Origin of the sequence: Streptomyces blattellae (genome assembly GCF_009709555.1) — a bacterium.
In the GTDB taxonomy this organism is placed as follows: Bacteria; Actinomycetota; Actinomycetes; order Streptomycetales; family Streptomycetaceae; genus Streptomyces; species Streptomyces blattellae.
Window position 1 is genome coordinate 56,983 of record NZ_WJBG01000233.1, and the last position, 57,061, is coordinate 114,043.

The following is a 57,061-nucleotide window of genomic DNA, read 5'->3' on the forward strand; positions in this document are numbered from 1 at the left end:
TGCCGGGGTCCGGCCCGGCGCGGATGCCGGGGTCCGGCCCGGCGCGGATGCCGGGGTCCGGCCCGGCGCGGATGCGACGGGCGGGACAGGGCGGGCTGATGCTGGGCGGGCGGCGGTCTCCAGGCGCGTCTCCGACGGACGCTCGACCCGCGGGCGCTGGCCCGACGGGCGCTCAGCCTGGGGGCGTTCGACCGGCGGGCGCTGGCCCGCCGGGCGCTCAACCTGGGGGCGCTGGCCCGATAGGCGTTCGACCCGCGGGCGCTGAGCCTGCGGGTGATCGGCCGGTGGGCGCTCAGCCTGCGGGCGCTCAACCTGCGGGCGATCGGCCGGTGGGCGTAGAGGGAACACGCGGGCTTGGTTCGGCGCTTCGTTGCTCACCTACTCAGGCTAAATTCCCTCGACTCCACGGGAAGGGAGCAGCATTCTGCCCTGGGTGGAATCGCGGGGGCGGAAGGAACGGAAATGTTGCTGCGCGAGACATTCGACGAGGTGCCGGAGCTGTACGACCGGGCACGGCCCAGCTACCCCGACCGGCTGGTGTCCGAGCTGGCCCGCGCGACCGGCCTCGGCCCGGACAGCCGGGTCCTGGAGATCGGCCCCGGCACCGGCCAACTCACCCTCTCGATCGCCCAGTTCGGCTGCCGTATCACCGCCGTGGAACTGGGCCCCGCCCTGGCGGCCATGGCCCGGCGCAAACTGGCGGCGTTCCCGCTGGTCGACGTGGAGGTGGCGGACTTCGAGCGCTGGCAGCCGCCGCACGAGCCCTTCGACCTCGTGGTCTGTGCGACCGCGTTCCACTGGATCGACCCGGCCCTGGGGGTGCGGAAGGCCGCGGACTTGCTGCGCCCGGGCGGCCGTTTCGCGCTGATCACCACCGAGCACGTGGCGGGCGGCACCATCGACTTCTTCGCGCGCGCCCAACGCTGCTACGAACGCTGGGACCCGGCCACACCGCCCGGGGTGCGTCTGCGGGACGCGTCCCAGATCACCACCGACATCGGCGAGTTGCAGCGCTCGGCCCGCTTCGAGACGGTGGAGGAAACCCGGCATCTGCGGGACATCACATACTCCGCCGATCAGTACATCGACGTACTGCTGACCTATTCAGGCCACCGCGCACTCCACGACACCGCCCGGCAGGGGCTGTTGACCTGCATCCGGGAGCTGATCGAGAGCCAGTACGGAGGCAGCGTCACCAAGAGCTACCTGCACGAGCTGTTCATCGCGGCCCGTCGCTGAACTCATCTGCCCCTCACCCCTCAATTTCCGCCGCCCGGCGGCCCGATGGGCATGCGTCGCGCGGACCGGGGTACCCGCCTGTCGAGGACCGAGGCACATTCGCAGGTGACCTGGGTGGGGAGAGGACGACATGGACACCGCCGTGATGCGGTCGGAGGCAGAGGTCGAGCAGACCGCCGGGACCAGCACGGGGATCGGACCACTGCCGGACATCAAGAACCCGCGGACCATGGCTCCGCGGGACGCGCGGGAATTGTCCCGCCAGTTCTTCCAGCGCCTGTCGGAACTCGACGAGGGCACACACGCTCACCAGTACGCGCGCAACACGCTCATCGAGATGAACATGTCCCTCGTGCGGTTCGCGGCCGGCCGGTTCCGGGGCCGCGGGAACGACATGGAGGACATCGTCCAGACCGGGATGATCGGCCTGATCAAGGCCATCGACCGGTTCGAACTCAGCCGCGAGGTGGAGTTCACGTCGTTTGCCTTGCCGTACATCGTCGGTGAGATCAAGCGCTTCTTCCGGGACACCACGTGGGCGGTGCACGTGCCGCGCCGGCTTCAGGAACTGCGCGTCGACCTGGCCAAGGCGCGCGACGAACTCGCCGGCCGGCTCGACCGGGAGCCGACTGTCGCCGAACTCGCCACGCTCATGAACATCGACGAGGACGAGGTGATCGAGGCTCAGGTCGCCGCCAACGGCTACAACTCCGCGTCGCTGGACGCCGCGCTCACCGGCGACGGCCCGGAGGGCGGGGAGGCGGTGCTCGCCGACTTCATCGGCGTCGAGGAGGACGGGCTGCGGCTCGTCGAGGACTGCCAGTCGCTCGCCCCGCTCATGGCCGAACTCAGCGAGCGGGACCGGCAGATCATCCACATGCGGTTCGTGGAGGAGGCCACACAGGCGGAGATCGGCGCCCGGCTGGGCTGCTCCCAGATGCATGTGTCCCGGCTGATCAAGCGAATCATCACGCGGTTGCGCCAGGGCATGCTGGGCGAGTTGGGCTGCGCCTGACCTCACCGGCGGGTGCCGCCGGTCACCCGCCGCTCAGGCCCACCACGACGCGGACCCGCTTGCCGACCGGCACACGTTCGACGGCGACCTCCGTCGCCAGGGCGTGCACTATCTCCAGCCCGTGCCTGCCCACGCGCTCGGGATCCCGGGGGAAGCGCCGGGGCAGCGCGGCGCTGCTGTCGTAGACGCACACCGTCACCGCGGTGTCGGTGCCTTCCAGGTCCAGGATGTACGGCCCGCCGCTGTGCCGGTCCGCGTTGGTGACCAGTTCGCTCACCACCAGGAGCACGGCTCCCTCGGCCCGCTCGTCGATCTCGGCGCACCACTCGGTCCTGAGCTGGTCGAGGAAGAACGCGGCGAAGGACCGTGCCTCGGCGATGCATCCGGGATCGCCGGTGTAGTGTGCCGCCCGCCGTAGCGGCTCCACGGGCACGTCGAAACCAGTCGTTACCACTGCCCCGTCCAGGTTGTCGATCATGCGTTTCTCTCTCGGAAGCCGGGCCGGCCGGACGCTGCTGCATCAGTGCTCGTACCCCGAGTGGCGCGCGGCAGTCCCCGCAACCGCACAGCCGGTCAGCTGGTGGGCGCTTCCGGCGTGTTCCTCGGGTCCGACGCCAGTGACCTTCGCGTCGCAGGGCGACTGCGAGACCGGCGTCGACACGCTCACCCAGGGCGAGGGCCGGGCCTGCGGGGCGGTCTTCCGGTCCTTCTCGCCGGTGTCACCGCGGTGCCGGGCGAATCCGTCGCCGCGCTCGGGGTCGTACACGACGAAGATGGTGATGACCGTCGTCGGGGGAGAGACCATGACCACGTTCGAAGGCCGGTACGACGGCCAGGTGTCGCCCGTCTGCTGGGGCGTCGTCCGCAAGCCGACGCGGACGGGCCTCCCGGCGGGCGGTCCCACCGGCTCCTGCTTAGCGTGGCAGCGTGAGCGCTCGTACCCCCTGCGGCCAGGCGGTCGCCCGCCACGGCTGGGTCCAGGCCGCCGCCGTGGTGCTGGCCGGGCTGTTCGCGATGGGAGTGACGGCCACCCTCGGCCTGTGGGCGGCCGGCGCGACCGGCCTGCCGGACGGCGCGTTCCCGCGGGTCGTGGCGGCGACGGTCGTCACGGCCGTCGGCGGCACCGTCGAACTGTCGGGTGACGCCGGGGGCTTCGCCGACACCTCGGCAGACCTCACCGTGATCCCGCTGTCCGTCACGCTGGTCGGGGCCCTCACCCTCGCCGCCGGTTTCCTGCGGCCGCTGCGGCACCGGGCGGTGGCAGATGTCCGGGAGCCGACGGGCTGGGCCGGCCGGATCGCCGCGCTGTGGGTACTGGGTCTGCTCGGCCTCGCCCTCGCCGCGCGCCAGACCTTCACGATCACCTTCGGGGACGACACACTCGGAGAGCTCAGCGACCTCTTCGGCGTCTCGCCGCGGGTCGGCTTCGAGACGGATGTACCGCTGACGCTCGTGGTCGGCCTGCTGTGGCTGGCCGGTGTGCTGCTGCTGGCACAGCTCGCCGCACGCGGCGCACCGCTGCCGCCCCGGCTGCTGCGCTTGCGGGCGTCGGTACGCCCGGCCGCGTACGCCATGGTCGTCCTGCTTCTCTCCTGCGTCGCTCTCGGCCTCGTCATCGCCGTCGTCACCGCCGCGACACGCGGGCATGTCGCGGAGACCTTCGCCGTGATCCTGCTCGGTCTGCCGAACCTGGTCTGGCTCACCTTCACCATCGGCCTCGGCGCGACCTGGAAGGGGCAGGTGGAGGGGCCGTTCGGGCTGCCGATGCCCCATCTGCTCGACGAGGTGCTGCGCGGTCCGGACGTCTCCACCCTCAACCTGCGCACGCTTGCCGAGCAGGACGGCCGGGTGTGGTGGCTCGTGGTCGTCGACGCCGTACTGCTGCTGGCCGTCGCGTTCCTGATGGCGGCCCGCTCGCCGCGCCGGGTGCGGGCCTGGCAGCACGCGGTGCACCTGGCGGTCGCACTCGGCCTCACCGTCCTCATGATCTGCCTCGTCGCCCGGATCTCCGCGCACTTCGGCCTGTCCGTACTCGGCATCGGCGACCTGGGCGGCGACCTCGGCGGGGAGCTGCTGCTGCGGCCGGAGTTGTGGTCGGCGCTGGGGCCGGCGCTGCTGTGGGGGCTGGTGGCGGGTTTCCTCGGCGCGTTGCCGGCACGGCGGGTGCGGCAGCGCGGACAGGCGTGACGCCGTCCTTCGTCTGCGGCGGCGTCGTGGCTGGTCGCGCCGCGGTACCGCGCGAGGGGCCGTTCAGGAGAAGCGGGCATCGTCGATGACGATGTCGCTCAATGGATCGCGCCCGACGTGGTACTCGCGGTCCGGACTCCTCGCCGGGGAGCGGGTGTCGGTCTCCAGGACGAGTTCAGACGCCGTCAGCGCGACCGGCCACTCCGCCATGCCGGAATTCTTGCGATTCGTTCATCATGCGCTCGACGCGGAGGCTTCAGGCGACCGGCGCGAACAGGGCCGCGGCGGTCCGCTGCATACGCAGGGCGTCCACGGACTCCGCCAGCAGCTCGTACTCGGTGGTGTCGTCACTGACCGCCACCCGGATTAATCGCCCCTCGGCCAACGCCTCGGCGATGAGCTGCTGTTGGACCACGTCACGGCACCAGCCGCGGAGTACGGCGGGCACGTCTGCCACCGTGTCGGCCACCGGCACGAGCGCGCCGGGCGGCAGGTGCTCGGCCTCGGGCTGCGGATCCAGCCGGTCGGCGATCCAGGAGGCACGGTCACGCAGCCACCACAGGGCGAGGGCGAGCGTGGGGGCCCGATAGGTGCCCAGGGGTACTCCGATACGCCGGCCGCCGCAGGTGCCGTACGCCGTGACATGGCACAGGAATTCGTCGTGCACGATCCACTCCCCGTTTGTTCCGCTCGCCTGCCGGCCTTTCCTCGCTTTCCTGCGGCTCTGGTGCTGTGCGCGGCTCATGCGCTGTGCGTGACGGATGCTTCGCCGACTGTGAAGGTCCTGAAGTTGAGTATGTTCACTACTGAATCACTGTCACCATGAATTTCCGGCCAGTCTCCTGGCATATTCACCCCGGCTCTTGGCCGAAAGATGACGGCGCGGCCTTTACCCGAGGGGTAATCGACGGTTCCCTCCGAGCCGGGCATCGTTGCGGTACCGGGTCACCGCGACCGCGATCCGGGTTCTGACCAGCAAGTACGACCTCGATGGAGGATGATCCCGCATGCCCGCGAACACCGACCGTCACGAAAGCGCCGTCGCCCGCTACTTCGAGGCCTGGAACGCCGCCGAGCCGGAGGAGCTGGCCAAAGCGGTCGCCGCCGCCTGGGCCGCGGACGGCGGCTACACCGACCCGCTCGCCGACGTCAGCGGGCACGAGCAGATCACGGCCGTGATCGCGGCGGCCCATGAGCAGTTCCCCGGTTTCGCCTTCCGGCTGCTGGGCGCCGTCGACGGGCACCACGACACGGCGCGCTTCTCCTGGGAGCTGGTGAGCCAGGCCGACGGATCGGCGCCGGTCGCCGGCTTCGATGTGATCACGCTGGACGCGGACGGCCGCATCCGGTCCGTGCTGGGCTTTCTGGACCGGGTGCCCGCCGGGGCATGAGGCCCGCGATGAGTTCCTCCGCTCGCGGTGGTCTTCTCGGTACGGGGACCACCGCGAGCGGAGGCGGCACCATGACCACGGCCACCCCGCTGGACGAGGAATTCACCGCCGTCCTGCGCAAGAGCCCGAAGGACAGCGGCTGGACCTGTCTCGTCTGGCCGCGGAGCGTCGAGTTCTTCGGCACCCGGGGACTCGTCAAGGTCCGCGGCACGATCGGCGGACACCCTTCCCGCAGCTCGTTCATGGCCCTGGGCACGCACAAGCTGCCCGTCAAGGCCGACCCTGCGCAAGGCCCTCGGGAAAGCCGAGGGCGACACGGTGACCAGGCTTGTTCGGCTGCCCTTCCGTGCAACCCTCAACCGGACGGGCCCCGGTGGGATCCGACGTCAGCCCTCCGGGGACCGGGCCGTCCGGGACGATGCGCAGGAGGACCGGGCACGCTCCACGCCTGCGCCCCGGAGGTGGCGGCCCGCCTCCGGGAGGCCGTCCGGCAAGCGGCTCACGGCTTGACGACCGCGTCGATCCTGGCCAGCTCGTCCGCCTCGAAGTCGAGGTTACGGATGGCTCCGACGCTGTCCTCGATCTGCTGCGGACTGCTCGCACCGACGAGGGCGGACGTCACCCGGCCGCCGCGCAGCACCCAGGCCAGCGCCATCTGGGCCAGCGTCTGGCCGCGTGACTTCGCGATCTCGTCGAGGGCGCGCAGCTTGACCACGAGGTCCTCGGTGACCGCGTCGGAGTGCAGGAAGGGGCTGTCGCTCGCGGCCCGCGAGTCCTCCGGGATGCCGTCGAGGTAGCGGGCGCTCAGCACGCCCTGCTCCAGCGGCGAGAAGACGATGGAGCCGACCTGCAGCTCGTCGAGGGCGTCCAGCAGGCCCTCGTCCTCGGGGCGGCGGTCGAGCATCGAGTAGCGCGGCTGGTGGATCAGCAGCGGGGTGCCCAGCTCACCGAGGATGCGGGCGGCCTCCCGGGTCTGCTCCGCCGAGTAGTTGGAGACGCCCACATACAGCGCCTTGCCCTGCTGCACCGCCGAGTGCAGGGCACCCATCGTCTCCTCCAGGGGAGTCTCCGGGTCGGGGCGGTGCGAGTAGAAGACGTCGACGTAGTCCAGGCCCATACGGGCGAGGGACTGGTCGAGCGAGGACAGCAGGTACTTGCGGGAGCCCCACTCGCCGTACGGGCCGGGCCACATCAGGTATCCGGCCTTGGTGGAGATGACCAGCTCGTCGCGGTAGGCCGCGAAGTCCGCCTTCAGGGCCTCGCCGAGGGCAAGCTCGGCGGCGCCGGGCGGCGGGCCGTAGTTGTTCGCCAGGTCGAAGTGGGTGACGCCGAGGTCGAAGGCGCGGCGCAGGATGGCGCGCTGCGTCTCGACCGGCCGGTCCGGACCGAAGTTGTGCCACAGGCCGAGCGACAGAACGGGCAGCCGCAGGCCGCTGCGTCCGGTGCGCCGGTAGGGCATGTCCGCGTAGCGGTCGGGGTGTGCGGTGTACAACGCGACTCCAGAGGGGTTGGCGCGGTTTCCTGACTACCTTTGTCCACTCTTTCGCGACCTGGGGGCATTGGTCCAACAGAAGAATCCGATGGAATTGAGCGGATAGGCTTCTCAGTCATGGAACTGCGCCACCTTCAGCACTTTGTCGCGGTCGCCGAGGACCGGCACTTCACCCGTGCCGCCGAGCGTCTGCTGGTGTCCCAGTCCGGTCTGTCCGCCTCCATCCGGGCCCTGGAGCGGGAGTTGCAGACCCCGCTGTTCGTGCGGACGACGCGCCGGGTGACGCTCACGCCCGCCGGACGGGCGCTGCTGGGCGAGGCGGAGCGGATCCTCGCCCAGGTACGGGCGGCCCATGAGGCGGTGGCCGCGGTGCAGGGCGTACTGCGCGGCATGCTGGCGCTCGGGTCGGAGCAGTGCATCGCCGGGGTGCATGTGGCCGGGCTGCTCGCCGCCTTCCGGGGCCGCCACCCGGACGTGGAGATCTGTCTGCGGCAGGCGGGGTCGGGCGCGCTGGCGGAGGAGGTCGCGGCGGGGCGCCTGGATCTGGCGTTCGCCGTCCGCACGGCGGGCGAGGACACCGAGCAACTGCGTGCCGTCCCGCTGACCAGCGAGCCGATGACGGTGCTGTGCCATCCCAGCCACCGGCTGGCGGCGTCCGGGATGGCCGTGACCCTGGAGGAGCTCGGCGGCGAGGTCTTCGTCGACTTCCACCCGGACTGGGGTCCGCGTCGCACCACCGACGCCGCGTTCGCCGACGCGGGCGTGCGGCGGACGGTCGCCCTGGAGGTGAACGACGTGCACAGCCTGCTGGACCTGGTGGACGAGAACCTCGGCATCGCCGTCGTACCGCGGCATTTCCGGTGCAAGCGCGAGTCGCTGACGGCCCTGTCGGTGAAGGACACCGACGAGATCGTGTACGAGACGGTCACCCTGCTGCCCCCTGCTCAGGCCACCAGCCCGGCGGCCCGCGCGCTGATGGCTCTGCTGGAAACAGAGGGCGCGTGACGGACGGCGATGCGCGATGGTGGAGACATGCATGCCAAGGACATCCTCATCGACGCGTACGGCCGCATCCAGGAAGAAGTCCACGCCGCCGTCGAGGGCCTCGGCCCCGACGACCTCAACGCCCGGCCCTCCGCCGACGCCAACTCCATCACCTGGCTCGTCTGGCATCTGACCCGCATCCAGGACGACCACATCTCCGACGCCTTCGGGCTCGACCAGGTGTGGCTCACCCAGGACTGGCAGAAGACCTTCGGTCTCGACCTGCCGCGCCACGACACCGGGTACGGCCACACCTCCCCGAAGGTCGCGAAGGTGCGGGTCGACTCCGGTGACCTGCTGACCGGCTACTACGACGCCGTGCATGAGCAGACGCTCGGGGCGCTGCGCGAGCTGGCCGCCAAGGATCTGGAGCGCATCGTGGACGAGCGCTGGGATCCGCCGGTCAGCCTGGGCGTCCGGCTGGTCAGCGTCCTGTCCGACGATCTTGAGCATGTCGGACAGGCCGCCTACATCCGCGGGCTGCTTCAGAGCGGGTAGCCCGGCAGGACGACGTCCTCGATGAGGGCCTCGCGCTCGTCACCCGGCTGCCGGAACGAACGGAACGGCGGGTGCGGCCGGCCTCGTGACGAATCTCGCGCTACGAGGGGACGCTCAACACCACGGCGGCGATCTGCCGCGGCTCCCCTTTCTCGTGCGGCGGTGAGCGGTGGCGGCGACCGCCGCTGCGAGCCGAGGGTGTCACCGAAGCTTGCGCCGGTCAGCTGGGCGCTGTGAAGGGCCGTCGAAGGACCGCTGTCCGGTGCTCGATTCGACGAGCTGATGCTCAAGTCGCCTTGGCCCGGAAGGCGTTGAGGCAGGCCAGCTCCTCCTCTGTGAGCCGGAGCGCGCCCGCCGACACGTTCTGGACGAGGTGGTCCGGGTTGCCGGTGCCGGGGATGGCGAGCACATGCGGGCCCTGTTGCAGCGTCCAGGCGATCCGGACCTGCGCGGGGCTCACGCCGTGCGCCCGGGCGACGGCGAGCACCTCATCCTCGTGACTGTCGCCGGCACCCTGCTCCCGGCCGTCTCCGGCCACGGCGTAGAACGGCACGAACGCGATGCCCTGTTCACCGCAGAGCCGCAGGAGTTCGTCGGTCGCGGAGTCGGCGAAGGCGATGCCGTAGGGGTTCTGCACGCACACCACCGGCGCGATGGCCTGCGCCTCGGCGAGGTGGCGGGGTTCGACGGCGGAGATGCCGAGATGCCGGATCAGGCCCGCCGTACGGAGTTCGGCGAGCGCGCCGAAGTGTTCGGCGATCGAGTCCTGCCGCATACGGCGCAGGTATACGACGTCGAGGTGGTCGCGGCCCAGCTGGCGCAGGTTCTCCTCGACATGGCCGCGCAGCTGGTCGGGCCTGGCCGAGGTGGCCCACCCGCCGCCGTACTCGCGATGGGGGCCGACCTTCGTGGCGATCACCAGGTCGTCCGGGTACGGCGACAGCGCGCTGTTGATCAGCTCGTTGGCGGAGCGCAGCGAGGAGAAGTAGAAGGCGGCCGTGTCGATGTGGTTGACGCCGATATCAACTGCCTTGTGCAGCACGGCGATCGACCGCTTGCGATCGCTCGGTGTACCGAGGTGGAAGGCGGCACTGCCCGTCAGCCGCATGGCACCAAGGCCGATGCGGCTGACGGGCAGGTCACCGAGGGTCCAGGTGCCCGCAGCCTGCGCGGTGATCGTGTCCGAGGTCATCGGCGGAGTCTCGCACAAGCCTCCGGGCCTTCGGCGTCAGCAGTAGAGGTTGCCGCCGGGCGGGACGCCGAGGATCGAGGTGAAGCGGTTGTAGTTGTCGACACGGCTCTGCACCTGGGCCGGGTTCTTGCCGTCGCACTCCAGGGAGCCGTTGATGGACCGGATCGTCTGGCCGAAGCCGGCCTGGTTGACCATGGCGTTGTGCGGGGTCATGGTGCCGGGGCCGGTCTGGGTGTTCCAGTACCACAGGCCCGTCTTCCAGGCCACGGACGCGTCGTTCTGCACCAGCCAGGGGTTGCCCAGCAGATCGAGGCCGAGCGCGTCGCCCGCCGCCTTGTAGTTGAAGTTCCAGGACAGCTGGATCGGGCCGCGCCCGTAGTAGGCGGCCTGGCCGGCCGGGCAGCCGTAGGGCTGGTTCCAGTCGCAGTAGTGCGGATAGTTGGCCTGGTTCTGCTCGACGATGTGGACCAGACCGCCGGTCTCGTGGCTGACGTTGGCGAGGAAGGCGGCGGCCTCCTGCTTCTTCACCGTGTCGCTGCCGGTGTCGGCAAAGCCGGGGTAGGCGCTCAGCGCGGCGGTCAAACCGCTGTACGTGTAGAACGAATTCCGGTTCGGGAACATCTGGTTGAACTGGGCCTCGCTCACCACGAAGGCGGCGGCGGGCGTGTCGGAGCCGCTGCAGGCGTACGGCTCCCAGTACCAGGTGCTGATGGTGGGGTCGTAGCCCGGGTTGGCGTGCTCGGCGATGTACGCCTTGCCGTCGGTGTAGCGGACGATGTCCCCGGCGTTGTAGGACCGTCCGGCCGTCCAACTCGGGTAGCTGGAGCAGGCGGCGGCGGACGCTTCGGCGGCCGGGAGGAGCACCGGCACGCTGACGGCGAGGGCGAGAGCAGTCAGTACGGCGGAGATACGGCGCCTCGACACAGGATCAACTCCTTTGCGAAGCACGGCCGACCCCGGCAAGGCAGGGCGAAGCAGAGCCTCGTGCGCACGCGCCGGCGGGGCCGGCCACGGCGTGGGGGCGGCCGTGGTGGGGGGTGTGGAGGCACACTCAACCGCTTTGGTATGTACCAGTCAAGGGTGTAGACCAGTCGACGATTCCTCACCGCCCTCACCGCCCTCACCGCCCTCACCGCCCTCACCGCCCCCGCAAGGTGTCGCCGCGGGCCGGGCGGGGTGTGGCCGCCAGGGCGAACCGGCACCACTACACATAAGGAAGAAATAAGCGCAGAATGTATGTACGCGGCGCTTACCGCATACCGCACCAGACGCGGTCAGGCCTGTGAAGTCAAAGGAGACGAGTCATGGCCAACGTCTCGCCCACCAGAGGTGACATAACGAGTCACCCTGATGTAACCGAAATGCGGGACCGCTACGCCCGCATGCTCGGCGGTCGTGATGTGGCGCTCGTGGACGGACCGGTGTTCCTGCTCGGTCTGTACTGCGCTGTATCCCCCTGGATAGTCCACTACACGAACAGCCAGCCCGATCTCGTGCCCCACAACCTCGTGATCGGCATCGCGATCGGCCTGCTGGCCCTCGGATTCACCCGCGCTCCGGAACGCATGTACGGCCTGAGCTGGGCCTTCAGCGCGCTCGGCGTGTGGATGATCATCTCGCCGTGGATCGTTGGCGACAGCCCCGATGCCGGCGTCGTGTGGAACAACATCGTCATCGGCGCCCTGGCCGTGCTCCTGGGGCTGATGTGCGCCGGTACGGCGGCGAGGAGCGCCCCGAAGCCGTAGACACCGCATGGAAGGAACGAGTACCCGGCCGGTCCGCGTCGCGCGGACCGGCCTTTACGCCGCCCTGCCGGTCTCCAGGAGCGACGAACCGGACCTCCGGCCCCGGACCCGACGCCGATGCCGGACGGGACGGACCCGGCGGACTCCAGGGACCCCGTCACCCCGGTCACTCCCGACCCCCCGGACACTGCCGGCACGCCGGCTCCGGACGCCATGCCCCAGGCTGCGTAACGCCGGCGCCGGAGTGGACTGTCTCCGCCCGCAGCGGGAACTTGCTCAGCAACGGGGTCCTGACAAAGAGGGGCGGAAATGGAGATCTCGGGCATCATCAGTGCCATCGTCATCGGCATCATCATCGGCGTCCTGGGGCGACTCGTCGTCCCGGGTCGCCAGCGCATTGGAATCCTGTGGACGATCCTCGTCGGCATCGTGGCCGCGCTGATCGGTTCGGCGATCGCAGCCGCGTTCGACGTGGCCGACACGGACGGCGTCGACTGGGTCGAGTGGCTCATCCAGACCGGCCTGGCCGCGGTAGGCGTGGCCGCGCTGGACCGGACGAAGGTGCGCCGCTGAGAGGCGGCTCCCGGAAGGGACAACGCTGTCGGGACGCGGCTGCTTCTTGAGGCTGCCAGGCTGCCGCAGCCGCGTCCCGCGCAATGACGCGCGCTGGTCCATGCACGGCGGAGGGCGGACACGGCCGCCGGCGACTCGCACCTCACAGGCTCGCGAGCCACTCCCGGTACCAGGTCACCGTCGCCTCCACCGTCTCCTCCAGCGGCGCCGGAGCCACGCCGAAGGCCCGCTCGAAGGCCGAGGAGTCCATGATCTGGGGCTCGGTGTGCTGGTAGAACATCTCCGCGTACTCGGCCATGAACTGCTCGTCGAAAGGGCCGAAGGGGCGGGGCTCGCCGACCGTCACGAGGTTCAGCGGGCGGCCCACCCGCCGCTCGATCATGGTGAGGATCTCGCGGGTGCTGACCGCGGGCGCCGTGGGCAGATGCCAGACACGGCCGTCGCCCTCGGGGTGCTCGCCGAGGGTCGCGAGGCCCGCGGCCACGTCGGCGATGCTCGTGTAGCTGTGCGGCAGGTCGATGTCGCCGATCCCGGGGACCTCACCGCCGGTGAGCGCCGCGGGGAACACCGCCCCGCCGAGGGTGGAGCCGACCACGCCGGGGCCCACGAAGTCGGCGGATCGCGCCAGGACGACCCTGGCGCGGCCCTCGCGGTACGCGGCGAGGTACTTCTCGTCGAGTTCGGCACGCATCCGGCCCTTACGGGTCGTCGCCTTCCACGGGGTGTCCTCGGTCATCACCGCTCCCCCGGTCTCGCCGTACGGATACAGCGTGTCGAGTACGACCAGCCGCGCGCCGGAGGCCTCGACGGCACCGAGGACGGCGTCCTGGATGCGGGGCATCACCTCGACCTGGAGGTGATAGCCGACGTTGACGCAGTGGTACACGACAGCGGCACCGGCTATGGCCTCGCGTGCTCCGTCGGCCGTGCCGACGTCGACGGCGTACCGCTCGACTCCCTCGATCACGGGTCCGTCGCCCTTGCGGTCGACGAGACGCACGGAGTGGCCGCGGCGTACCAGTTCGCGGGCGAGCGCCGTTCCCGCGGGGCCTGAGCCAAGGACGGTGTGCAGGACGCGGGGCTCCTGAGTGCCGGTCATGATGAATCCCTTCTCGTGATGCTCTATTGCTGTTGTTAGAGACTGTAACTCTTACGATAGAGCATCACAAGAGTGGGGTACGCGGACCTTCGTTAGGGTGTGTCGCGACGTCGGGAAGGGAGTCGACCGTGGCCGGGAGCACACAGAGCCCGAGGGCGCGTTATCGCGAGCAGACGCGCGCGGAGATCAAGGAGATCGCGCTCCGGCAGCTGGCCGAGGGCGGTACGGGGGCCGTGGCGCTGACGCGGATCGCCAAGGAGGTGGGCCTGTCGGGCCCGGCCCTCTACCGCTACTTCGACAGCCGGGACGCCCTGCTCACCGACCTGATCCGGGACGCGTACGCCGATCTGGCCTCCGCGGCCGCCAAGGCCGCGGACACGCTGCCCGCGACCACCTCACCGCGGGCCCGGCTGCACGCCCTGGCGACGGCGTGCCGGGGCTGGGCGGTCGCGCAGCCGCACCGCTATCTGCTGATCCAGGGCACGCCCGTGCCCGGGTACACCGCGCCCCCGGAGACGGTCGACAGCGCGCGGGCGGTACTCGCGCCGTTCCTGCCCGCCTTCGAGGGGGCGGAGCCGTCGCCGGCCGTGCGGCCCGTAGTGGCGCAGATGCACGTCTGGGCCGACGCGGACACGCCGGTATCGGCATGGGTACGCCTCAATGCGCCCACCGTCGACCAAGGCACCGCGCTGGCGGGTGCCGTACTCGCCTGGTCGCACATGCACGGGGTGGTCGGCCTGGAGGTGTCCGGCCAGTTCGACGGCATGGGGCACGACGGAGCCACCCTGCTCACGGCCCAAATGGACGCGCTGGCGGACACGTTCGGCCTGAGCTGAGGGCCTGACCTGACCGACGAGGCGCGCTCTTACGGCACGTACGCGTACGGCGTCGTGGTGCTCAGCGGCTGGAAGCCCAGCCGTTCGAGGATCGGGCGGCTCCGGCTCATGGCGTCGACCTGGAGATACCGGTAGCCACGATCCACCGCGGCCCGCGCCCGGTGGGCGACCAGCGCACGGTAGATGCCGCGCCCACGCCACTCCTCGACGGTGCCGCCGCCCCACAGCCCGGCGAACCGGGTGCCCGGCACCATCTCCATCCGGGCCGCGCTCACCGGCGTGTCACCGGCAAGGGCGACCACGGCGACGACCGACTCGGGGTCGTCCGTGAGCCGGGCGAGCAACTGGTGCCGCATCCGGGACCCGTCCGTGCCGAACGCCTTCTCGTGCACGTCCGCGACGAGGTCGACGCCGGCCCGGTCGGTCACGGGAAGGACGCGGATGCCCTCGGGCGGCTCGGCGTCGAGGGTCAGATCGGCGACCTCGCCGATCATCAGCGTCTCCTCCGGCTGGGCCGTGAACCCGGCGTCCCGGAGCCGCTGCCCCAGGTCGACGGGCAGGTCGTGACCGTAGAGCTTCCACTCGAACTCGCGGCCGAGGCCGGAGAAGTACGCGATCTGCCCGGCTATCGCCTCATCCGCGCTCGCCTCGTCCAGGTCGGACCACACGACGCCGTTCCAGCCCTGCGGCGAGGACACTTGGCGCACCACACGCCCGGCCCGCTCGACCCGGGCGTCGGGAGCGTCCGGTTGAGCGCCTTCGCGCATGTCCCGGTCGAACAGGGCGAGTACACCGGCATGATCCATGTGCTCACTCCAGCACCAGGATGCCCGAGTGGCAACCGCTTTGCCGCTCCAGTGCAACCGCTTTACCGCTCCGCTACGGCCCGACGCGCCGCTCACCGCGCCCCAACACGCGCTCAGCCAGTGGCGGTTGCAAGCCAAGCCTTCGCTCCGGGCCTGGATGCCGTCGACGTGGCCACGCAGGATGCGGCGGTCCCCGGGAGGGGAGAGGCAGTCGGAGGGCTGCAGGACCTCGTCGGATCCGGAGACGAACGGCAGGATCGCGCGGATCGTCTCCGTGACCGGGCCCGAGTCCGTCGACCCGCGTATCTGCCGCCCGTCCGGGGTGCGTGCGGTCGCGCGGATGCGCGGCTTCCCGGGTGAGGCGCCGGGCACCCGGCTGTGCTGCTGGTGTTCGGAGCGGCCACGGTCGCCGGGATCCGGGTCATCGGGCCGCCCGTCGCACGCTCGCGCCCCGCTGGAGCACCGCGTTGCGGCGGCGTTGGGCGCCGCCGCGGCTCGCCGAGGCACCGACCGCCGCTGCCGCGGCCAGTCGCTGTGCCCGCCGGTCGTGGCGGTGCTGCCGGCGCGGGTGAGCCTGGTGGCGGTGCCGTGGCCGCACCCGCGGCCGGCGCTGCGGGGCGCCTCGTTCGGCTGGGCGCCCACGCTGGTCCAGACCGCCCCCTCGCGGCTGGGTGCGGCCCGGGCGGGCGTGGCCACCACACCACAGACGACGGCCACCACGCGGGCATCGCGGCCGGTTCGCTCACCGGCGGTGTCCTCCTGGAGAACGCGCGAGCCCGGTCCCTGTCCTGGACCGCGCTGCCGCAGATGCCGGCCGCGCTCGCCGCGGTGGCGCTCGGCCGACGGCACCGGCGTGCGCACCTCGCCCGCGACGGCACGCCTTCCCGGCCGCGCGGCGCCGGACATAGGCTGCGGCGTGAAGATCACGTCGCGGGAGAGGTCGTACACCATGGTCGTGAAGGAGACCGAGCTGCCGTATCTGCGCCGCTGTGTGGAGCTGGCGGCCGAGGCGCTGCGGGCCGGTGACGAGCCGTTCGGGTCGGTCCTGGTGGACGCGGGCGGCGCGGTGCTCGCCGAGGACCACAACCGGGTGGCCTCCGGCGACCGCACGCGACACCCCGAGTTGGAGCTGGCGCGCTGGTCCGCGGCGCATATGACCGCGCAGGAGCGGGCCGCCGCCACCGTGTACACCTCCGGCGAGCACTGCCCGATGTGCGCGGCCGCGCACGCGTGGGTGGGCCTCGGCCGCATCGTGTACGTCGCCTCGTCCGACCAACTCGCCTCGTGGCTGGCCGAGTTCAACGTGCCCGCGCCTCCGGTGCGGACGCTGCCCGTCAACGAGGTCGCGCCCGGCGTGGCGGTGGCCGGCCCGGTGCCCGAACTGACCGCGGAAGTACGGGAGTTGCACCGGAGTTTCCACCGAGGGCGCGGCTGACACGCGGCCCCACCGGGCACGGGTCCGGTGGGGCCGTCCGTCACCGGGACGTCCCGGTCAGTGAGCGGCCTCGGCGCGGAAACGCCGGTACAGGACGGCTCCGCCCAGCATCAGAGCCGCGCTGCCCGCGACCGCGGGGAGCATCCCGCCGGATCCCGTGTCGGCGAGGGCCGCCGCGGGGGCCCGCGAAGCGGGCGGGATGACCTCGGGAGGTGTGTCCGGCGCCGCCGGCCTGGGGGCCGGGTGCGTCGACGGGCGGTCGGGCCGGTCGGGCCGGTCGCCGGAGGTGTTCACGGACTCGTTGCCGGTGGCGGCGTTGCCGGCGCCGACCACGTTCACGGTGTTGCCGCTGACGTTCACCGGGAGGTGGACCGGGACCTGCACAGCGTTGCCGGACAACAGACCCGGCGAATCCTTTCCGCGGCTCTCCGCGGCGGCCCCGCCGGGCTTCCCGCCCCGTGTCCCGCCCCCGCTCTCGTTGGCGCACTCGTTGCCCGCCGCCGGATTGAGGAGCCCCACCACGTTCACGGTGTTCCCGCACACGTTCACCGGCACGTGCACCGGGAACTGGATGGTGTTGCCGGAGATCAGCCCGGGCGAGCCGATTGCGGCACCCTCGGCCGCGGAGTCGGCGTACGCAGGCACTGTCACTGCCATCGCGCCGGACGCGGCGACGACGGCGATCACACCGTTTCGGGTAACCCGTCTCATAGGTTCCCTGCCTTCCAGACATGGTCGCGGGCAGTCGCCCGCACCGGATAAAACGCAGGTGAACCATCCGAGTTATGGCTTATCGGCCTTTCACCCCATCGAGCGGCACAGTTATCGAACTGTCGGCAAAGCCGACCTATGCGTCGAGGGCGCACAGGGTAGGGCGCCGCACGCGATCCCGCTCGCCCGGAGGCGTGGGTTCCGACGGCCGCCTATCGTGATCGGAGGCGCTGATTCCGGTCCCCGGCGGGCGCCTCTGGAGGCATGGATGCTGGCCAAGCTGACGACGCGCCTCACGGTCCGGCGCTCCACGCTCACCGGCGCGGTCGGGCTGGCCGTGCTGGCGGCGGGGCTGCCGGCGGTGGCCGTACGCGACACCGAGTCCGACCTGACGCGGTTCTACCGGCAGAAGGTCGTGTGGACGAAGTGCGAGAGCAAGTCGATGCCGAAGGATCTCCAGTGCGGCAAGGTCACCGTCCCCCTCGACTACGCGAAGCCGAAGTCCGGCACGCTCGACCTGGCCCTCGCCCGCTACCGGGCCACCGGCGAGTCGCGTGGCTCGGTGGTGCTGAACTTCGGCGGCCCCGGCGGCCCCGGCGTCCCCGAACTCGCTTTCGGCGGCGACGAATTCATGGAACTGACGGACGGCTACGACGTGGTCTCCTTCGACCCGCGCGGCGTCGGCAGATCCTCCCCGGTCAGCTGCGGCGACGCCGCCGACGCGGCCTCGGAGGCGATGGACACGGACACGGACCTCACCGACGACCCGCAATCGGTCCTCAGGCAGTTGAAGCAGGCCGCCACCCAGTGCGCGAAGCACTCCGGCCCCGTGCTCCCCCACATCGGCACCGTGGACGCCTCCCGCGACCTGGACGTCATACGCCAGGCCCTCGGCGACAAGAAGCTCAACTACCTCGGTTTCTCCTACGGCACCCGGCTCGGCGCCGTGTACGCGGCGCAGTTCCCGGACAAGGTCGGCCGACTGGCCCTCGACGGCGTGGACACGCTCACGGAGCCGCTGACCGAGCAGGCCCTCGTGGGCGCGCAAGGGCAGCAGACCGCGCTGGACGCCTTCGTCGCGTGGTGCGCCGAGGGCGATGTCGCCTGTCCGCTCGGGACCGACTCCCGCACGGCCCGGGAAAACGTCGTGACGCTCGTCGAGTCGCTCGACGAGGATCCGGTGCCGACCGACTTCGGCGACTCCTTCACGGGGCAGGACCTCGTCGCCGCCCTCAGCCAGGCCCTCTACAGCAAGGACATGTGGCCCACGCTGGAACGTGCCATCGCCTCGCTCGTCGAGGACGGCGACGCCCGGGGCCTGCTCGCCCTCACCGGCGGCGGCTTGGCCCGGGGCGACGACGGCGATCTCACGGACGAGGAGGACGTCCCCTTCGACAACCTGCCGGCCGCCTTGATGGCGATCAACTGCGCGGACGACCCCGACCGCCCGACCGCCGACTGGATCACGAGGAACCTCGGCCGGCTGCGCACCGAGTACGAGAAGGCCTCACCGGTCTTCGGCGAGTACCGCCTCACCGAGGTGCTGATGTGCTACGGCCGCCCCAAGGGCACCGACTTCATCCGCAAGCAGGTCCGGGACGTCGACACCCCGAGGATGCTCCTCGTGGGCACCCGCGGCGACCCGGCGACGCCGTACCGCTGGACCACGGAGACGGCGAGGCGGCTGGGCTCCTCGGCCGTGGTGCTCGACAACAGGGGCGAGGGACACACCGGGTACGCCTCCTCCGAGTGCGTGCACGAGAAGGTCGACGACTTCCTGCTGTACGGCTCCCTGCCCGCCAGCGGCAGTTCCTGCGGCTCCGATGACGACGACGGCTGACGGCCGGGTCAGAACCCGACCGGGTCCGACGCGCTCGGGCACGTCATGCAATGCCCACCGCCCACGCCCGCGAGCCAACAGCGGATCACCCCTCATGCCTGGCCGAGTTACCCCGAGTGCCCGATTGGTGAATCGGGCCTATCGTGCTGATATGGAGCACGCACTCAGCCCCGCGACCCTCACCGAGCTGCGCCGTCCGCGCCCCTATCCGGCGGTGTCCGTGCTGACGCCGACGCACCGCCGTGAACCGGAGAAGGCCCAGGACCCGGTGCGGCTGCGCAATGTCGTGGCCGCGGCCAAGAAGCAGCTGGAGTCCGATCCCGCGGTCAGCCGGGACCGGCGTGCCGACGTCGAACGACAGCTCGACCAGGCCCTCGCCGAAGTCGACCTCACGCATACCGAGGACGGCCTGGTGATCTTCGCCGCACCGGGTGAGCACCAGGTGTGGTCGCTCGCCCGTCCGGTGCCCGAGCGGGTGGTGCTGGCCGACACCTTCCTGACCCGCAACCTCGTCTCGGCGCAGGCGGCCGAGCGCCCGTTCTGGGTGCTGTCGGTCTCCGCCGACCGAGTCTCGCTGTGGAACGGCGGTACGGACCGGGTCGCCGAGGTCCGCGCCGGCGGCTTCCCGCTGAACCGGTCCTTCGACAACTTCGACGCCGAGCGGCAGGAGCGGATCGGCGATCTGCCGAGCACCTTCCGCGACGAGGGCATCCGCCACTTCCTGCGCGACGCCGACACCGCGATGAGCGCGGTCCTCAAGGACGACGCGCGCCCGCTGTACATCACCGGCGAGCAGGCAGCCCTGTCCGCGCTGGACGAGATCGGAACGGTGACCAAAGAGGCGGTGCACATCGCGCACGGCGGCCTCGCACACGGCACGCACGAAGCCGTCTGGCAGGCGGTCCGGCCGATCGTCGCCGCCCAGGACCGCAAGAGCAGCGACGAGGTCGCGCGGGAACTCGAATCGGCGCGCGGGCGGCGGGCGTTCGCGGCGGGCCTGGACGAGGTCTGGCAGAACGCCCGCGAGGCCCGGGTGCGACTGCTCGCCGTAGAGGAGAACTACCGGGCGACGGTCCGCGACGACGGCGAGCACCTCGTCCCGGCCGAGAGCGGCGACCTCGACGCCCGCGAGGACATCGTGGACGAGATCGTCGAGCAGTGCCTGGAGACCGGCGCCGAGGTCCGCTTCGTACCGGACGGCACTCTGCGGGACGCCGCCGGGATCGCGGGAGTGCTGCGCTACTGACGCTCCGGTGCCTGGCGCGTCTACGCTGCGCCGAGGACGGTCGGCGACAAAGGGAGCGCGTACGTGGGTGACCTGTTGGGCGTGGCGGTACTGGGTGCCGGGCACATGGGGGCGGACCACATACGTCGGCTCGCGTGCATGGTGAGCGGGGCGCGTGTCGCCGCCGTGGCCGACCCCGACACCGCGCGGGCGAAGGAGGCGGCGGCCGGGATCGACGGGGTGGCGGTGCACGCGGAGACGGCGGCCGCGCTCGACGCGCCGGGCGTCGACGCCGTACTGATCGCCTCGCCCGGACCGGCACACGAGGAGGCCCTGCTCGCGGCGTTCTCGCGGCGGCTTCCGGTGCTGTGCGAGAAGCCCATGGTGCCGGACTCGACCGGCGCGCTCCGCGTCGTGGAGGCGGAGGCACGACTCGGGCGGCGGCTGGCCCAGGTCGGGTTCATGCGGCGGTACGACGCCGAGTACCGACGGCTCAAGTCGCTGCTGGACGGCGGGCGGTTGGGGCGTCCGCTGATGCTGCACTGCACCCACCGCAACGTGTCCTCCCCGCCGGGCTTCACCTCCGCGATGCTGATCAACAGCTCCGTCTCGCACGAGATCGACGCCGCCCGCTGGCTGCTCGGCCAGGAGCTGACCGCGGTGACCGTGCTGCGTCCGCGGTCCGCCGCCGGCGCCCCCGAAGGGCTGCTGGACCCGCAGTTCGTGCTCTTCGAGACCGAGCACGGCGCTCTTGTCGACGTGGAGGTCTTCGTCAACTGCGGCTTCGGCTACCAGGTGCGCTGTGAGGCCGTCTGCGAGCGGGGCAGCGCCCGGATCGGCGAGGGCCGCACCATGCTCGTCACCACCGGCGGCAGTGCCCGCGAAGAGGTCGCGCAGGACTACCTCGTACGGTTCTCGGACGCCTACGACCGCGAGGTGCGGTCCTGGGTCGACGCCACCCGGCAGGGCCGGGTCACCGGCCCCTCCGCCTGGGACGGCTACGCGGCTTCCGTGGCCGCCGAGGCCGGGGTCCGGTCCCTGGAGACCGGCCACCGCACGACCGTGGAACTCGCCCCATGCCCGGACCTGTACGCCGGCCGCTGACGCTGGGGGCGCGCACGCCTCGCCGCCCCTCTCGCACACTCAGACACTCCCGAACAGCGCGCTCAGTCCCCGGTCGACGGCATCGCCGACGTCCTCCTGCCCCGACGCGACCACGGCGAACGTCCGCAGCAGGAAGCGACGCAGGGCGGGCGTGGGGAACTGGAGCAGCGCCAGCCCGTACAGCGAGTGGAGTTCCATGACCGTCCGGTCCCGGCCGCACGGCCAGATGTGCACGTCGCCGCCGCCCGCCGGGCCGCGCAGACCGTCCTCCAGCAACGCGCGCCCGAAGGTCCAGGTGACGCTCTCACCGTCGAGGGCGGCCTCGGGCGGGAAGTCGATGTGCACGGCCAGCGGGTCCGCGGAGGTGTAGCGAAGCGTGGCGGAAACAGGGAGTTCCTCCTCCTCGGCGGTGATGAGGAGGGCGCGTGCGGGCTGTTCGAGGCTGATGTCCATGGTCGGTCTCCACTCGGGTGAGAGGTCGGCCGGTTGTGCCGGTGTCTCTTACGACCCCGCAGATGCCGTTTGCATTACGGGAAACCGGAAATCAACGGCGTGACCTGCATCACATTCGAGCGATCATCCCGCCCATAGAACAGACGCACGTCGAACACGTAATTGAGCGCCCATCCGAACCCGTCGACCATCAGTCAAGTCGCGTACGCCGCCTACGACTTGCCCCTTCGGCAACGTACTTCATTCGCGCCACGCACGCGCGCTCTGAAGACTGTGGCATATGCCAGGAGCATCGCCGTATCGTGTGTTGCCAAATCCCTTACAGCGCGTCGCGGGCTGTGCAACAGTCGTAACGGTCCCTCCGCCCGCCTTGGTCGTACTGTCCCCCTCGGAGTGCCTGATGCCGTCCCATCTCTCTGCGGACCGCCCAGCCGCCCAGCCGCCCGGTCGCGGCTCGGTCGACGCGCTCATATCGCAGACGCGGCGGCTCAAGGGTGACGTGGACGCCGTACGGCGGGACGCCCAGAGCGAGGGATCGGATCCGCAGGACCGATGGCAGCGCGCCCTGTACGACCTGGCACTGCATCAACTCAACGACCTGGACGCCCACTTGGCGCAGCTGCGGGAGGGCCCGCCGCCCGTGCCCAAGGCGCCGGAGCCGGTGTCCACGGTCCGTGCCGTGCCGCCCGCTCCCCGGCGCGGCTCGCTGCTCAGCCGGGTCGGCAGCGCCGAGTGGAACCTGCTGACGGACGAGGCCACCTGGTCCGGTGAGCTCTTCCAGATCCTGGGCCGCGACCCCGCGGCTCCCCCGCTCACCCTCGACGAACTGCCGTCCCTGGTACTCGACGAGGACCGGCCGAAGCTGACGGCGATGGTCACCGACTGTCTCGTCGACGCGATGCCGATCGACGGGGAGTTCCGTGTCGTGCGCCCCGACGGCGACGTACGGACCGTGCACATGATGGGCGAGCCCGTGCTCGACACCGACGGCAGCACCGCCTCGATGTGGGCCGTGCTGCGCGACGTCAGCGAACTGCGGCGCAGCCAGCGGGCGGTGAGCGAGACCCGTGACTCGCTGCAACGCCACCGGCAGCATGCGCAGACCGAGCACCGGCTGGCGGTCGAGTTGCAGGAGGCCGTGCTGCCGCCGTGGCGCGGTTCCCTGCGGCTCCCGCACCAGGGCGCCGAGAGCCTGGACCTCGCGGCCCACTACCTCCCTTCGTCGACGAGCGCACTGATCGGCGGCGACTGGTACGACGCGCTGCAACTGGCCGACGGTGACACGCTGTTGAGCGTGGGCGACCTCACGGGACACGGCGTCGCCGTGACGTCCGGCATGGCGATGCTGCTGGGCGCGCTGCGCGGGATGGCGATGGCGGGCACCGAGCCCGGCCAGCTGATGTCCTGGCTCAACCAGTTGCTCGACGCCACCGTGCAGCCGGCCCTGGGCAGCGCCGTCTGCTGCCGCTACCGTCCCGGGACCCGCACGCTGGTGTGGGCGCAAGCAGGACACCCCGCCCCGCTGCTGTTCCGCAACGGGACGGGGCGCTCACTGGACGCACCGGACGGCGTCCTGCTCGGCGCGACCTCGGGTGCCGGCTACGAGCAGGCCGAAGTGCCCCTCGACGCGGGCGACCTGCTGGTGCTGTACACCGACGGGCTGGTGCCAGGGCGCAGCCGCGAGGAGGCGGTGCATCGGCTCCTCGACCTGGCTCCCCGTTTCGGCGAGGCGCGCACCGCACAGGACTGCGTACGGACGGTCGTGGAGGAGTTGGGCGAGTTCGAGCGCGAGGACGACGCCTGCGTGCTCATCGCCCGAGTGGCCGGTTGGGTGGCCGACTGAACCGAACAAACAACAGTGGCACGGGCGCCTATGCCCGTGTGCTCTTGCCGCCCTTCGGTTTCGGCAGCGCGAGCTCGATCTCCTCCCGGAGTTCACTGATCCTCGGATAGCTGGAGTACTCGGCGGTGAGCCGGTACATCTGGCGGAGCCGGTCCCAGGTGCGATGGGAGGAGTTGGAGCCCATCGACATCAGGGCCAACCGCGCGTACCTGTCGGCCTGTTCGGGGTCGTCGGAGATGAAGCAGGCGGAGGCCATGGACAGATAGTCGAAGATCTTCGACCGCTGTCGCCCGTCGACCCGCAGGGCCAGGGCCTTCTCCGCGTAGTGCTGGGCGTGCACGGCCGCGCCCGGCTCGTGCTCGGCCAGCGTGCGGTAGGCCAGGGCCTGCATGCCGTACAGGTCCTCCTCCTTGAACATCTGCATCCAGCTCGGTGGCGGCACGTCGCCCCGGTCGGAGACGAAGAGATCCTCCGCCTGTCCGAGGGTGCGGCGCATCGCCTGCCCCTTGCCCATCGACGCCTGTGCCCAGGCCTCGATGGTGTGGAGCATCGCCCGGGTGCGCGGCAGCACCTCTTCGCCGGAGCCGGACTGGGCGAGCTTCATGAGGTCGAGTGCGTCGTCGGGCCGGCCCAGGTGCACCATCTGGCGAGCCGCTCGGGAGAGCGCCTCCCCGGCACGGGGCCGGTCGCCGCCCTCACGGGCCGCATGGGCGGCGATGACGAAGTACTTCTGGGCCGTGGGCTCCAGGCCGACGTCGTGCGACATCCAGCCCGCGAGGACGGCGAGGTTGGCGGCGACGCCCCACAGGCGCCGCTGGAGGTGGTCGGGGTGACGGTAGGCGAGCATGCCGCCCACTTCGTTGAGCTGACCCACGACGGCCTTGCGTTGCAGCCCGCCGCCGCGGGCCGCGTCCCAGGCTCGGAACACCTCGACCGAGCGCTCCAGTTCCTCGATCTCCTGGGACCCGATGGGGGCGGCCTCATAGCGGTCGAACCCAGCGGGGTCGGCGTGCAAGGGATTGTCGAGGTCGGGAGCGTCGGCCGAGAGGGTCGGATCGGTGTGCAGCCAGTCGTGCATGGCGCTGCTGAGTGCTGATCCCGCGGCGAGCGCGGCACCCGCGCCCACCAAGCCGCGTCGGTTGAGCATAAGGTCCATTCCCGTGAATTCGGTGAGGACCGCGGCGGTCCGTTCGGGCGCCCACGGCACACCGTCGGGATGTTCCACACTCCCGCCGCCCTGCCGTTTCCCCGTACGCCCGTGCCGGACCAGACCGAGGTCCTCGATGGTCACGACACGGCCGAGACGCTCTGTGAACAGGGCCGCCAGCACCCGCGGCACGGGATCGCGCGGGATCTCTCCCATGTCGATCCAACGCCGCACCCGGGAGGTGTCGGTCGACAGCTGGGGGTGGCCCATGGCCGCCGCCTGCCGGTTGACCAGCCTCGCGAGTTCGCCCTTGGACCAGCCGGCCATGCCGAACAGGTCCGCCAGGCGGGTGTTGGGTTCTCCGCTCACGTCAAGCCCCCAGGTTCTCGGCTGAGTTGACAGTAGCCCGGTGAGAGTTGCCGGGCGACTATTCGCCAGGGTTCGCCAGGGTGCGCCAGATGGTGTGCCACTGGGCATCGGGTGTCAGGTAGGAACGCGCCACCCCGACCCGGTCGCCAGTTGAACATCGGGCACATTCCCCAGGGTGCACCCGAGGGGCCGGGCCGGGTAGCGCATCGACGTCGCAGGCACACGAAGGGATCTGTTCCGCCCATGTACGCAGCATCATCTTCCGTGTCCGCCCCGCCCCGGTCGCTGCGTCCCCGCCCCGCGGGCAGCGGCCCCTACCTCGACCCCGCGCGTCCCGCGCCTCCCCGGCTCGGAGCGGGCCGGCCGCCGCGCGCCGCGGGCGTCGGCACCCAACCGCTCAGCGGGAGACTCGACTTGTCCGGCCCTCAGGGCACGCAGCTGCGTACGGCGGTCGCGTCGGTGCATCGCATCTGCCCGGAGTTCGCTCCGGTCCAGGTCCTGCGCCGCAGCGGGCGATCCGTCCTCCTGGTGGGGACGACAGGGCGCAGCACGGCCGTCGCGAAGTGTTTACTGGACCACTCCCCAGCATGGGCCGAGCGCATCCGGCACGAAATAGCTGCATACCGCTCGTTCGTCCGGCACCGCCCGCCCGTGCGGGTGCCCCGGCTGATCGCGGCGGACCCGGACAGCTGCACGCTCGTGATCGAGCGGATGCCGGGGCGGGTGGCGGCCTTCCAGCGGCACCCGGCCGAGGCCCCGCCGCGCGCGGACATCAGGGCGGCACTCGGCGCGATCTGCCGGCTCAACGCCTGGCGGCCGCCCGCGGGCACGTTCGACGCACCGCTGGACTACGCGGCGCGCATCTCCCGGTACCACGAGCTGGGTCTGCTCACCGACCGGGACATGGGTGACCTGCAGAAGCTGGTGCACGGCATCGCGCAAACGGCGGGACGGCAGGGCATGGGCCAGTTCTGCCACGGCGACGCGCTGCTGTCGAACATCCTCCTGTCACCGGCCGGTCCAGTGCTGGTGGACTGGGAGCACGCGGGCTGGTACCTGCCCGGATACGACCTGGCGACGCTGTGGTCGGTCCTCGGGGACGCACCGGTGGCCCGGCGGCAGATCAGCCAGATCGCACAGTCGGCTGGACCGGCCTCGCGGGACGCCTTCCTGGTGAACCTGATGCTCGTCCTGACGCGTGAGATCCGTACCTACGAGACGGCCGTGCAGCGTTCGATGCACGACGCGACCCCGGCGGCACCGGGAGTGGCCCACCCGGGTGCTGCGCCGTCCGGCGAGGAACAGCGGCTGCTGCTCAGGCGGCTGCACGACGACTGCCAGCTGGCCCGACGGGCCGTACGCGCGGCGGTCGGTACTCGCTGACGGGGACGGCGGTCCGCGGTACGCCCGGAACATCGGCGTACCGCGGATCTTCGTATGTGCGGGATCGCTGCGCGACGGCGCGCACCCATGGACTCCGCCGCCACGAAACTCCGCACACCCTAGGATTACATGATAAATCACCCCTCTCTGGGCATGATTGACGGATCGTCGGCAGGCCGACAGCACAGACGCGCATTCGGCCCCGCACGGCTCATCGCACTCGTCCGTCCCAGGAGGCTGTTTTGCGAGGATCCGCCACCGCTCCCGACCGAGGCCGTCGCAGACCCGTCCAGGCGGTCACGGCCGCGGCCCTCATGCTGCCGCTCCTCGGCGCGGCACCGACCGAGACGTCCGCGGACGGGCTGCAGCGGGCCTTCGCCGCAGCTTCCGCCGAATACCACGTGCCGCAGAGCGTGCTCCTCGGCGTGTCCTATCTCCAGTCGCGCTGGGACGCGCACGGCGGTGCGCCGAGCGTGGCCGGCGGCTACGGCCCGATGCACCTCACCGACGCCCGCACCGCGCTGGCGAATGCCCCGCACCACAGCGAGGGCACCGAGGACGCCCGCGGCGACAGCGCCCGCGCTCCCCTGCCGCCCAGGACCGTACCGGCGAGCACCGAACTCCCGGCCCGTCTCACGACGTTGACGAAGGCAGCCGAGCTGACCGGTCTTCCGGCCGAGGACCTGCGTACGGACCCAGCGGCCAATGTGGCGGGCGGCGCCGCGCTGCTGGCCGCCGCCCAGAAGGACCTGGGCGAGCCGCTCAGCGACGATCCGGCCGACTGGTACGGCGCGGTGGCCCGCTTCTCGGCCGCCGACGACAGCGCGACGGCGGCGGCGTACGCGAACGACGTGTACGCAGTGCTCCGCACCGGCGAGCAGCGCATCACGGACGCCGGGCAGCAGGTCACCCTGGCGGCCCGGCCGGGCCTGGCTCCCGAGACCGGGCAACTGGCCCAGGCCGGGCTGCGTGATGCCTCGGCCGCACAGACCGAGTGCCCCACGACGGTGGCCTGCGAGTGGATCCCGGCACCGTACGAGCAGTTCGGCGAGGGTGACTACGGCAACCACGACCTCGGCGACCGGCCCGCGTCCCAAAGCATCGACTACATCATCATCCACGACACGGAGGGCGCCTGGGACGGCGTCCTCAACCTGGTGCAGGACCCGGCCTATGTGTCGTGGAACTACAGCCTGCGCTCCACCGACGGCCACATCGCCCAGCACCTCAAGGCCAAGGACGTCGGCTGGCACTCCGGGAACTGGTACGTCAACTCCAAGTCGATCGGCCTGGAGCACGAGGGCTTCCTGGCGGCCCCGGACGCCTGGTACACGGAGGCGATGTACCGGGCGTCGGCCCGCCTGGTGAAACATCTCGCCGCCAGGTACGACATCCCGCTGGACCGGCAGCACATCCTCGGCCACGACAACGTGCCAGGCCCGACCACATCGACGATCCCCGGCATGCACACCGACCCCGGCCCCTACTGGGACTGGCAGCACTACTTCACCCTGATCGGCCGCCCGTTCGGCACGCGGGCCGGCGCGGGCCTGGTGACGATCCTGCCCGACTACCCCACCCACCGGCCCGTCTTCACGGGCTGCACGGCGCAGGGCGAGCCCTGTCCGGCCCACGGCTCCAGCGAGGTCCGGCTGCACTCGCAGCCGGACGACAACTCCGCGCTGATCAAGGACATCGGCCTGCGTCCCTCGGGGGACTCCTCGACGATCGGCGTCAACGACATCGGCTCACGGGTCTCCACCGGCCAGCAGTACGCGGTCGCGGGCAGACAGGGCCCCTGGACGGCGATCTGGTACCTGGGCCAGAAGGCCTGGTTCAAGAACCCGAAGAACCAGCCGACGGCGGTGGACGCCTCCGGTGTCGTCGTCACCCCCAGGAAAGGGCTGGCGCAGATTCCCGTGTACGGGCGCGCGTACCCGGAGGCGGCGGCGTATCCGGCGGACGTGCCCGCGCAGGCGGTGTCTCCGCTGCCGTACAGACTGCCCGCGGGGCAGAAGTACGTGGTGGGTGACAAGGTGCCGGGCGAGTACTACTCCGCGCTCACCTTCACGACGGACTCGCACAGGGTGGTCGTCGGGAAGGATCTCTACTACGAGATCCAGTTCGGCCACCGGGTGGCGTACGTGCGGGCGGCCGACGTGCGCGAAGAGCCGTCCCGGTAGATCGTCAGCCCTGCTGGAACAGCTCCGCGGGCAGCGGTTTCAGCAGGGCGTACAGGTCGTCGGTGATGGGGCGGTCCCAGGCGGCGATGGTGACCAGGACCTTGTCGCTGCGGTCGAACTGCACGCAGGAGATCCGGCTCTCGGAGAGCTTGAGGCGGCGCACGATCAGCAGGTTGTCGCCCTGCATGACGGGCACGTCCTCGGCGCCGACGACGGTGACGTCCTCCTCGTTCTCCAGCGCGAGCAGCAGCTGGGCCACCTCGAAGGGGATCTCGTCCTCGACGACCTCACGGGCCGGGGAGCCCTCCGGCAGATTGCCGATGATCATCGCCGGGCCGCGACCGCCGAACAGGTCGTAGCGCAGGAAGACGCCCTGGCAGGTGCCGTCGGGTGCGGGCAGCAGACCGGCGCCCAGATTGCCGGGCCAGTCGCCCGGGTCCATGGCCAGTACGTCGAAGTCGGGCCCGGCGGGGGTGGCGCTGCGGCGGCGGAGGAACGACATGCGGCCAATGGTACGTGGCCGGGGCGGGTCGGTGGGTGGTGGGCCGAGGGCGGTTGCGGGGTACGGCAACGTGGGGGCTGGTCGTGCCCACGGGGCGGAGCCGCATGTCGATACAGCCCCGCGCCCCTCAGGCCGGTCACGGCCGGGGCGGTCGGCGTATGTGAAGGCGGGGGTGGCCGGAAGGGCACCTCGACGCCGCGGGTTCGCCGCGCAGGACGGCGTCCCAGGCGTGCGGGCGATGATGTCGCGGGTCCGGAAAACGGGCGGAACGCTCAGGGCCGGTCCCGCCCGTCCCGGCTCAGGTGAGGTCGAACTCGCCTTCCCGTGCGCCGGACACGAACGCACCCCACTCCGCCGGCGTGAAGATCAAGGAAGGACTCTCCGGGCGGCCGCTGTTGCGCATCGCGATGAAACCCTCGACAAAGGCGATCTGTACGTCCCCCAGCCCGCGGCTGCTGGAGTGCCACTCGGCGTTGCTGAGGTCCAGCTCCGGCTTGTCCCAGCCCGTGAGCGGGTGGTCCTGGATGGTGCTCTCGGCCACGTCCGTGCTCCTCCCGATTCGTCGTCCGCGGGCCAGCCTAGCGATCGGTTCCGAGTGCCAACAGGCCACGTGAGGGGGACCTTTCAGGAGTCGGGGGGCCGGGACCCCACAAGCCACATGGAGAAGAACTGGGATCCGCCGCCGTAGGCGTGCCCGAGTACCCTGCGGGCCCCGTCCACCTGGTGCTCGCCGGCCAGTCCACGCACCTGAAGGGCCGCCTCCGCGAAGCGGATCATGCCGGAGGCGCCGATGGGGTTGGTCGACAGGACGCCGCCCGACATGTTGACCGGAAGATCCCCGTCCAGCTCGGTCACCCCGGACTCGGTGAGCTTCCAGCCCTCGCCCTCGGCGGCGAAACCGAGGTTCTCCAGCCACATGGGCTCGTACCAGGAGAAGGGCACGTACATCTCGACGGCGTCGATGTCCCGGCGCGGGTCGGCGATGCCGGCCTGCCGGTAGACATCGGCCGCGCAGTCCTTGCCGGCCTGCGGCGACACCGCGTCCTTGCCCGCGAACAGGGTCGGTTCGCTGCGCATCGCGCCGCCGTGCATCCAGGCCGGCGGCCGGGGCGCGCGGGCCGCCCCCGCACGGTCGGTGAGGATCATCGCGCAGGCGCCGTCCGAGGACGGGCAGGTCTCCGAGTACCGGATCGGGTCCCACAGCATGGGCGAGGCCTGGACCTTCTCCAGGGTGATGTCGTGCTCGTGCAGATGCGCGTACGGGTTCTTCAGCGCATTGCGCCGGTCCTTGTACGCCACGAGTGAGCCGACGGTGTCGGGGGCACCGCTGCGCCGCATGTACGCGCGCACGTGCGGCGCGAAGAACCCGCCCGCGCCCGCCAGCAGCGGCTGCTGGAAGGGGATGGGCAGCGACAGGCCCCACATGGCGTTCGACTCGGACTGCTTCTCGAAGGCCAGGGTCAGGACCGTGCCGTGCACGCGCGCGGCGACGAGACCGGCCGCGACCAGCGCCGTGGAGCCGCCGACCGACCCCGCTGTGTGCACCCGCAGCATGGGCTTGCCCACGGCGCCGAGCGCGTCGGCGAGGTACAGCTCCGGCATCATGACGCCCTCGAAGAAGTCGGGCGCCTTGCCGATCACGACGGCATCCACATCGGCCCACGTCAACTCGGCGTCGTCGAGCGCTCTCCGCGCCGCCTCCCGCACGAGGCCCGCGATCGACACGTCCCGGCGTGCCGCCACGTGCCTGGTCTGGCCGATGCCTACGACGGCCACGGGCTCCTTGGTCATCGGGGATCCCCTTCGAGTACGGCGACCAGGTTCTGTTGCAGACAGGGGCCGGAGGTGGCGTGCGCGAGGGCCCGGTCGGACTCCCCGCGATGGATGCGGGCCGCGGCCTCACCGATGCGGATCAAGCCGGCGGCCATGATCGGGTTGGCGGCCAGGGCGCCGCCGGACGGGTTCACGCGGACGCTGTCGTCGAGGCGGAGCGCCTTGCGCAGGACGACCTCCTGTGAGGTGAACGGCGCGTGCAGCTCGGCGGTGTCGACGAGCCGTTCGAAGGCGCCCGCCTTCTCGGCGGCCAGGCGCGTGGACGGGGAGTCGGTCAGATCGCGGACGCCGAGGGCGTGCGCCTCGATGCGGTGGTCGATGCCGCGGATCCAGGCGGGCCGTTCACACAGCTCCCGGGCCCGGTCGCCGGCCGCGAGGATCACGGCGGCGGCGCCGTCGCCGATGGGCGGGCAGTCGCCGGTGCGCAACGGTCGTACGAGATAGTCCCCGTGGGGTACCGAACCCCTCAGCTGCGCATGGGAGTTGCCGACGGCGTCCCGTCGGCTGCGGGCAGCGACTCCGGCCAGCGCGGGCTCGTCGGTGTGGCCCGCGTCGATGAGCGCCTGTGCCTGGAGCGCCGCCAGGGCTATGGAGTCGGGCCACAGGGGCGCGACGTAGTACGGGTCGAGTTGCCGGGTCAGGACATCGCGGACGGAGCCGGGCGAGGACTTGCCGTACGCGTAGACGAGCGCGGTGTCCGCGTCCCCGGTGAGGAGTTTCGTCCACGCCTCGTACAGCGCCCACGCCCCGTCCATCTCGACGTGCGACTCCGGGATCGGGGGCCAGGCGCCGACGCCGTCGAGGGCGAGGGTGAAGGAGAAAGCGCGGCCGGCGAGGTAGTCGCTGGAGCCGGAGCAGGTGAAGCCGATGTCGGCGGTCTTCAGGCCGGTCTGTGCCAGGACGTCGTGCAGGACCGGCATGAGCATCTCCACCTCGGAGTGCTCGTCGCTGGTGCGGCGGTGGTCGGTTTGCGCGAAGGCGACCAGTGCTATGTCACGCATTACAGGAACCAGTGGTATGTCACACATCACAGAAGCTCCCTGTAGGTGTCGTAGTCCGCGTCGGCTTCGCCGGTCGGCCGGTAGTGATCAGGGAAGCGGGCCCCTTCGGTCCACACCGGTTCCACCCGCAGGCCCATGCGGACCTGGTCGTAGGGGATGCCGCCGATCCGGCCGTGCAGCGCGAGGTCGGCGCCGTCGAGGGCGATGTGGGCGTAGACGTAGGGCACGTCGATGTCGAGATTCGCCGTATGAGCAGCCTTGATGTTGACGATGCAGAACGTGGTCACTGTGCCGCGCGGACCCACCTCGACCTGTTCCAATGTGGCCACACCACATGTGGGGCACGCACCCCTCGGCGGGACGTACACCTTGCGGCAGGTCGGGCAGCGCTCGCCGACATTGCGGTGTTCGGACAGGGCGCTGATGTAGGCGGACTGGGCGCGGCCGGGTGAGTAGGTGTAATCGAGGCGGGCGGGGGCGACGATGCCGGTGACCGGGTCCTCGAAGTTCTCGAAGTTCGAGAACTCTCCGCTGTGGCCGGCCGGTTCGGCCGGGTCGTCACCGTCGTACGGCTCGAAGCAGGCGATGTCCGTGATGGCGCCGGTACGTTCCTCCGCCCAGCGGACGCGGACGCGCATGCCCGTGTGCACGGCGTCGGGGCCGGGAGCGTCGACGGCGTGCAGCAGGGCCGTGTCGGCGCCGTCGAGGCGGATCAGGGCCCAGGCGAAGGGGGCGCCGAGGGGCTGGCCGCGGCGGGGGGCGTGGTTCCAGGCCCAGGTGGTGACCGTGCCGGTGGCGGCCACCTGCACGAGGTCGCGTATCTCCTCGGCGGTGACGGGGTCGTACTCGACGGGCGGGACGAGGGTACGGCCGTCGCGGGTCCGCACGCCGAGGACGACGCGCTCGCGCAGCCCGGTGAGGAAGGCGCTCTGGACGGGACCGAGGGAGCGGGTGAAGGGGAATTCGACGGTCAGCGGGGCCTTGAGGACTTCGGGCATCGAAGGCGTGCCTCCTTGGGAGGTCGGGGTGCATGGGCGGGCGGCAACCGGCCGGGATCGGTACGACGCACTCCCCAAGGGGCGCGGCGCAGTGACACATGCGGCTCCGCCGCGATGGAGGTCCCCCCGGGTTCGAGCGAAGTCGAGAATTTGGGGGAGCGACCAGCCACCGGACGGCCCGCAGCTTCTGAACCGGCCTGGCCGGCGCAGCGCCTACGCACGCTTGTAGACGGGCGGTCGCTTCTCCGCGAAGGCGCGGGCGCCTTCCTTGGCGTCGGCGGTGTCGAAGACGGGCCAGCCGCGCTTGAGTTCGGCGGCGAGCCCGTCGGCCTCGGTCATCCCGGCGGTCTCGTACACCGACGCCTTGACGGCCTCGACGGCCAGCGGGCCGCAGGCGTTGATCTGTTCGGCGATCTCCAGGGCCTTGGTGAGGGCCGTGCCGTCCGGTACGACGTGCCCGATCAGGCCGATTCCGGCGGCTTCCCGGGCGCTGTATGGGCGGCCGGTGAGCAGCATCTCCAGCGCGTGTGTGCGCGGGATCTGGCGTTGCAGCCGGACCGTCGAACCGCCGATCGGGAACAGTCCGCGTCTGACCTCGAAGAGCCCGAAGGCCGCCGACTCGCCCGCGACGCGGATGTCGGTGCCCTGGAGGATCTCGGTGCCGCCCGCGACGCAGTGGCCCTCGACGGCGGCGATCACCGGTTTGCGGGGGCGGTGGTGCCGCAGCATCGCCTTCCAGTGCAGGTCCGGGTCGGCCTTGAGCCGGTCCCGGTACTGCTGCCCCGCCATGCCTTGCCCGGCCAGGGCCTTGAGGTCCATACCCGCGCAGAACGCGCCGCCCGCGCCGGTCAGCACGATCGAGCGGACCTCGTCGTCCTCGTCGGCCGCGATCCAGCCGTCGTACAGGCCGACGAGCATCGGCAGCGAGAGCGCGTTCTTGGCCTCGGGCCTGTTGAGCGTGAGCACCAGTGTGGCGCCTTCCCGCCGTACGGCGAGGTGTTCCGTCCCACCCATCGACCGTCTCCCCTCTGACAGAACGAGAACAGGTTGCAGGAGGCGAGGAAGCACTTCAAGAGTTTTCTGACAGCCAGTCAGATTTATTGTGCGCGGGCCCTTCACAGTTGTGGCGCCCTTTGCTCTGATGACCGGCAGCCGGTGGAGAGCGAGGTCAGGAGGAGCGGTGGAGTACAACCTTGCCGACCTGTTCGAGTCGGTCGTCGACGTGGTGCCGGACCGTGAGGCGCTGGTGTATCTCGACCATCCGGGCACGGGGGCGGAGCGCAGGCTGACGTACCTGGAGCTGGACACGGCCGCCAATCGCATCGGGCACCATCTGCTCGACAGCGGGATACGCCCCGGCGAACACATCGGGCTCCATCTGTACAACGGCGTCGAGTACCTGCAGACGGTGCTCGGCTGCCTCAAGGCACGGATCGTGCCGGTCAACGTCAACTACCGTTACGTGGAAGAGGAGTTGGTCTACCTCTACCGGGACGCCGACCTGGTGGCGCTGGTCTTCGACGCCGAGTTCGGCGACCGGGTGGCGGCGGCGCTGCCGCGGGCGGAGCGGGTGCGGCATCTGGTGCGGGTGGGAGCCGGGAAGACGCTCGGAGTGCCGTTCGGTGAGGCCGAGTCGGCCGGATCCCCGGAGCGCGGGTTTCCCAAGCGCTCGGGCGACGACCAGTTCATCATCTACACCGGCGGCACCACGGGGATGCCGAAGGGCGTGATGTGGCGTCAGGAGGACCTGTTCTTCTCGGGTCTCGGTGGCGGCGCACCGACCGGCGAGCCGGTCAAGAAGCCGGAGGAGCTGGCCGAGCGGGTCGCGGCGGGCGGGGACGGGATCACCTTCTTCCCCGCTCCCCCACTCATGCACGGCACGTCCACGCTGACGGCGTTCATCGGCTTCAACTTCGGGCAACGGGTCGTGCTGCACCGCAAGTTCGCGCCCGAGGAGGCGCTGCGCACCATCGAGCGGGAGAAGGTCACCAGCGTGTCGCTGGTCGGCGACGCGATGCTCCGGCCACTGATCGACGCCCTGAACGGCCCCATGAAGGGCACCGACTGCACGTCGCTGTTCAGTGTGTCGTCGTCGGGGGCGATCATGTCGGACACGGTGCGCCGGCAGTTCCAGGCGCTCGTTCCGAATGTGATGCTGCTGAACAACTTCGGCTCCTCCGAGTCCGGCTTCAACGGCACGGCGACGGAGGACTCCGGCCCCGAACGCGGCTTCCGTATCCGCGTCAACTCACGCACCCAGGTGGTCGATCCCGCCACCCGTGAACCGGTCGCCGTCGGCGAGGTGGGCCGCGTCGCCCAGTGCGGCCACGTCCCGCTCGGCTACTACAACGACCCGGCGAAAACCGCCGAGACCTTCTTCGAGAAGGACGGCGAGCGATGGGTGCTGCTCGGCGACATGGCCACCGTCGACAAGGAGGGCGTCGTCACGGTCCTCGGCCGCGGCTCGCAGTGCATCAACACCGGCGGCGAGAAGGTGTACCCGGAGGAGGTCGAGCAGGCGCTCAAGTCCCATCCGGATGTGTACGACGCTCTGGTCGCCGGGGTGCCGGACCCCAAGTGGGGGCATCACGTGGCGGCGGTGGTGCAGGTGCGCGAGGGTGCGCGAGCGCCGTCCCTCGACGACATCCGGACACACTGCCGTTCCCATCTCGCGGGCTACAAGATCCCTCGTCAGCTGGTGCTCACGGATGCGATCCGGCGGTCGCCGAGCGGCAAGGCGGACTACCGGTGGGCGCGGGAGGTGGCGGTGGCGGCGGACCGGTGACCCAGAGGGCGTCGGCGACGAGGACACGGTCCTCGTCGTACCGTCGCCCGCGACTAGAAGGTGCTGGGGGATGGGCTCCTTCCACGACCGCTTCATGACGGCGTACGAGCCCCGGAACTCCGGCTGACGACGTCCTCGGCGTCGTCTTCGGCGTCGTCTTCGGCGTCGTCTTCGGCGTCGTCTTCGGCGTCGTCTTCGGCGTCGTCTTCGGCATCGAGGAACGCCTCGACCGCCGCGAGGAACTCTTCCGGTCGTGTCTCATGCACCAGATGTCCCGCATCGATGGTCACGAGCCGGGCGTCGGGGATCAGTCCGGCGAGCATGGCGACCTGCTCCTGCGGGATCAGGCTGGTGGGGCCACCCCCAATGAGCAGCGTGGGCATGGTGATCCGCCCCATGTGGTCCCACCACACAGGATCAGGCGCGTTGCGCTGTGCGTCGGTGGCCCGCACCATGGCCCAGTCAAACGGCAGTTCCCCGTCGGGCCGTTCGGCGGGCGGTCGCGGCGGGTCGAGCGGGATCGGCGCGGGCACGTCCTCCAGGACAAGACGCCGTACGACGTCGGGTTCCGTCTGCGCGAGCAGGTAGGCCACGGCGCCGCCGAGCGAGTGGCCCACCACGTCGAGACGGCCGATTCCAAGCGCCGCCAGAAGACCACGTATGTCGTCGCGCATCGTCACGTACCCGTAGACGTCCGCTCCCGGCGCCGGCCGCGTACCCGGCCAGTCGCTGCGCCCGTGGCCCCGTAGATCCGGGGCATACACCCGGCGCGGACCGGCCGCGAGCCGCTCGGCGACCGGCGCCCAGTCCGCCCCGTCGGCGCCGCGGCAGTGCAGCAGCAGAACGGGAGGCGCCTGGTCGGGGCCCCAGACTCGGTAGGCGAGGGTGATGCCGTTGGCTGTGACGGTACGCGGCTCGATGTCCATGCCGGGCACGCTAACCGGAGGAACATCGCCTTCGGGGAGAAATCGGCGGAGCAGCTCTTGCCTGAGGTCGGATCGGCTGGGTTACTGATCCCGAGTGGGGCGACCGAATGATCGGTCGCCTGGATTGATGCGGGTGATTGAGGGAGAGCGCGCATGGCGGATGCGGCGGAGGATCTGCTGGACTCCGGGGAACGGCTCGACGCGGAGGCGCTGCGGGCACTGCAGCTGGAGCGGCTGCGCGCCGCGCTGCGGCATGCCTACGCCCATGTGCCCTTTTACCGGGAGTCCTTCGACAAGGCGGGCGTCCATCCGGACGACTGCAGGTCCCTCGCCGACCTGGCGCACTTCCCCTTCACCACCAAGGCGGACCTGCGCGAGAACTACCCGTACGGGATGTTCGCCGTGCCCCGGGACCGTGTCCGCCGTATCCACGCCTCCAGCGGCACCACCGGACGCCCCACAGTGGTCGGCTACACGGACAACGACCTCTCCCTGTGGTCCGACCTGGTGGCCCGGTCGATCCGGGCGGCGGGCGGGCGGCCCGGCGACATCGCACATGTGGCGTACGGCTACGGGCTGTTCACCGGTGGGCTCGGCGCCCACTATGGCGCCGAACGGCTCGGCTGTACGGTCATCCCCGCGTCCGGCGGCATGACGGCCCGCCAGGTCCAGCTGATCCAGGACCTCAGGCCCGGGATCATCATGGTGACGCCGTCGTACATGCTCACGATCCTCGACGAGTTCGAGCGGCAGGGCGTCGATCCGCGCGGCACCTCCCTGCGCGTGGGCATCTTCGGTGCCGAGCCCTGGACCGAGCAGATGCGCCAGGAGATCGAGGAGCGGTTCGCGATCGACGCGGTCGACATATACGGACTGTCCGAGGTGATCGGGCCGGGCGTGGCACAGGAGTGCGTGGAGACGAAGGACGGCTTGCATATCTGGGAGGACCACTTCTTCCCCGAGGTGGTGGATCCGGTCACCGGTGAGGTAATGCCGGAGGGCGCGCAAGGCGAGCTCGTCTTCACCTCGCTCACCAAGGAGGCCATGCCCGTCGTCCGGTACCGGACCCGGGATCTGACCCGGCTGCTGCCGGGAACCGCCCGGGTCTTCCGGCGGATGGAGAAGATCACGGGCCGCAGTGACGACATGGTGATCCTGCGCGGCGTCAATCTCTTCCCGACGCAGATCGAGGAGATCGTGCTCCGCACACCGGGCGTGGCGCCCCATTTCCAGCTCCGGCTCACCCGCGACGGCCGCCTCGACGTCCTCACCGTGCGCGCGGAGGCCCGCGCCGACGCCTCCCCCGATACCCGGGAGGCCGCCGCGCAGGCCATCGCGGCGGCCGTCAAGGACGGCATCGGCGTGTCGGTCGCCGTCGAGATCGTGGACCCGGAGTCGCTGGAGCGGTCCGTGGGCAAGATCAGGCGGATCGTGGACCTGCGCGACGGCTAGGGCAAACGGTCCCTCAGCTCCCGTTTCAGGGTCTTCCCGCTCGCGTTGCATGGCAGCTCGTCCACGAACAGCACCCGCTTGGGGGCTTTGAAGCGGGCGAGCCTGGCTCGGGCGTGCGCGATCAGATCCTCCTCCGTGACCTCACCTCGGCGACGGCCTCGTGGGTGGACGGCGCGTCCTCGACCTGGCGTGAAGCGATCAGCACGCCACCGGAGTCGATGACGTCCTTCACCCGGTCGACGATGGTGAAGTAGCCGTGCGCGTCCCGCACGGCGAGGTCGCCGGAGTGGAACCAGCCGTCGCGGAAGGCGTCAGCGGTCTCCTCGGGCTTGTCCCAGTAGCCTTCGCACAACTGCGGGGAGCGGTAGACGATTTCGCCCGGTGTCCCGTCGGGGACATCCTGGCCGGCCTCGTCGACCACGCGGGCGTCGACGAACAGTACGGGGCGACCGCAGGAGTCCAGCCGGCCCTTGTGTTCGTCGGGTCCGAGGACGGTGGCCAGGGCGCCGATCTCGCTCTGGCCGAAGCAGTTGTAGAACGCCGGCTTCGGCAGCCGCTCGCGCAGCCGTTCCAGCACCGGCCCCGGCATGACCGACGCCCCGTAGTACGCCTTCCGCAGCGCGCCGAGGTCGCGTCGGTCGAAGTCCGGGCGGTCGGCGAGGCCGGTCCACACGGTGGGCGGCGCGAAGAGGCTGTCCGTGCGGCCCGCTTCGATCAGGTCGAACAGCCGGTCGCCGTCGGGCGCGTCGAGGATGATGTTCGTCGCCCCGACCGCGAGGTACGGCAGCAGGAACACATGCATCTGCGCCGAGTGGTGGAGCGGCAGTGCGTGCACCGGGCGGTCGCCCGCGCTGAGGTCGAGGGCGGCGATCGCGCTGAGGTACGCGTGCACCAGCGCCCGGTGCGTCATCATCGCGCCCTTGGGCGGGGCCGTGGTGCCGGACGTGTAGAGCAGCTGCACCAGGTCCTCGGAGCGCGGCTCCGGGCCGTCGTACGCGGGCGCCTGTGCCAGCCGCCCCAGCAGCGAATCGTCGGCGTCGAGCAGGGGCACCGTGCGGACGTCGTCCGGGAGCCGGTGGGACAGGGCGGGATCGGAGAGGACCAGCGTGCTGCCGGACTGGCCGACGATGTACGCGAGGTCGTCGCCGGTCAGGTTCTGGTCGACCGGTACGTGCACCAGGCCGGCGCGGGCGCAGGCCAGGAAGCCGATGAGGTAGGCGTCGGAGTTGTGGCCGTAGGCGCCGACCCGGTCGCCGGGAGCGAGGCCCTGGTCGAGCAGGACGCTCGCGGCCCGTGAGACGGCCTCGTCGAGTTCCTCGTACGTCCAGGATCGGTCGCCGTGGTCGACCGCGACGCGCGCCGGAGTGCGCCGGGCGCTGCGCCGCAGGACCCCGTCGACCGTACTGCCGTGTCCAGGCGTCATGACACTTGATCCTGGTTGTGCCGCTGAACGAGGTCAAGGCGCATACCCGTTGGTACGCTCCTCTGGCCCTCCCCCCTCAATGACATCGGCACGCCGTCCCACATGGCGCGGACCCACATGGCGCGGACCCACACATCGCGTCACGCGCGTGTGTGTGCATGTCCGCTCACACCGGCCGCGTTCGCCCCTCCCAGTACGGATCCCGCAACCTCCGCTTGTACAGCTTCCCGTTCGGATCCCGCGGCATCTCCGGGATGAAGTCCACGCTCTTGGGCCGCTTGTAGCCGGCGAGTTGCTCGGCGCAGTGGTCGAGGATCGCGGTCGCGAGGACGGGGCCTGGTTCGTGGCCGGGGGCCGGCTCGATTACGGCCTTGACCTCCTCTCCCCAGTCGTCGTGCGGGATGCCGAAGGCGGCGGCGTCGGCGACGGCCGGGTGGGCGAGCAGGGCGGACTCGATCTCGGCGGGGTAGATGTTGACCCCGCCCGAGATGATCATGTCGATCTTGCGGTCGCGGAGGAAGAGATAGCCGTCCTCGTCGAGGAGGCCGAGGTCGCCGACGGTGAAGAAGTCGCCGATGCGGTTCCTGCGGGTCTTGGTCTCGTCCTTGTGGTAGGCGAAGCCGCCCGTGGTCATCTTCATGTAGACGGTGCCGAGTTCGCCGGGCGGCAGCCGGGTACCGTCGTCGTCGAAGATCGCGAGTTCGCTGATGGGCCAGGCCTTGCCGACCGTGCCGGGCTTCTTGAGCCAGTCCTCGGCGGTCGCGAAGGCGCCGCCCCCCTCGCTGGCGGCGTAGTACTCCTCGACACAGTCGCCCCACCAGTCGATCATGGCCCGCTTGACGTGGTCGGGGCAGGGGGCGGCGCCGTGAATGGCGTGCCGCATGGACGACACGTCGTACGACCGCCTGGTGTGGTCCGGCAGGGCGAGCAGCCGGTGGAACTGCGTCGGGACCATGTGAGTGTGCGTGCACCGGTGGGTGTCGATCAGGCGGAGCATCTCCTCGGGCGTCCACTTGTCCATCAGGACGAGGCGGTGGCCGATGTGCAGGGAGGCGCCCGCGAACTGGAGTACGGCGGTGTGGTAGAGCGGTGAGCAGACGAGGTGGACGTTGTCGTCGAAGGGCTGGATGCCGAAGATGCCGAGGAAGCCGCCGAGGTAGGACTCTTCCGGGAGTCTGCCGGGCAGGGGGCGGCGGATGCCGCGGGGGCGGCCGGTGGTGCCCGAGGTGTAGTTCATGACCCAGCCGAGGGTGCGGTCCGAGGGCGCGGACTCCGGTTGCCCGTCGAGGAGTTCGGCGTACGGCCGGAAGCCCTCGACCGTGCCGACGGCGTACCGGTGGGAGGGCGCGAGGCTCGCTTCGTCGGCGGCCTGGCGGGCGGGGCCGGCGAACCGTTCATGGGCGAGGAGCACCTTGGCGCCGGAGTCGGCGGCGATCCAGGCGATCTCGGGCGCGACGAAGTGGTGGTTGATGGGCACGAGGTAGAACCCCGCCTGGGTGGCGGCCAGATACGCGGCGAAGAACTCGGGCCCGTTGGGCAGGACGACCGCGAAGGCGTCGCCACGTTCCAGTCCGGCCGCGCGCAGGCCGTGGACGAGCTGGTTGGCGGCGGAGTGCAGGCGGCCCGCGGTCCATGGTTCGCCGTCGGGGGCGATGAGAACCGTACGGCCTGGGTCTTCGGCGGCCTGGGCCCAGAATCCGGTGGTCACGACTGTCCGCTCCTTCCGGCGATGTGGTTGATGCGGTCGACGGCCCGCTCGAAGCCACGGGTCAGGTCGTCGAAGACGGCCTGGACGCTGCGTTCGCTGGTCATCCGGCCGACGATCTGCCCGACGGGCGTGCCCAGCAGCGGTTCGACCTCGTACTTCTGGATGCGTGAGACGGCCTCGGCGACGAGCAGCCCCTGCAACGGCATGGGCAGGGTGCCGGGCCCGTCCGGGTCGTCCCAGGCGTCGGTCCAGTCGGTACGCAACTGGCGCGCGGGCTTCCCGGTCAGGGCGCGGGAGCGGACGGTGTCGCCGGAGCCGGCGGCAAGCAGTTTGCGGGTGAGGGCGGACGAGTGGAGGTCGGCCTCTGTGGTGGTCAGCCATATGGAGCCCAGCCACACACCCTGGGCCCCGAGCGCCAGCGCGGCCGCCACCTGCTGTCCGCTGCCGATGCCGCCCGCGGCCAGCACCGGCAGTGGGTCGACGGCCTCGACCACCTCGGGTGTGAGCACCATGGAGGCGATCTCGCCGGTGTGGCCGCCCGCCTCGTAGCCCTGTGCCACGACGATGTCGATGCCCGCCTCCTGATGCTTGCGGGCGTGCCGGGCGCTGCCCGCGAGCGCGGCGACGAGGACGTCCCGGCCGTGGGCGCGGGCCACCACGTCGGCGGGCGGCGAGCCGAGGGCGTTGGCGAGCAGCTTGATCGGGTAGTCGAAGGCGACGTCGAGCTGGGTCCGGGCGACCTGCTCCATCCACCCGGTGATGCGCCAGCCGGACGCCTCACCCTCGGCCAGCTCCGGCACCCCGTACTTGGCGAGGGTGTCCTGCACGAACTGCCGGTGCGTGGCGGGGATCATCGACTCGACGTCGGCCTCGGTGACGCCCTCGACCTTCTTGGCGGGCATGACGACGTCGAGACCGTACGGCGCACCCTCGACGTGCGCCTCGACCCAGTCGAGATCGCGTTTGAGGTCGTCGGGGGCCGTGTAGCGGACCGCGCCGAGCACCCCGAAGCCGCCGGCCCGGCTGATGGCCGCGGCGACGGCGGGGAACGGCGTGAAGCCGAAGACGGCGTGCTCGACTCCCAGTTTCTTGCTCAGCTCCGTCTGCATGGGCGCAGGATGCCGCAGTCCTCCGGACGACGGAAGGCTTTTTCTGACGTTCCGTCAGATCTTTTATGAGCGACGCCCCGTTGACACCCGACCCGCCTGACATAAAAGTTTCACTGCGCAAGGGCAATTCGGAAAGATACTTTCAGGCGGCTCAGCGGAAGGTTTGTCGATGACCGAAGACGCAGTGCCGGGCGGACAAGGCGGGCTGACCCGCCGTCAACTGGCCCGACGGACGCTCGCCGTGGGTGGCGCGCTGGCTCTGGCCCCGTTCCCCGCCGGTCCCGCCGCAGCCGCCGTACCCCCTGACCACCACCCCACCCTGCGGCACGGCTCACCCGAACGCGCCGGTCTGCTCCCCGCCCATCTGCGACAACTCGTCACCGACGCAGAGACGTTCCTCGGCCCCTCCCCCAAGTACCCCTGGTACGCGGGCGCCGTGCTGCTCGCCGGGCGGGGCGGCACGGTGGCCCTGCACGAGCCGATCGGCATGGCGGTGCGCTACTCGGCGTACGACGAGAAGACGGACACCGGCGTCGAGTTCCCGCCGGAGCAGCAGCTCCGCATGGCCGAGGACACCGTCTTCGACCTGGCCTCCGTCTCCAAGCTGTCCACCTCGATCCTCGCCGTGCAGCAGATCGAGCGGGGCGCCCTGGAGCTGGAGGCGAAGGTCGCGTCGTACCTGCCGGAGTTCGGCGCCGCAGGCAAGCAGGACATGACCATACGTCAACTCCTCACCCACACCTCGGGTTTCCGCCCCTGGATCCCGCTCTACAGCGCACCGACGTACGAGGAGAAGGTCCAACTCATCTGGGACGAGGCGCCGCTCAACCCTCCGGGCAGCACCTACCTCTACTCGGACCTCAACCTGATCTCGCTCCAGCTGGTGTTGGAGCATCTGACCGGCCGCACCCTCGACACCCTGCTCCGCGAGGAACTGACCGTCCCGCTCGGCATGCACCGCACCCGCTACAACCCGCCCGCCTCCTGGAAGCCGCAGATCGCGGCGACGGAGGACGCCCGCATGCCCTGGTCGGGGCTGGAGCGGGGGCTGGTATGGGGTGAGGTGCACGACGAGAACGCCTTCAGCCTCGGCGGGGTCGCGGGCCACGCCGGGGTGTTCTCGAACGCGTGGGATCTCGCGGTCCTCGCCCGGACGCTGCTGAGCGGCGGCGCGTACGGCCGGGCCCGCATCCTCCAACCGGAGTCGGTGCAGCTGATGTTCACCGACTTCAACACCGCCTTTCCCGGCGACGAGCACGGCCTCGGCTTCGAGCTCTACCAGCACTGGTACATGGGCGCGATGGCCACCCCGCGCACCGCGGGCCACTCCGGCTTCACCGGCACCTCGCTGGTCCTCGACCCGACGACCGACTCCTTCCTCGTCGTGCTCGGCAACTCGGTCCACCCCGTGCGCAGTTGGCGCTCCGGCTCCGCACCCCGGGTGGCCGCCGCGAACAACATGGCGCGCGCCGTGCCGGTCCGCCCGGCGCGCGGACGTACGGCCTGGTTCTCGGGCATGGCGAGCAACACGGCCGCGACACTCGCACTCCCCGCCCTCGACACCACGGCAGGCACCGTGCAACTCGCCTGCGGCCTGTGGTGGGACACCGAACCCCGTTCGGACGTCCTCGTCCTGGAATCCACGGCCGACGGCGGGGCCACCTGGCAGCCCGTCCCCTTCACCACCACGCGCCACGCCGAGGAGCCGCGGGAGCACCCGGCGGGTTCCGTCACCGGCTGGTCGGGCCGCGTCTGGCACCGCCTCACCGCCGGCCTCCCGCCCGCCCGGCGGCTCTCGCTCCGCTGGCGCTACACCACCGACCGGCTGTACGTCGGCCGGGGGGCGTACGTCGACGGACTGCGCGTGCGGACCGCCCAGGACGTCCTCTTCGACGACTCCCGCCCGGCGGACGCGGCCCGCATCGAGGCGACGGGCTGGACCAGGTCGGCCGACTGACGCCGGTTCAGCCCGGCACGTCGAGGCGCCGCGTGCCCGCGACCGGCGGCGGCCGCAGCGCCTCCTCAGCCGTCGAGCCGGGCGTGCCGGGCGTGCCGGGCGTGCCGGTGAGGATGACGACCCGCCGGTCGGGCCCGTCACCGTTGACGGCGACGGGCCCGATCAGCGGGTGGTCGAAGTCTTTCGTCACCGGCCCGGACCTGCGCGTCGACGGCGGCAGCCTGTCATGACCGGTCAGCCGCCCCGGCAACCTGTCATGACCGGTCAGCCGCCCCGGCAACCTGTCATGGCGGGTCAGCCGCCCGGGCTCGCCAGCACCGCCATCGCCGCGTTGTGCCCCGGCACCCCGCTCACCCCTCCCCCGCGTACCGCGCCCGCTCCGCACAGCAGCACGTTGGCGTGCCGGGTCTCCACGCCCCAGGGACCGGTGTCCTCCTGTGCGTAGGGCCAGGCGAGTTCGCGGTGGAAGATGTTGCCGCCGGGCAGCCGCAGGTCCCGCTCCAGGTCGAGCGGGGTCTTCGCCTCGATGCACGGCCGCCCTTCCCCGTCCGTCGCCAGACAGTCGGCGAGCGGTTCGGCCAGGTGGGCGTCCAGCTGGGCCAGCGTCGACTTCAGCAGTTCGGCGCGCACGGCGTCGTTGTCCTGTGCGAAGAGCCGGGCGGGCGTGTGCAGGCCGAACAGGGTGAGCGTCTGGTAACCGCGGTGGACCAGGTCCGGCCCGAGGATCGTCGGGTCGGTGAGCGAGTGGCAGTAGATCTCGGAGGGCGGGGCGGCGGGCAGCTCACCGGCCGTGGCCCGGGCATGCGCGGCGGCGAGCTGCTCGTAGCCCTCGGCGACGTGAAAGGTGCCGGAGAACGCCTCCCGCGGGTCGACGGAGCTGTCGCGCAGCTTCGGCAGCCTTTTCAGCAGCATGTTCACCTTGAGCTGGGCGCCCTCGGCGGGGGCGGGCGGCTCGTCGCCGGTGAGGGCGGCGAGCGCGTGCGGTGAGGCGTTCACCAGGACGTGCCGGGCGGCGGCGACGCCTTCGCCGTCGGCCGTCCGGTAGGTGATCTCGGCGGTACGGCCGTCCGTGGCGATCCGCTCCACCTCGTGGCCGGTGGCGATGACCGCGCCGGCGTTGCGTGCCGCGGCGGCCAGTGCGTCGGTGAGGGCGCCCATGCCGCCGACGGGTACGTCCCAGGCGCCGGTGCCGCCGCCGATCACGTGGTAGAGGAAGCAGCGGTTCTGCCGCAGCGAGGGGTCGTGGGCGTCGGCGAAGGTCCCGATCAGCGCGTCGGTGAGGACGACACCCCGGACCAGGTCGTCCGTGAAGCGGTCCTCGATCGCGGCGCCGATGGGCTCCTCGAAGAGGGTGCGCCAGGCCTCCTCGTCGTCGATGCGGCGGCGCAGTTCGTCGCGGGTGGGCAGCGGTTCGACAAGCGTCGGGAAGACCCGCTCGGCGACGCGGCCGGTCATGCCGTAGAACCGCTGCCAGGCCTGGTACTCGGCCTGGCCGCCGGTGAGCCGGGCGAAGGCCTCCCGAGTGCGTCGCTCGCCGCCGCCGACGAGGAGTCCCGTGGGCCGGCCGTCCCGCTCCACGGGCGTGTACGACGAGATGGTGCGCCCGCGTACGCGGAAGTTCAGCCCCAGATCCCGCACGATCTTCTTCGGCAACAGGCTGACCAGGTACGAATACCGCGACAGCCGTGCGTCGACGCCCGCGAACGGACGCGTGGACACGGCGGCGCCCCCGGTGTGGTCCAGCCGCTCCAGCACCAGCACGGAGCGTCCGGCGCGGGCCAGGTAGGCGGCGGCGACGAGGCCGTTGTGGCCACCGCCGACGATGACGGCGTCGTAGGTGCGGTGCGTGCCGGGTTCTTCATGTGCGGTCATGGTTCTTGTTAACACGTGGTGATCTAGGTCAGCCAGAGGAATCGAGGCCCGCCGCTCACCCCCAGAACTGCTTCATGACGTCCGAGAACCGATCCACGAGATAGGCGCGGTGCACGGGGTCATTGGCATCGAGCCGCTTCTTCGGATACCGGTGTTCGAGGAAATACGCGATGCCCATCTTGCGCCGTTCCTCACGGGTGAATCCGGCGGTGGAGATGTGGGCGATCCGCTTGCCGCTCGCCGCCGCCTGCGCGTTGATGTGGGCGGGCACGACGAAGTGATGTGGGGCGATCAGCAGGACCGCCTCCTTGGCGTACTGGAGAGCCACCGCGAGGAGGACTTCCCACCATCGGCCCCAGTCGAGTTCGGGCCCCGGCACCCCGGGCAGGAGCAGGCTCCGCAGATCGAGGTTCAGCAGGGTCGTATGCTGCGGCATCCGGCTGGTCAGGTCGTCCCCGAGCTGCTTGCGGATCTCCTCCATGGTGAGCACCCAGCCGTTGAAATTCGCCCGCCCGTGGATGTCCCACGCGCTGACGGTGACCGGCTCACCGTGCCGGTTCTTGTAATCCTTCTGTAGCAAGTCCAGCTTCTTGCCGCAGAACCATTCAGCCACCAGTGTCGGTTCGGGCTCGGCTCCCGCCAGTATGTATTCCATCATGTGAGAAGGGTCGCCGAGGTCGCCAGATTCATAGGCGTCGGAGAGCCAGACCATGGGCTCGGCATGGTCGGCGACGAATCTTCGAGACCGCCGCTCCTGCCGTACGTACAGCTTGGGTTGCCCTTTGTAGTGGCTGCGCAGCGTTCGCCGGAAATCCAAACCGTTGTGCAACGCCCCCTGGAATTCCATGCTTTTGATCTGCCGGTCGTCCTGCGTCCTGGCCAAGTCGAAGGCCTTGCGCCGCACCTCCTCCAGGAACTCGTCCGTGGGCGGCCAGGTCGACGACTCCCAGCCCTGCGGCCATCTGTTCAGTCTGGGACTCGGCGCGCGTGGCGGGGTCGCCGGGCCGAAGTCGACGGTCTCCAGGGGCAGCAGGTCCGCGGACAGCCCCGAGGCCTCCTCGTCCCACTCCTCCCGCGTGGCCCCCAGCACTTCGAAGAACTGGTCGTACTGCCCGCAGTTCCGGGCCACGAAGACCGGGCCCCGATGGTTGCGGGGTGTGGTCGTGGCGAGTTCGAACAGGGTCTCCCGGGTGCTTCTGATGCGGCCGATCCGTTCCACCCGCACCTGGTCGTGATAGCCGAGCAGACTCCGGTAGACGCGTTCTTTAAACGGCTTGTTGAAGCAGGCCTGGCATGCCGTGAGGATCGCTTCGAAGCTCGGCGAGATCCGCTGTTCCTCCTCCAGGAGTTTGGTCAGCACCTGGGAGAAGACCTGGTAGTGACGTATGGAGAGTTTGAGGTCGGTCGCCTCCTCGCTCAGCTGATGGATGAGTTCCAGCAAGGCCTCATGTTTGTCGAAGGTGTGCGCCCGGTTCTCCTTCCGGTATTCCTCGTATCGCTGGACCAAGCGGGGAATGTGGTCCAGATAGCGCAGGAGAATCGGCAGGCTCGGCTGCCGGATGTCGTACTGGGCGTCGGGAAGCGACGGGTCGCCGTCGATCGTCAGCGCCGGCTGGGTCAGCAGGCGCCGCACGGCGGCCACATGGGTCGCGTTGCAGACGAACAGGATGCGGCGGTACCGCGGATACAACGCCTGGAGCCGTGCCGCCATGTGCAGTTCCCGCCAGGTATCCACGGGTTCGAAGCGGGACGGCGGGCGAGCCAGTCGCTCGGCGATCAGCGCGAGGTACCACTCGGCGCCGTGCTCCAGGGCGAGTCCGTCGTCGGGCCACTCCTCGTCCGCCATGCAGAAGCGGTCCAGGAGGTGTCCCGGGGCCATCTCCTGGTCGACGAGGGCCAGCGGGATGTCCCGTTCGGTCGCGATCCGTACCGCCTCGACCATGCCGTCGGCAGGGGTCACCGGGAAGACCTCGTGCTGGTCGCTGTCGCGCACCCGCGAGACGACCAGGGACACGCGGGGGATCCCCTTCACGGCCTGGAGCATGGGGCCTCGCACGGATTCGGGCAGCCCGACCGCGACGAGGTCCTGCCGTCCGAGCCCGAGTTCGTGGACCGCCCGCTGGACCTGGACGGCGAAGGTGAGGTGGTGGCGCATGACGGGCACGATGCAGACCTCGCCCTGTCGGATGTACGGCAGGCCCATGGGCGTGTCCCCCGCACCGGTCATGTGCGCCGGCCGAGGACCATGCCGGCGATCCGCTCGAAGAGATTCGCGCGCGGCTCACCGCCGTACTGGTCGTAGTTCATGGCGTAGTTCATCAGCGCAACCGCCTGCCGGACCGAAACGTCGAGCCGCTCCTCCCGCAGGTACCAGGATTCGAAGGCGTCCAGGAAGTCGGGCGACGGTGACAGGGCGGTCTGCACGATCCTGCGCAGTTCCTCGAAGGGCGGAGTGGTGATCTCGATGACCGGCAGGGTGCGCTGCTCGATGTACTCCGGCAGCACATGACCCGAGTTGCTCAGTGAGGGGTTGAGCGCACAGCAGAACCGGAAGTGCTTCTTCGCCTCCGGGTCCTTCGGGCCGATGTTGATGCCCGCCATCGCCGAGGAGACGTACTGCCGTCCGTCGAGCACCGAGGCGAGCGGGCTCAGTGTGCGCTCGGGTACGCGGTTGATCTCGTCGAAGAAGCAGAGCCCGCCCTCGTACAGGGCGGTCGCCAGAGGGCTCGCCCGCAGGGTCAGGGCCATCGACTGGCCGTAGGAGTCCTCCGGACTGGGCGTCAGGAGGAGGGCCAGGTCCTCAGGGGTGAGTTCCTCATGGCCCTGGACGATGTAGAGCGGCATCTCCAGTTGCCGGGCGATCTCGTAGACGATCTCGTTCTTGCCGAGTCCGGGGGCGCCCTCCAGCCGGAAGTGCAGCGGCGGCACACTGCTGTCGATGAGTTCCCTGCCGTCCTTCCGGATGCCCCAGGCGACCCGGCACAGCTCCAGTTCCGCGGTGCGTCCGATGAAGGTGTTCGCCGGGATCTCGACCGGATCCGCCAGCGCGAAGGCGACGTCGCCGACCTGACCGTAACCATCCATGTTCTGCTATCCCCTCGCCCCCGTACCGCCTTGCGGAGTACGGCACGTCACCCTGAACCCGAGTTGATGGAATCGGACATGTGGATCGAACCATCCGCCGATCAAGGACCAGACGGGACTGTGTGAGGGCGGGGTCACTCCGCCCTTCACGACGATCGACGCGGCGGGACCGATTTCGGGGCCCTCGGCCAGGTCCCGCAGTTCCTGTTCGGTCGCCGACATCAGCCTCAGTGAGGTGTTGCACCACTGCCACACACTTCCGAACAGGTCGTGCACCCCTCTTGCGTTCGGCGGGAGGAGGCCCACCGGTAACCCCGGTCCGTACTCCGGGGCGACGGCGGTCAGGTCCATCTGATCCATGTGCTCCTTGACCGCCTTGACCAGCCCCTCAACCGCCTCCGTCCGGTCCACCGGGGCGCGTGTGCCGGACACGCCCTGCCGCTCGGCTCGTGGGAAGAGACGGAGTCCGCGGGGTCGGGCGGGCTGCTCGGCCGGGACCAGGGCGCCGAGCACCCCGCGGGAGATCCGGAGCCTGCCATGTGCGGCGCTGTCCCATTCCGCAGCGGACGGCAGCCGGAAGAGCTGGCCGCCGTTGCGCTGTGTCAGCCAGGCGCAATACGCGGTGGCCTCGAAGAAGTTGACCCCGGTCACGGGCTGGTTGGGGGCGTTGAGCCGGCTGTTGAGCCAGTAGCGGGGAAAGCGGATCTTCTGCTTGCGGACCCAGGCCCAGCCGCGCTCGTCCCACCAGGCTCGCTGCTCGTACCCGCCGTCGCCCACGAACGCCGCGAACTCCATGTTCGTCACGGGGTAGCGGCCGATCCGGAAGGGCTCGACCGGTCCGGTGCGCGGCACGTCGACGAGGTTGCGCAGCGGCGACCCCACCGAGACACGGGGATCGAGGCGGCCCAGTGCGCGTACTTCGTCGATCCGGAGGAAGTGGTCCTTCCCTGGGAACGGGTCCTTCTCGTCCCGTGCCGTCTTGCGCAGCAGGGCCGGCACCGTGGCGCCGACGGCCCGTTGCCCCGGTGCGGCGAGTTCCAGAACGCACTCGTGCGCCAGTCGCGGGGCGCCGCCCCGCACGAGCAGTTCGACCAGCCGTTCGGCGTCCTTCCCGGGCAGCAGGGCGACCAGGATGCGCAGGACGTCCTCCCAGGCCTCCGGGGCGTCGACCGCGGCGGCCAAGCCCGCCTTGTGGAACCCCTGGGCCAGTTGGCGGGCGGCGAAGTAGTCCCGCAGCAGATCGAACCGGAATTCCGCGACGTCCGGGGCGCCCGTGTCCCGCAGCAGTCCGAGCAGCCGCCCGGTGGCGATCGCCTCCCCGTCCTCCGTCCGAACGGTCACACGGTGCTGCCCGGCCTTCTTCAGCGCAAGCGCCACCCGGGCCAGCCAGTCTTCCACCGCCGGCGCCTGCCGGGTGTCGGCGAGCCGTTCGTGCCGGCGGGCGACATACAGATCGAGGATGGTCCTGAGGTTGGCGTTCCGCAACGTCCGGTCCGTCGCGCGAAGTTCGCACAGCAGGCTCAGGAGTTGCGGATTGCGCAGATGACGCGAGACCGAACCGCCCCCGGCTGCGAGCAGATCGACGAGTGAGGGATCGCCGTGCCGTTGCGCGAGGATTTCGGTGACCTGCTGTTCGCTCAGCTCCCGGACCGTCATGTTCCTGGACCCCAGGACCAGCGCGGTGCGCTCGGTCCGGCAGGCCACCAGCGTTCCTGTGTCCGAGCCACCCGCGCGCAGCGTGTCCAGGTCCGCGCGCAGCCGGTCCCGGGCGGATGCGGACAGCCGGTCGACGTCGTCCAGCAGGAGGTACAGAGGTGAGCTGAACAGCCAGTGCAGGTGGTGGAGCTTCCCCCGGGTCCGGACCAGGTCGTGGCACGGGAGGAGGTAGCGCTGGTTCCGGTACGTGAAGCTCGCGAACGCGTTGCGCGCCACATGCGCCTCGACGCGTCCCGCGAGGTCGGATTCCGGACCGGTTTCCAGCGGGATGTACAGCGGTAGGTGGTGACGGACGCGCAGGCCGTGTTCCTCGAACCGGGGCAGGAACCAGGCGTGTTCGATGCCGAGCAGCGAGGTCGTCTTGCCCGCTCCGGTGCCGCCGATGAGGGTCCCGTGGCGGGTGAGGGCCGGAGCCTGCGTGACCGACTCGACGAAGGCGACGACCTGTTCGTCCGGTTCCGCCTCCGGTGCGGGCCACAGATCAGCCGTCAGCGAGATCACTCCGCGTGCCTGCGGCCGGGTCCGGCAGTGTCCCTCCAAACGGTAGGCGATCTCGTGGAAGCCGGCCTCACACAGTCCGCGCGCCAACTCCAGGACGAGTGCTGTCTTCGCCGGGTCGTCGATGGGAGACCCCGCCCAGGACCGGCTTGCCGGGAGAGCCCTCAGGAGGTTCGCGGCGACTGCGGGCAGCGTGACGCTGTTCGCGCTGAGCAGCGGATGCAGTACCTCTCTGAAGGGCAGCTTCCTGCCCAGCCGCTCCTCACAGCTTTCCGCGCGGTGCCGGTACTCCTCGGCGAACAGGTCCGCGGCGGCGAGCATCTGGACGGAGGCCGGCCTGAGCCGGTCCGTGTCCAGCGCCGCCAGGGCGAACCGCGGCATGCCCAGGACGACTTGATGACCTCTCGTCCGTGCCCAGGCGAGGAAATCGAGGATCCGGGCCGTGGGGTCCTCGGGCGGGGTTTCCGCCCGGTCGGCCAGCACGTGTTCTGGAGGGGCCGCCGAGAAGTCGACCGCCATGAGCGTCGGTGCGCGTTCCTTCCCTGGGGAAGGCTCGGCTGCCGCGTTCGGCTCCGCCGCGGTACGGCTGCCCGAGTCGCCGCGCCGGAGGTCGTCCGGCATGAGCCAGGCAGCGCCGTCGAGCCACAGACCGTCCTGGCCCGCCAACTCCCGCAGGGACGGACGTACATCGGCCGCGAAATGCGTCACCAGCAGGAGCGGGTGTTCCACGGCGAGCATCTCCCGGAAGCTCCGCGCGGGCCCGGCGGGCGTGAGCGCCGGCGGCGGCACTCTGAGCGCGGGGGTGGGCATGGGCGTGGCGTGGAACACCATCGGCGGCCCGTCGTCGGTGCCGGCAGCGGGCGGGTGCGCCGTGAGCAGTTCGGCCAACGGGTCGGAGACAGGCGGGTCGTCGCCCCGGGACTCCAGCCGTCGGCACAGCGTCTCGACCCACCCCTGCTGTTCGACTCCGACAGGAACCTCGCGCAGGACCTGTTGCAGCAGGTCCAGCGGCAGTTGTCCCACCAGCCGGGCGGAGAAGTCCTTCGCGGCCCCCTCGAACTGGATGGTGCTCAGCCCCTCCCAGCCGTAGAGCAGAGGGATGAGGGAATCACGGCTCTCGCGCGTCCTGAAGTGTCTGCTCAGAAAATCGACCGCGTCGCTGAAGGGATTCGACCCCGGATGCACCATGACTGCTACCCCAGCAGCCTCTCGGCCAGCTCTGGGGAATGCATTCGTATGTCTTCCAGAACGGCGATGGCGGTGGTTCCCGCGTTTCTCAGGTACCGCTTCTCGCTGTTCGGTTCCCTCAGCATTCCCCCGCTGTGATGGATTCCGACCACCTCAAACTCATTGTTGAACACGGGTGATCCGGAAGAACCCGGTTGCGTCGACGTCGTGTACTGGATGACGCTGCGGTCGGCATAGACCACGAAGTTGTTCTGCATGGAGATCTTCTTGTAGTGGCCGCCGGGATGCTGAATGATGTTCACGCGCTGATCGGCAAAGACCCTTTCGGCCACGAGTGGCACAGCACGGACTCCGTCCGGTATGTCGGGCAGCTCGATCATCGTGACGTCGAGTCGGGCACTGGTGTGGAAGAGCCCTCCGGGCTTGCACCGCCGAGTCTGCACCGGCCGTTCGAGGCCCTGTCCGTCGAGCTGGTAGTCGAAGTCGTAGGTACTGGCCTCGGCCGTCCCGCTGTCGCCGATCACATGGTGGTTGGTGACGAGCAGGCCCCCGGTGGTCAGGAATCCCGTGCCGACCCACCTCGGGGTGACGACGCGGACGACGGCCCGCGCCGCCTCCAGGGCGAGTTCGAGCAGGGCGATGTCCCTGAGGGTGTTCTCGCCGATGATCTTCTCCGCGACCTGGTCGTCGTTTTCCCGGCCGCGCCAGTCGCCGGAGGGGCCGCGGTCGGCACTCGGCTTGACGGTGAACGGATAGCGGGCCAGCAATTCGCGCAGATACTCGGCATCGTCCCCACCGCCGAGATAGGCGATCATCTTGTTGACGAGCACTCCCAGCGTTTCCCTGCCGGGTTCGTCCTGTCCGAAGGCCTGGAGCCGGTCCACGACCCGGACGGCCACCCCTCGCGGGGCTCCGTCGATGTCGAGGGACGCGATCACATCATCCCGGCGGGGAGTTCCCGCGAACACATCTGTTACGAAGTCCACACGACTGCGTACGGTACGGAAGTCCGGCATTCCCCCGAGAATTCTCACCGTTCGTTCGAAGTCGCGCGCGTCCAGCCTCACACTCATCGGCCATCCCCCTTGACGCTGAGAGTGGCCTCATTGTGCCCGAGCCGCCGAATCGGTGGAGGGGTTTTGCTCAGCGCGGCCTGGCCTGATCACACTGGTCGTGAATTCACGGTCCGTATGTGGCGGAATTTGTCACCCGTGGTCACTGAGCGCCGGACACGCGCTGCTGGCGCAGGGCGGCGACTCTGCGGTACAGCTCGACCGCCTCCGCGCCCCGGCCCAGCTGTTCCAGGCAGTGGGCCTCGTCGTTGCGGCTGGCGAGGGTGTCGGGATGGTCGGCGCCGAGGACGCGCTCGCGGGCCTCGGCCACGCGCCGGTATTCGGTGAGGGCGTCGGCCCAGCGGCCCAGCCAGCCGAGGCCGACGGCGACCTCACGGCGGCTGACGAGGGTGTCCGGGTGGTCGGGGCCCAGCACCCGCTCACGGATCGCGCACACGTCGCGGGACTCGGCGAGGGCCTCCTCCCAGCGGCCGAGGCGGCCGAGGTTGACGCCGAGGCCGTGGCGGGCGCGCAGGGTCTCGGGGTGGGCGGGGCCGTGGACGCGGGCACGGTCGTCGATCAGCTCGCGGTACAGCTTGAGGGCGTCGGCGCTGCGCCCGAGGCGGCCGAGGCTGATGCCGACCTCATAGCGGGCGGCGAGGGTGTCGGTGTGGTCGGGGCCGAGTGCCTGCGCGCGGGCTTCGGCGACTTCGACGTAGGTCTGCAGGGCTTCCGGCCAGCGGCCCAACTGGCCCAGCGCGTAAGCCACTTCGTAGCGGGTGACCAGGGTGTCGGGGTGGTTCGGGCCGAGTACGCGGGCGCGCGCGGCGGCCACGTCGCAGGCCATGCGGTACGAGTCCTCCAGGCGCCCGAGGCGGCTGAGGCTGAAGGCGAGGTTGTGGCGGCAGCGCAGGGTGTCGGGATGGTCGGCGCCCATCGTGCGCTCCCGGGCCGCGAGCACCGACGTATAGACCTGGTGGGCGTCGAAGTGCCGCCCCAACTGGCCCAGGACGTACGCCATCTCCTGCCGGACGGCGAGCGAGTCGGGGTGGTCGGCGCCGAGCACCCGGGTGCGGGCCGCGGCGACGTGCTTGTACTCGCGCAGGGCGTCGGCGGCGCGGCCGGTGCGGCTGAGGGTGAAGGCGACCTCGTAGCGGCTGGCGAGGGTGTCGGGGTGGTCGGGGCCGAGCAGGTGCTCGCGCTCGGCGGCGACCGCGCGGTGCACCTCGCCCGCCTCGGCCCAGCGCCCCAGCCGCCCGAGGCTCAGGCCCGCGTTGTGCCGGCCGGCCAGCGCGAGGAGGGTCGCCGCGGAAGGGGCGGGCGGCTCGTCCGGCACCGGCTCCTCGGCCCGGCCGGTGGCCGGGCGCGCGATCCATTCCCCGGTGAGGCCCGCTGCGGCGTCCGGTGATGCGGTGACGATGCCGGCGCCGGTCGCCTTGGGCCCGGTGGTCATGGAGCGGGTCCAGGACGGCAGCCGGGTCTCACGCGGTGCGGGCTCGGGCGGGCGGAGGTCCGGCCGGGGCGTCACGACCGTCGGCACATACGCCCGTGCGGTGCGGCCCGCGTCGATCCTGCGGCACAGCTCGCGGGCGTCGTGCGGGCGTTGTTCGGGCCGTTTGGCCAGCAGGTCCAGGATGACCTTCTCGAAGTACTCGGGCAGCTCGGCGCGGTGGCCGCGGGGCGGCCGCGGTGGGGTGTCGCGGTGGCCGATGAGGATCGCCCAGGCGTCGTCCAGGTCGAAGGGCGGTGCCCCGGTGGCGATCTCGTACAGCACGCAGCCCAGCGAGTACAGGTCGCTGCGCCGGTCGACCTCCGTTCCGCTGATCTGCTCCGGCGACATGTAGTGCGGGGTGCCCATCGCGATGCCGGTGCCGGTCAGCCGTGCGGTGAAGCCGATGTCGTGGCCGAGGCGCGCTATGCCGAAGTCGCAGATCTTCACCGTGCCGTCGGTGAGCCGCATGATGTTCGCGGGTTTCAGGTCGCGGTGCACGATGCCCTGCTGGTGGGTGTAGGCCAGGGCCGCGGCGACCTGGTCGGCGATCTCGACGACGTCCGGGACGGGCAGCGGGTGGTGCTTGTTGTCCTCCAGGAGCTGGCTGAGGTTGCGGCCCTCCAGGAGTTCCATGACGAGGTAGAGGATGCCGTCGTGCTCGCCGAAGTCGTGGACGACGGTGACGCCGCGGTGCTGGAGTGCGGCGGCCACCCGGGCCTCGCGGCGGAACCGCTCGCGCAGGACGCGGGTGAAGGACTGGTCGTGGGACTGGCCGAGGGGCTTGAGGCACTTCACGGCCACCAGGCGGCCGAGCGATTCGTCGCGCGCCCGCCACACCTCGCCCATGCCCCCGCGCCCGATCAGATCGAGCAGCCGGTACCGGCCCTGGATCAGCCTGGTCTCCGCCATCTCGTGCTGTCGCCCCCGTCGATGGTCGCCCCGCCCGCTGTGTCACGGATCCCCGCCGACGGTCGGTCGGCCCCCTCCGTGACACTGCCCTCGTTGCCCGTCCAGTATGGCGACCTATCGTCCGAGTTTGTACGGTGCCGGGCGGGAGCCGGGGCCGAGGCGGGCCATCGCCCGGAGGATGTGTTTGGGCGGCAGTTGCCAGCGCACCTGGGCGGGAACACAGCGCAGCAGGTTGCCCGTGGCACGCAACTGCCGGGTGACCACGGCGGGTTGCGGGGCCGGTCTGCCGTACAGCTCATGGGCGTACGGCGGCAGGGCGGCGTACGCCAGTCGTGCCACACGCCGCCACACCACCTCCCGCGCCGGTATGAGCAGGGGATGCGTCGGCGGGCGGAGGAGGAAGTCGTCCACCGCGCGCGCTTCGGGTCCGGCGGCGAGTTCGGGGCGCACCTTCTCGAAGTAGGCGGCCATCTCCGCCTGGTTCGCGGGTACGGCGTCCGGAGCGAGGCCCACCAGGCGGGCGCCGGCCCGCTGTTCGCGGATGTAGCGGTCGGCCTGCTCGTCGGTGAGGCGGAATCCGGAGCGGCGCCCGACGTGCAGGTAGGAGTCTATTTCGGCGCAGTGCACCCACAGCAGCAGCTCGGGTTCGTCGACGCCGTAGCGCTCGCCGGTGTCCGGGTCGGTCGCCCCGAGCATGCTGTGGATCTTCCGCACCCGGGCACCCGCCCGCTCGGCCGCCTCGGTGG

Annotated in this window: 48 protein-coding genes and 2 pseudogenes (1 of these 50 cut by a window edge); 20 read left to right on the plus strand and 30 right to left on the minus strand. The window is 70.7% G+C overall.

Annotation, left to right across the window (positions count from 1 at the left end):
- Nucleotides 1–465 precede the first annotated feature (465 nt).
- Together GFH49_RS34240 and GFH49_RS34245 are read left to right on the plus strand one after the other, a co-directional pair.
- A complete protein-coding gene (locus tag GFH49_RS34240; protein WP_155060009.1) occupies nt 466–1,239 on the plus strand; it encodes a class I SAM-dependent methyltransferase in 774 nt (257 codons plus the stop codon).
- 130 nt (nt 1,240–1,369) lie between these two features.
- Nucleotides 1,370–2,254, plus strand: a complete 885-nt coding sequence (locus GFH49_RS34245) for an RNA polymerase sigma factor SigF (protein ID WP_155059953.1) — start codon at nt 1,370–1,372, stop codon at nt 2,252–2,254.
- A 22-nt stretch (nt 2,255–2,276) separates the two neighbouring features.
- On the opposite strand, the gene GFH49_RS34250 is transcribed toward GFH49_RS34245, so the two are convergent.
- The gene (locus GFH49_RS34250) at nt 2,277–2,732 is read right to left on the minus strand and encodes an ATP-binding protein (protein WP_155059954.1); all 456 of its coding nucleotides are present in this window, start codon (nt 2,730–2,732) and stop codon (nt 2,277–2,279) included.
- A gap of 42 nt (nt 2,733–2,774) precedes the next feature.
- On the minus strand, nt 2,775–3,158 hold the full coding sequence (locus GFH49_RS34255; RefSeq protein ID WP_155059955.1) for a DUF6777 domain-containing protein: 384 nt from the start codon (nt 3,156–3,158) through the stop codon (nt 2,775–2,777).
- 23 nt (nt 3,159–3,181) lie between these two features.
- On the opposite strand from GFH49_RS34255, the gene GFH49_RS34260 reads away from it, so the two are divergent.
- The gene (locus tag GFH49_RS34260) at nt 3,182–4,441 is read left to right on the plus strand and encodes a streptophobe family protein (RefSeq protein WP_155059956.1); all 1,260 of its coding nucleotides are present in this window, start codon (nt 3,182–3,184) and stop codon (nt 4,439–4,441) included.
- 63 nt (nt 4,442–4,504) lie between these two features.
- Here the strand turns inward: GFH49_RS34260 and GFH49_RS34265 are convergent, their stop codons facing one another.
- Nucleotides 4,505–4,651, minus strand: a complete 147-nt coding sequence (locus GFH49_RS34265) for an FHA domain-containing protein (protein WP_155059957.1) — start codon at nt 4,649–4,651, stop codon at nt 4,505–4,507.
- Nucleotides 4,652–4,697: 46 nt separating this feature from the next.
- Nucleotides 4,698–5,108, minus strand: coding sequence for a hypothetical protein (locus tag GFH49_RS34270; RefSeq protein ID WP_155059958.1), 411 nt, complete (start codon nt 5,106–5,108; stop codon nt 4,698–4,700).
- 340 nt (nt 5,109–5,448) lie between these two features.
- Between GFH49_RS34270 and GFH49_RS34275 the strand changes: the two genes are divergently transcribed.
- Complete coding sequence (locus GFH49_RS34275) at nt 5,449–5,832, plus strand: nuclear transport factor 2 family protein (protein WP_155059959.1); 384 nt, start codon at nt 5,449–5,451, stop codon at nt 5,830–5,832.
- Nucleotides 5,833–5,903: 71 nt separating this feature from the next.
- Nucleotides 5,904–6,180 (plus strand): annotated as a pseudogene (locus tag GFH49_RS40795) (DUF1905 domain-containing protein); the annotation flags it as partial.
- A gap of 151 nt (nt 6,181–6,331) precedes the next feature.
- Here GFH49_RS40795 and mgrA read toward each other — a convergent pair.
- Complete coding sequence (mgrA, locus tag GFH49_RS34285) at nt 6,332–7,324, minus strand: L-glyceraldehyde 3-phosphate reductase (protein WP_155059960.1); 993 nt, start codon at nt 7,322–7,324, stop codon at nt 6,332–6,334.
- 117 nt (nt 7,325–7,441) lie between these two features.
- On the opposite strand from mgrA, the gene GFH49_RS34290 reads away from it, so the two are divergent.
- Together GFH49_RS34290 and GFH49_RS34295 are read left to right on the plus strand one after the other, a co-directional pair.
- Nucleotides 7,442–8,329 (plus strand): LysR family transcriptional regulator, encoded by an 888-nt coding sequence (locus GFH49_RS34290; RefSeq protein WP_155059961.1) that lies wholly within the window; start codon nt 7,442–7,444, stop codon nt 8,327–8,329.
- 27 nt (nt 8,330–8,356) lie between these two features.
- Nucleotides 8,357–8,866 carry a mycothiol transferase gene (locus GFH49_RS34295; RefSeq protein WP_155059962.1) on the plus strand — a complete coding sequence of 170 codons (510 nt, stop codon included), beginning with the start codon at nt 8,357–8,359 and terminating at the stop codon, nt 8,864–8,866.
- 286 nt (nt 8,867–9,152) lie between these two features.
- On the opposite strand, the gene GFH49_RS34300 is transcribed toward GFH49_RS34295, so the two are convergent.
- Both GFH49_RS34300 and GFH49_RS34305 read right to left on the minus strand, forming a co-directional pair.
- Nucleotides 9,153–10,058 carry an aldo/keto reductase gene (locus GFH49_RS34300; protein WP_196218215.1) on the minus strand — a complete coding sequence of 302 codons (906 nt, stop codon included), beginning with the start codon at nt 10,056–10,058 and terminating at the stop codon, nt 9,153–9,155.
- A 36-nt stretch (nt 10,059–10,094) separates the two neighbouring features.
- A complete protein-coding gene (locus GFH49_RS34305) occupies nt 10,095–10,982 on the minus strand; it encodes a glycoside hydrolase family 19 protein (RefSeq protein WP_155059964.1) in 888 nt (295 codons plus the stop codon).
- A gap of 380 nt (nt 10,983–11,362) precedes the next feature.
- Here GFH49_RS34305 and GFH49_RS34310 point away from each other — a divergent pair, with 380 nt between their 5' ends.
- A complete protein-coding gene (locus GFH49_RS34310) occupies nt 11,363–11,803 on the plus strand; it encodes an SPW repeat protein (protein ID WP_155059965.1) in 441 nt (146 codons plus the stop codon).
- 309 nt (nt 11,804–12,112) lie between these two features.
- Nucleotides 12,113–12,376 carry a GlsB/YeaQ/YmgE family stress response membrane protein gene (locus GFH49_RS34315; RefSeq protein WP_155059966.1) on the plus strand — a complete coding sequence of 88 codons (264 nt, stop codon included), beginning with the start codon at nt 12,113–12,115 and terminating at the stop codon, nt 12,374–12,376.
- 142 nt (nt 12,377–12,518) lie between these two features.
- Here the strand turns inward: GFH49_RS34315 and GFH49_RS34320 are convergent, their stop codons facing one another.
- Nucleotides 12,519–13,475 carry an NAD-dependent epimerase/dehydratase family protein gene (locus GFH49_RS34320; protein WP_155059967.1) on the minus strand — a complete coding sequence of 319 codons (957 nt, stop codon included), beginning with the start codon at nt 13,473–13,475 and terminating at the stop codon, nt 12,519–12,521.
- 128 nt (nt 13,476–13,603) lie between these two features.
- Here GFH49_RS34320 and GFH49_RS34325 point away from each other — a divergent pair, with 128 nt between their 5' ends.
- Complete coding sequence (locus tag GFH49_RS34325; RefSeq protein WP_155059968.1) at nt 13,604–14,311, plus strand: TetR/AcrR family transcriptional regulator; 708 nt, start codon at nt 13,604–13,606, stop codon at nt 14,309–14,311.
- A gap of 29 nt (nt 14,312–14,340) precedes the next feature.
- On the opposite strand, the gene GFH49_RS34330 is transcribed toward GFH49_RS34325, so the two are convergent.
- Entirely contained in the window at nt 14,341–15,117 is a 777-nt protein-coding gene (locus GFH49_RS34330) for a GNAT family N-acetyltransferase (RefSeq protein ID WP_155060010.1), read from the minus strand.
- 949 nt (nt 15,118–16,066) lie between these two features.
- On the opposite strand from GFH49_RS34330, the gene GFH49_RS34335 reads away from it, so the two are divergent.
- Complete coding sequence (locus GFH49_RS34335) at nt 16,067–16,552, plus strand: nucleoside deaminase (RefSeq protein WP_155059969.1); 486 nt, start codon at nt 16,067–16,069, stop codon at nt 16,550–16,552.
- Nucleotides 16,553–16,609: 57 nt separating this feature from the next.
- On the opposite strand, the gene GFH49_RS41310 is transcribed toward GFH49_RS34335, so the two are convergent.
- Complete coding sequence (locus GFH49_RS41310) at nt 16,610–17,263, minus strand: chaplin (protein WP_155059970.1); 654 nt, start codon at nt 17,261–17,263, stop codon at nt 16,610–16,612.
- Between the two features lie 268 nt (nt 17,264–17,531).
- Here GFH49_RS41310 and GFH49_RS34345 point away from each other — a divergent pair, with 268 nt between their 5' ends.
- From GFH49_RS34345 to GFH49_RS34355, 3 genes are all read left to right on the plus strand, one after another.
- Nucleotides 17,532–19,103 (plus strand): alpha/beta hydrolase, encoded by a 1,572-nt coding sequence (locus tag GFH49_RS34345; RefSeq protein ID WP_155059971.1) that lies wholly within the window; start codon nt 17,532–17,534, stop codon nt 19,101–19,103.
- A gap of 151 nt (nt 19,104–19,254) precedes the next feature.
- Entirely contained in the window at nt 19,255–20,349 is a 1,095-nt protein-coding gene (locus tag GFH49_RS34350; protein ID WP_155059972.1) for a baeRF3 domain-containing protein, read from the plus strand.
- A 63-nt stretch (nt 20,350–20,412) separates the two neighbouring features.
- Entirely contained in the window at nt 20,413–21,432 is a 1,020-nt protein-coding gene (locus tag GFH49_RS34355) for a Gfo/Idh/MocA family protein (protein ID WP_155059973.1), read from the plus strand.
- 39 nt (nt 21,433–21,471) lie between these two features.
- Here GFH49_RS34355 and GFH49_RS34360 read toward each other — a convergent pair whose 3' ends face one another.
- Nucleotides 21,472–21,885 carry an SsgA family sporulation/cell division regulator gene (locus GFH49_RS34360; protein ID WP_155059974.1) on the minus strand — a complete coding sequence of 138 codons (414 nt, stop codon included), beginning with the start codon at nt 21,883–21,885 and terminating at the stop codon, nt 21,472–21,474.
- A 400-nt stretch (nt 21,886–22,285) separates the two neighbouring features.
- Here GFH49_RS34360 and GFH49_RS34365 point away from each other — a divergent pair, with 400 nt between their 5' ends.
- Complete coding sequence (locus GFH49_RS34365) at nt 22,286–23,728, plus strand: PP2C family protein-serine/threonine phosphatase (RefSeq protein WP_155059975.1); 1,443 nt, start codon at nt 22,286–22,288, stop codon at nt 23,726–23,728.
- Between the two features lie 28 nt (nt 23,729–23,756).
- Here GFH49_RS34365 and GFH49_RS34370 read toward each other — a convergent pair whose 3' ends face one another.
- Entirely contained in the window at nt 23,757–25,244 is a 1,488-nt protein-coding gene (locus GFH49_RS34370; protein ID WP_155059976.1) for a DNA-binding protein NsdB, read from the minus strand.
- A gap of 243 nt (nt 25,245–25,487) precedes the next feature.
- Here GFH49_RS34370 and GFH49_RS34375 point away from each other — a divergent pair, with 243 nt between their 5' ends.
- Nucleotides 25,488–26,627, plus strand: a complete 1,140-nt coding sequence (locus tag GFH49_RS34375) for an aminoglycoside phosphotransferase family protein (protein ID WP_155059977.1) — start codon at nt 25,488–25,490, stop codon at nt 26,625–26,627.
- 242 nt (nt 26,628–26,869) lie between these two features.
- Complete coding sequence (locus GFH49_RS34380; RefSeq protein WP_408055983.1) at nt 26,870–28,810, plus strand: N-acetylmuramoyl-L-alanine amidase; 1,941 nt, start codon at nt 26,870–26,872, stop codon at nt 28,808–28,810.
- A gap of 4 nt (nt 28,811–28,814) precedes the next feature.
- Here the strand turns inward: GFH49_RS34380 and GFH49_RS34385 are convergent, their stop codons facing one another.
- The 6 genes from GFH49_RS34385 to GFH49_RS34410 form a co-directional block, all read right to left on the minus strand.
- Nucleotides 28,815–29,312 carry a hypothetical protein gene (locus GFH49_RS34385; protein ID WP_155059978.1) on the minus strand — a complete coding sequence of 166 codons (498 nt, stop codon included), beginning with the start codon at nt 29,310–29,312 and terminating at the stop codon, nt 28,815–28,817.
- A 298-nt stretch (nt 29,313–29,610) separates the two neighbouring features.
- The gene (locus tag GFH49_RS34390; protein WP_155059979.1) at nt 29,611–29,853 is read right to left on the minus strand and encodes a DUF397 domain-containing protein; all 243 of its coding nucleotides are present in this window, start codon (nt 29,851–29,853) and stop codon (nt 29,611–29,613) included.
- 83 nt (nt 29,854–29,936) lie between these two features.
- Entirely contained in the window at nt 29,937–31,103 is a 1,167-nt protein-coding gene (locus tag GFH49_RS34395) for a thiolase family protein (protein ID WP_155059980.1), read from the minus strand.
- Nucleotides 31,100–32,146, minus strand: a complete 1,047-nt coding sequence (locus GFH49_RS34400; protein ID WP_196218216.1) for a thiolase family protein — start codon at nt 32,144–32,146, stop codon at nt 31,100–31,102. Before GFH49_RS34400 ends, GFH49_RS34395 begins: the two co-directional genes overlap by 4 nt.
- A gap of 26 nt (nt 32,147–32,172) precedes the next feature.
- Nucleotides 32,173–33,144, minus strand: coding sequence for a Zn-ribbon domain-containing OB-fold protein (locus GFH49_RS34405; protein ID WP_155059982.1), 972 nt, complete (start codon nt 33,142–33,144; stop codon nt 32,173–32,175).
- A gap of 213 nt (nt 33,145–33,357) precedes the next feature.
- Nucleotides 33,358–34,158, minus strand: coding sequence for a crotonase/enoyl-CoA hydratase family protein (locus tag GFH49_RS34410; RefSeq protein WP_155059983.1), 801 nt, complete (start codon nt 34,156–34,158; stop codon nt 33,358–33,360).
- A gap of 166 nt (nt 34,159–34,324) precedes the next feature.
- Between GFH49_RS34410 and GFH49_RS34415 the strand changes: the two genes are divergently transcribed.
- On the plus strand, nt 34,325–35,929 hold the full coding sequence (locus tag GFH49_RS34415) for an acyl-CoA synthetase (RefSeq protein ID WP_155059984.1): 1,605 nt from the start codon (nt 34,325–34,327) through the stop codon (nt 35,927–35,929).
- Nucleotides 35,930–36,021: 92 nt separating this feature from the next.
- Here the strand turns inward: GFH49_RS34415 and GFH49_RS34420 are convergent, their stop codons facing one another.
- A complete protein-coding gene (locus tag GFH49_RS34420; protein ID WP_155059985.1) occupies nt 36,022–36,855 on the minus strand; it encodes an alpha/beta fold hydrolase in 834 nt (277 codons plus the stop codon).
- A 153-nt stretch (nt 36,856–37,008) separates the two neighbouring features.
- Between GFH49_RS34420 and paaK the strand changes: the two genes are divergently transcribed.
- Complete coding sequence (paaK, locus tag GFH49_RS34425; RefSeq protein ID WP_155059986.1) at nt 37,009–38,307, plus strand: phenylacetate--CoA ligase PaaK; 1,299 nt, start codon at nt 37,009–37,011, stop codon at nt 38,305–38,307.
- Here the strand turns inward: paaK and GFH49_RS34430 are convergent.
- From GFH49_RS34430 to GFH49_RS34440, 3 genes and pseudogenes are all read right to left on the minus strand, one after another.
- Nucleotides 38,304–39,730 (minus strand): annotated as a pseudogene (locus GFH49_RS34430) (AMP-binding protein). The gene paaK and the pseudogene GFH49_RS34430 overlap by 4 nt on opposite strands.
- A 166-nt stretch (nt 39,731–39,896) precedes the next feature.
- Nucleotides 39,897–41,438 (minus strand): acyl-CoA synthetase, encoded by a 1,542-nt coding sequence (locus tag GFH49_RS34435; protein WP_155059987.1) that lies wholly within the window; start codon nt 41,436–41,438, stop codon nt 39,897–39,899.
- Complete coding sequence (locus tag GFH49_RS34440; RefSeq protein ID WP_155059988.1) at nt 41,435–42,547, minus strand: NAD(P)H-dependent flavin oxidoreductase; 1,113 nt, start codon at nt 42,545–42,547, stop codon at nt 41,435–41,437. The genes GFH49_RS34435 and GFH49_RS34440 overlap by 4 nt, the downstream gene beginning before the upstream one ends.
- 169 nt (nt 42,548–42,716) lie before the next feature.
- Between GFH49_RS34440 and GFH49_RS34445 the strand changes: the two genes are divergently transcribed.
- Nucleotides 42,717–44,504 (plus strand): serine hydrolase domain-containing protein, encoded by a 1,788-nt coding sequence (locus tag GFH49_RS34445; protein ID WP_155059989.1) that lies wholly within the window; start codon nt 42,717–42,719, stop codon nt 44,502–44,504.
- Nucleotides 44,505–44,511: 7 nt separating this feature from the next.
- Here the strand turns inward: GFH49_RS34445 and GFH49_RS34450 are convergent, their stop codons facing one another.
- The 8 genes from GFH49_RS34450 to GFH49_RS34485 form a co-directional block, all read right to left on the minus strand.
- Nucleotides 44,512–44,694 (minus strand): hypothetical protein, encoded by a 183-nt coding sequence (locus GFH49_RS34450; protein WP_155059990.1) that lies wholly within the window; start codon nt 44,692–44,694, stop codon nt 44,512–44,514.
- Between the two features lie 104 nt (nt 44,695–44,798).
- A complete protein-coding gene (locus tag GFH49_RS34455; protein WP_196218217.1) occupies nt 44,799–46,376 on the minus strand; it encodes a phytoene desaturase family protein in 1,578 nt (525 codons plus the stop codon).
- A 55-nt stretch (nt 46,377–46,431) separates the two neighbouring features.
- Nucleotides 46,432–48,603 carry a hypothetical protein gene (locus tag GFH49_RS34460; RefSeq protein ID WP_155059992.1) on the minus strand — a complete coding sequence of 724 codons (2,172 nt, stop codon included), beginning with the start codon at nt 48,601–48,603 and terminating at the stop codon, nt 46,432–46,434.
- Entirely contained in the window at nt 48,600–49,460 is an 861-nt protein-coding gene (locus GFH49_RS34465) for an AAA family ATPase (RefSeq protein ID WP_155059993.1), read from the minus strand. Before GFH49_RS34465 ends, GFH49_RS34460 begins: the two co-directional genes overlap by 4 nt.
- 6 nt (nt 49,461–49,466) lie before the next feature.
- Entirely contained in the window at nt 49,467–52,862 is a 3,396-nt protein-coding gene (locus GFH49_RS34470; RefSeq protein ID WP_155059994.1) for an SUMF1/EgtB/PvdO family nonheme iron enzyme, read from the minus strand.
- A 5-nt stretch (nt 52,863–52,867) separates the two neighbouring features.
- Nucleotides 52,868–53,935 carry a trypsin-like peptidase domain-containing protein gene (locus GFH49_RS34475; RefSeq protein WP_196218218.1) on the minus strand — a complete coding sequence of 356 codons (1,068 nt, stop codon included), beginning with the start codon at nt 53,933–53,935 and terminating at the stop codon, nt 52,868–52,870.
- A gap of 142 nt (nt 53,936–54,077) precedes the next feature.
- Nucleotides 54,078–56,315 (minus strand): serine/threonine-protein kinase, encoded by a 2,238-nt coding sequence (locus tag GFH49_RS34480; protein WP_155059995.1) that lies wholly within the window; start codon nt 56,313–56,315, stop codon nt 54,078–54,080.
- Between the two features lie 114 nt (nt 56,316–56,429).
- Nucleotides 56,430–57,061, minus strand: the 3' portion of a protein-coding gene (locus GFH49_RS34485; RefSeq protein ID WP_155059996.1) for an oxygenase MpaB family protein. 214 nt of this gene lie beyond the right edge of the window; only the last 632 of its 846 coding nucleotides appear in the window; its start codon lies beyond the right edge, outside the window — the gene reads right to left on this strand; its stop codon occupies nt 56,430–56,432.

Excerpts from the sequence above, each read along its gene's own strand:
- GFH49_RS34245 (WP_155059953.1), top strand. The coding sequence starts at position 1,370 with ATGGACACCGCCGTGATGCGGTCGGAGGCAGAGGTCGAGCAGACCGCC.
- GFH49_RS34250 (WP_155059954.1), bottom strand. The coding sequence starts at position 2,732 with ATGATCGACAACCTGGACGGGGCAGTGGTAACGACTGGTTTCGACGTG.
- GFH49_RS34265 (WP_155059957.1), bottom strand. The coding sequence starts at position 4,651 with ATGGCGGAGTGGCCGGTCGCGCTGACGGCGTCTGAACTCGTCCTGGAG.
- GFH49_RS34275 (WP_155059959.1), top strand. The coding sequence starts at position 5,449 with ATGCCCGCGAACACCGACCGTCACGAAAGCGCCGTCGCCCGCTACTTC.
- GFH49_RS34290 (WP_155059961.1), top strand. The coding sequence starts at position 7,442 with ATGGAACTGCGCCACCTTCAGCACTTTGTCGCGGTCGCCGAGGACCGG.
- GFH49_RS34295 (WP_155059962.1), top strand. The coding sequence starts at position 8,357 with ATGCATGCCAAGGACATCCTCATCGACGCGTACGGCCGCATCCAGGAA.
- GFH49_RS34300 (WP_196218215.1), bottom strand. The coding sequence starts at position 10,058 with ATGACCTCGGACACGATCACCGCGCAGGCTGCGGGCACCTGGACCCTC.
- GFH49_RS34310 (WP_155059965.1), top strand. The coding sequence starts at position 11,363 with ATGGCCAACGTCTCGCCCACCAGAGGTGACATAACGAGTCACCCTGAT.
- GFH49_RS34315 (WP_155059966.1), top strand. The coding sequence starts at position 12,113 with ATGGAGATCTCGGGCATCATCAGTGCCATCGTCATCGGCATCATCATC.
- GFH49_RS34320 (WP_155059967.1), bottom strand. The coding sequence starts at position 13,475 with ATGACCGGCACTCAGGAGCCCCGCGTCCTGCACACCGTCCTTGGCTCA.
- GFH49_RS34330 (WP_155060010.1), bottom strand. The coding sequence starts at position 15,117 with ATGGATCATGCCGGTGTACTCGCCCTGTTCGACCGGGACATGCGCGAA.
- GFH49_RS34335 (WP_155059969.1), top strand. The coding sequence starts at position 16,067 with ATGGTCGTGAAGGAGACCGAGCTGCCGTATCTGCGCCGCTGTGTGGAG.
- GFH49_RS41310 (WP_155059970.1), bottom strand. The coding sequence starts at position 17,263 with ATGAGACGGGTTACCCGAAACGGTGTGATCGCCGTCGTCGCCGCGTCC.
- GFH49_RS34345 (WP_155059971.1), top strand. The coding sequence starts at position 17,532 with ATGCTGGCCAAGCTGACGACGCGCCTCACGGTCCGGCGCTCCACGCTC.
- GFH49_RS34350 (WP_155059972.1), top strand. The coding sequence starts at position 19,255 with ATGGAGCACGCACTCAGCCCCGCGACCCTCACCGAGCTGCGCCGTCCG.
- GFH49_RS34360 (WP_155059974.1), bottom strand. The coding sequence starts at position 21,885 with ATGGACATCAGCCTCGAACAGCCCGCACGCGCCCTCCTCATCACCGCC.
- GFH49_RS34365 (WP_155059975.1), top strand. The coding sequence starts at position 22,286 with ATGCCGTCCCATCTCTCTGCGGACCGCCCAGCCGCCCAGCCGCCCGGT.
- GFH49_RS34375 (WP_155059977.1), top strand. The coding sequence starts at position 25,488 with ATGTACGCAGCATCATCTTCCGTGTCCGCCCCGCCCCGGTCGCTGCGT.
- GFH49_RS34385 (WP_155059978.1), bottom strand. The coding sequence starts at position 29,312 with ATGTCGTTCCTCCGCCGCCGCAGCGCCACCCCCGCCGGGCCCGACTTC.
- GFH49_RS34395 (WP_155059980.1), bottom strand. The coding sequence starts at position 31,103 with ATGACCAAGGAGCCCGTGGCCGTCGTAGGCATCGGCCAGACCAGGCAC.
- GFH49_RS34400 (WP_196218216.1), bottom strand. The coding sequence starts at position 32,146 with ATGCGTGACATAGCACTGGTCGCCTTCGCGCAAACCGACCACCGCCGC.
- GFH49_RS34405 (WP_155059982.1), bottom strand. The coding sequence starts at position 33,144 with ATGCCCGAAGTCCTCAAGGCCCCGCTGACCGTCGAATTCCCCTTCACC.
- GFH49_RS34410 (WP_155059983.1), bottom strand. The coding sequence starts at position 34,158 with ATGGGTGGGACGGAACACCTCGCCGTACGGCGGGAAGGCGCCACACTG.
- GFH49_RS34420 (WP_155059985.1), bottom strand. The coding sequence starts at position 36,855 with ATGGACATCGAGCCGCGTACCGTCACAGCCAACGGCATCACCCTCGCC.
- paaK (WP_155059986.1), top strand. The coding sequence starts at position 37,009 with ATGGCGGATGCGGCGGAGGATCTGCTGGACTCCGGGGAACGGCTCGAC.
- GFH49_RS34440 (WP_155059988.1), bottom strand. The coding sequence starts at position 42,547 with ATGCAGACGGAGCTGAGCAAGAAACTGGGAGTCGAGCACGCCGTCTTC.
- GFH49_RS34445 (WP_155059989.1), top strand. The coding sequence starts at position 42,717 with ATGACCGAAGACGCAGTGCCGGGCGGACAAGGCGGGCTGACCCGCCGT.
- GFH49_RS34455 (WP_196218217.1), bottom strand. The coding sequence starts at position 46,376 with ATGACCGCACATGAAGAACCCGGCACGCACCGCACCTACGACGCCGTC.
- GFH49_RS34460 (WP_155059992.1), bottom strand. The coding sequence starts at position 48,603 with ATGACCGGTGCGGGGGACACGCCCATGGGCCTGCCGTACATCCGACAG.
- GFH49_RS34465 (WP_155059993.1), bottom strand. The coding sequence starts at position 49,460 with ATGGATGGTTACGGTCAGGTCGGCGACGTCGCCTTCGCGCTGGCGGAT.
- GFH49_RS34470 (WP_155059994.1), bottom strand. The coding sequence starts at position 52,862 with ATGGTGCATCCGGGGTCGAATCCCTTCAGCGACGCGGTCGATTTTCTG.
- GFH49_RS34475 (WP_196218218.1), bottom strand. The coding sequence starts at position 53,935 with ATGAGTGTGAGGCTGGACGCGCGCGACTTCGAACGAACGGTGAGAATT.
- GFH49_RS34480 (WP_155059995.1), bottom strand. The coding sequence starts at position 56,315 with ATGGCGGAGACCAGGCTGATCCAGGGCCGGTACCGGCTGCTCGATCTG.